Origin of the sequence: Anaerotruncus sp. DFI.9.16, from assembly GCF_024461615.1 — a bacterium.
GTDB classification, from domain to species: Bacteria; Bacillota; Clostridia; order Oscillospirales; family Ruminococcaceae; genus Anaerotruncus; species Anaerotruncus massiliensis.
Window position 1 is genome coordinate 1 of the sequence record NZ_JANFZX010000017.1, and the last position, 52,945, is coordinate 52,945.

The following is a 52,945-nucleotide window of genomic DNA, read 5'->3' on the forward strand; positions in this document are numbered from 1 at the left end:
TGCGCCCCGTACCCCATTCCGCTTTTGGGCGTGCGCTCAGGCCGCCAGCGGGTGCAGGCGGGAAAGCTCCGGGGGCGGCGGCCCCCGGTCCCCCATTAGGGGTGGAAAAGGAGTCGCGCGCCGACGTACGAGTTCGTGCTCGACGAGGCGTAGTTCGCGTTGAAGCAGAAAAGGCCGGCATAGCCGCCAAGGCTCCAGTAGCCACCCACAAAGAGGACACGCCAGCCAGAGTAGTAGTAGGCGTAGTCCGGAACGTAGGTCGTCTCGCTGCCGCCGACCGCCGTAGGATAGAACGCCCAGGGCATGGCAGCCGCTACGCCGATGGCCGTGATGTACCCATCGCTCTGTATCTTGGAGCCGATGTTCGTATAGTTGGCCGCGGTGTCATCTGCATAGCTCGCAGGGTTCAGGCAGACATATACCGTTCCGTCGGAGAAGTTGATCCCGTCGATAAACTCGAAGACATTGCCGTAGGGATTCTCGATGTGCCGGTACTGGACGGCGGTCTTTCCGTTCGTCCCAGCTGCGCGTCCGGTATGGTAAGTCATGCTGTCCGTGCCGCCGGAAGAAATGGCAGAGCTGTTGCCGTCGACATAGCCACGCCCGATTTTGCTCTGGCTGTCCCAGTCGGAAAACTCCACCAAATAGAGCAGCCAGACCGCGCACCAAGACGCGAAGTCATACTCGCTCCACTTACTACCCTTTCCTCTGGCACCGGAACGAGCCGATGCGCGGGTCAGGTTGACCAGCGGCGCAGCGCCGGTCTTGGAATAATGGCCGGAGATCGTGTTGTAGCGGCCGACATACTTGCCGGAGCCGGGGTGCTTGGTGAAGCCGCTCTTGGCCTTATCCGCGATGTAGAAGTACCGTTTCTTGTTGGCGGCATCGTCGATAATACGGAAGTAATACTCGGGGATAAAGACAACGGTATCGTAGCTGCTTCGAGAGAAGCCGCTCTGCCCCTTCTTGTAGCTTACGGCATTGTTGATGATGTTGTACTCGTCCATGCCGCTCCACGGGAGATAGTTGTCGAAGGGAGAGCTGCCGGCGCCGGTACCGACCGCAGGCGCGGGATTCGTGGTGATGTCGACATTGACCAGTCCGTTCGGATCGGTGGCCTTCTTCAGCCGCGTCAGAGCCGTCGACTGCGCATTGTAATTCCAGCAAACGCCGAAGACCTTGACATAGGACAGCTCCAGCGTATAGCCGGTGTAGGAGCTGCAAGCTACGCTGCCGGTGGCCGTCTCGCCGTTCTTGGTGGCGGTGACGCTCCACGTGCCGGTGTTCGGCAGGTAGAACTTTGCCGTTCCGCTGCTGGTGGCCGTGAGTATGGTGGAGCCGTTGACCGCCTTGACCGCAGAGCCGCTGTCGATGGTGACGGTGAGGGTGCAGAACTTCACCGTTGCGGTGTAACTGCCGCCGGAGGTCGACACCGATGCGGACGCCGTGGACGAGGATACCCCGCTCTTGGTGGCCGTCACGGAATAGGTGCCGGCATAGTTGACGGTCAGCGCACACTTGCCGTTGCTGCCGCAGGTGCCGGTATACTGCTTCGTGCCAAGCGCGGCGGTCACGACTGCGCCGGATTCCGCCGTTACGGTCAGCGTAGCCGCGAAGTAGCTCAGCGTCACCGCGTACTGCTTGACCTGATCCACGACCACAGTCTCGGTGGCGGTGGTCTGCCCGTTCAGCGTGGCATACAGCGACCATGTACCGTAGCCAGGGAGATCAAAAACGCATTTACCGCCGACGCTGGTGCCAGTCAGCGTAGTCTCGCCGTTCGTACAGGTGATAGCCGATCCAGTGGCAACAGAGACCTCCAGCTGTGGAGCCACGCCGCCGCCCTTGGGCTTTTCCCATGTATATACGCCGGTCTGATCGTTGGCTGCCGTGCAGTAGAAGGTCTGCATGGTGTCTGTGTTCAGATACGACTGGCCGACCGAGCCCTTCGTGCTGGAGGTCGGATCGGTCTTGCCGGTGAGTGGCTTACTTCCGTCCAGCCCCTTGGAGAGCGTGTCGAGGTCGCTGGAAACGCCATCAAGGAAGGTGTCGAGCGATTCACCGTTATAGGTCAGATCGGCCGCGTCGCTGGCGCCGGACAGCTTCCACTGATACTTGCCGCTGCTGTCCTTGCCGCTGCAGACGTATTCCTTGCCCGTAGCGCTGTCATAGTAGTGCTGCCCTGCGGTACCCTCGGTCGTGTCTGTCGGCGCTCCTGAGCCTGTTGCAAGCGGATAACCGTAGTCCTTTCCGGCGACTGCCGCAGAGATATTCCCGTTCCCGTCGCCCAGCAGCAGACCCTTGACCATGATCTTGTCCTGCTTGGTCTTTACCGCCTCAGCGATGGCGGCGGACATATCGCTCTGCGTGACGCAGGCGCTGGTGTCGACCGTCACCGTCCATGTGCCGGTATTCGAGCAGGAGATCAGCGCGTAAAAGGTGTAGACGAAATCCGGCGATTCTGTCTTGCTGGGAATGGGAACGCCCTGCTCCAGCTGGAACAAGGCGATCATGGCGGACGCTCCTCCGTCCACGCTGGCAGATACGCGGAACTGATTCAACGTATAGGCCGTATTCGGCGCAGCGATGCGGAGCTTCAGGCGAATGCCGGAAGATACTCTCTCGCCGCCCAGCAGGCTCGCGGTCTGCTTTTCATTGACGAGGGCGGTCTGTGCCATCATTGCCGCCGCCGCGACGGTGCCCTGCCCCGCAGCTGCGCTGTCGAAGTTCAGGGCCTTTTCATTCACCCACTCATTGAGCAGGCTGTTGCCGGCGTTGGTGATGACGCCGTTCCATGTTGCCATAGTAAAACACCTCCGTGTCAGTATCGAATGGCGGCCGCGCTGTCGACCAGCTCGCAGCCGATACAGGCCGCGCCGAAATACTCTGTTGCCAGTCCTCCGGCGTCGTAGTATTCTACCTCGTCCAGCACCGAGCGCAGATTCTTGTAAAAGTCAACGCGGTCGATCACGCGCTGATGTCTGACGGGGTCGACATCCTCATAGGTGGCGTCGATCAGCAGCTTGAAGTGGTACGGCTTGCCGCCGTATTCCCACCATTCGCTGACCTGCGTATCGGGGTAGATGGCGGAGATCGCCAGCACGACCGCCGCCTTGGTGCCGAGCCTGCGGTGAACATTCCATGAGTCTTTCAGCGTCCGGCGCTTTTCCTCCAGGGTGTAGTTGGCGTCCCACCAGTCAACCTTGAAGTCGTTCGCCAGAATGTCCAGCAGCTCGTTCGGGAGCCGGTCGATCTGTGAGTAGATCGACACGCGCTCGATCTCGCCTACGCGGGCAGCCAGCACCTCGGCAACAGCAGAGGCAAGCGCTGCCATATTGTCGTCATTGGCAAGGACTGCCGGCAAGGAGGCCAGCAGGTTTTCCTTCGTGATGCCGTGCGCCTTATTCATCCTCGTAGCCCCCATTCGTGGCCGTGATGGTCCCGACCGACGCAACCTGCGGCGTCGTGTCGTCGGAGCCATCCCGCAGCGTGGTAAAGACCGGGCTGGTCAGCGCCACGCGCTTGATGCCGGTCTGCATGAGCTTTCCGATCAGCACGGAGGGGTTGATGTCGCGCCCCAGCTTCCCGCACTGCCACGCGACGAACTCAGCCACGGCCTTGTCGACCGCAGCCTTGATCTCTGTGGAGCTGAGGGAGCTGTCCTTCGGCACATAGTAGGTGAAGGTGATATTATAGCTCACCTTCTGCGGGTCCTTGACAGAGACCTTGTCCGTCAGCGGCCGCACCGTGTCATCGTTGCAGGCGGTGAGGACAGCATTCTTGATCTCCGTGGTAGCGATGGTGCCGTCGTCCATGAGGACATAGAGGTCCACCGCTCCGTCGCTGGGGCTGTTCGCCACCACGTCGGCGATCTTGGTGCTGACCTGCTTGGCAAAGTAGATATACCCGCCCTTGGCCCCGGCGCAGCTGTAAGCGTCCTGACTGGCGCGCATCAGCTCATAGAACTCGTCGTCAGTGGCCTGGTCTGCGCCGTCATCGCTGGCGGTGAGGTTTTCGCAGCGCTCACAGTAGTCGAACAGGTCAACGAAGGTGTTGATCTGTCCCACTGCGTAGCCGTTGCCGACCGCACCAACAGTCTGGCAGCGGATCTGCACATCGGCATAGGTCTCGCCGATGGACACATAGGCATCCGCGACCGTCTCCCATGTCAGCGTACCGCTGGCGTCAGTGACGCGCGTACCGGCAGGAATGAGGATCGCCGTGGTCTGTGCCTCGGAGATATGGAAGCGCTCGGTGCAGACCGCAGCCTGCGCCGCCGGGCGCTGCGTGACATAGAACAGCTCAGCCAGCGCGTCCAGGTTTTCCCCTTCCGCGCGGCTTGGGATATTCTGATTGCCTGTGTAATTGTTCAGCCCGCGCTCCTGGATCACCACGGCGGCCACGAACTGGATAAACAGCTTTTCGGGGCTGGCGGGCTTCACGCTGACGCCGGTGATTTTTTCGTAGATGGAGATCAGCAGCGATTCCACCGCTTCGGTGTCGGTAGAAACAAACTGATATCCCGTATTTCTCTCACTCATTGATGATGTTCACCTCCACGGTAGGGATCAGCCTGCCCGGGGCGTTTCTGTCGGCCGCAAAGGTCACATTCACCACCTCGGCGCGGGGCTCATATTCTTCCACTGCCTCTTTGACCTCGGAATACATCATAGGCATAGCTACCGGCAGAGGCTTATCCACGAACTTCTGAGGAAGACCGAAGCCGCGATACAACGGACAGGTCCCCTGCCGCGTGGAAAGGATAATGGCGATATTCTGCAAGACAGAGCGGACGGTGTCAGTCTCATTGAGCTGCACCGCGCCGATGTCAGATGCGGTCACCTTGTAGCTCATGGCAGCTTTACCCCCTCAGATACTCTTGCAGGCTGACGGACACGGTGGCGCTGGTGACGTTGCCGCGTCCGTCATAGGTTTTCATCTTCATCTTGTGATCAAGCACGGACCAGCGATATTTCCCGTAGCCCTTGTTGCCGATCACCAGCGGGACGGCGATGCCGCCGCGCTCATAGTTCCACAGCTTCACGACCTCGGCGATAGGATCAACGCCGAGGTAAGCGGAGAGAACGATGTCGAAGGTCATCTTGTCGGGGTCAAGGCCGGTGAACTCCGTAAGGGCGTGTGTGCCGTGCCGCTGATGGGTCGCGTACCGGGCAGACCCAGACCAGGTGACATTATTGATCGTTTCGATCGTGCGGTCAGACACCGTAAAAACGATGTCGCCCAGACAGCCGACCATTCCCATGCTCAAAAACCTCCTAACACAAAACCGTCCCCGTTGAATACCGGAAGGTATAGGCAGAGGACGCGGTCATTCACCTTCGGCATCCAGTAGGTCAGATGCGAGCCGGGCAGGTGGTCGTGGTCGGGGAATTCGCTGGCTGTGCCGCCGCCGGTGAAGGTGTCCGTGATCTCATGCGTGTGCTTTGCGTCCGGCTTTATGTAGAAATTCGCTCCGTAGTGCTGGAGCACATAGAGCCAGTCCGAAATGATGCCTGTGTCCTTAAACTTGACACGAGCCCTGCGCTTTGCGCTGTCGACGGCCGTTACCGTGCCGGTCTGAACGAGCCTCGAAAGGATATTCTGCAGTTCGTCCATCAATATCCCTCCAATGTCTTGCGCAGCTTGACCTGCGTGGTATAGCCGGACGAGCCGACCGAGTGCGCAGCCTGCTCCACAATGTATTTCCCGTCCCACGCACCCCAGCCAGTGAGCTTGGCTGTGACGCCGGCCACGATATCCGGATTGCCGGGCAGCGTAAAGGTCGCGGTCTTTGCGTACTTGTTGTGCAGCCGGAGATATTTTTCAGCCTTGGTCTTGGCCTCGGCCACGCTTGCCACCTTTGCGGTGATCTCCAGCTGCTGGTTGTTCTTGGCCTTGTCGTTGTAGTCCTCTACCTTGACGGTGGCCTCGATGCACTTTCCTGTGCCGGGGTCTGTGTAGCTGACGCGGCAGGAAGCGTACTGCGTTCCGGCCGTTCCCGCGTTCAGCTTGTGCTTGGTGTAGCTGCCGCTGCCGCGGACGATGGTCAGCACGGGGGATTTCTTCTCGTAATCCTCCTGGTCGAAAAGTACGATCAGGTTATTGGTGGCTTTCAAAGAGATGCCCGCCTCGTGGCACAGCTTGGAGAGAAAGGCGATGTCGCTCTGCTTGTACTGCTCCACGCGGCCATAGGACGGGTCGCTGTTGGCGAGGAACATACAAGTCATTCCGTTGGCAGCGGCCATCTCGTTTGCGATGCCGGAAAGCGTGTAGGCCTCCCATGCCTTGGATTTCTCCGTCTGGCGGATCTGTGCGCTGTACGGAAGAGCCGTCGCCTTGATGGTGATGGTGTTCGGCGGGCCGGAAGCATCAACGCTGTCCAGCTCAAACTGTCCGCAGTCCAGCACCTTATCCCTGCCGCCGCCCGTCCAGTTCTCCCGAACGAACACGGCGCTGATCTTGAAGCCGGCGCCGGAAGCAGAGGCAGGATCGGCGGCAGAAGCATCGCCGCCCCCGCCGCCGGATTCCTTGATGTACGATGCGCTGACATAGGCGGTTTTGCCGTTATAGCTGACCTTCGCCCAGCCGTTTTCGATGCCCTCGACCTGCAGCTCCGCGCCGCAGACCAGAGCACCGTATTTACCGTAGCTGGTGCTGGGGCCAGAGCGGACATTCAAGCCGCTTTTGGCGGTGACCTTGTAGGACTTTGCCGCACCATCGGTCTTGGCCTTGGAGGACGCGGACAGGCTCCCTGCGGAGGCTGCTGCGTCGATGGCATCGGCCAGCCACTTTTTGAGCCATATATCATCGCGGTCCTGAAGCTTCAGCTGCAGATCGTCGGTACCGTCCGCCTCCTTGTCGGTGTAGGTGGCCGACAGGAAATAGGGGCGCATACTGCCGGTGATGTCCGCGCCCTGGAAAAATATCTGCGCCGTGACGCGACGCGCCTGATTCGGGCTGCTCATCCGACCACCTGCTTCCACGGGGGCAGGGCATCGCCGACATCCTCAGCAGGGTCGGGCAGCTTCAGCACGATCCCGGCCGGAAAGGTGTAGTACCCGAGATACTGCGGATTGAGATTCATCAGCCGGTCGGTGTACGCTTCGCTCCCCAGCTGGGAGAAGGCGATGCTGTCCCACATATCGCCCTGAATGGTGGTGTAGGTCTTACTCATTTGTAGGCCCTCCTTGCGGTGTCGATGCCGGCCTCCTCCATGACTTCAAGGACGCGCTCGGCGAACTCGTCTCCGTACTCACGCAGAGCTTCCACCGTCTCAGGCGATGCGCCGCCGTTGATCTGAAACACGATCTGCAGCTCCACCGATCCGGCGCCGGAGCCTGCGCCCGGCTCTGCCGAAAGCGCGCCGTCGCCATGGATGGCGTGCAGTGCCTCCAGCAGCTGCGGGGCGAAGGTGATGGCCTGGATCTCCATGCTCTCGCGCATAGCGGCGGTCTCCTCGGCGGTCATGACCTGCTCGCCGCCGTTGAAGTAGACCAGCTCCGGGCCGTTTTCGCCGACGAGGGCAAAGCCGGGTGCGGCGGACTGCGTACCAACTGCGTAGCCGGGAATGCTGCCGGCCGTTCCGGTACCGGACGCGGACAGTGCGGCTCTGGCTGCGGCGGCGACGCGGTTGTAGGCAGCGGTCACCTGGGGCAGCATACCGACAGCTCCGTCGATAAATCCCTGAATGGTGGCCTGCGCGCTTGCCTTGGCCTCGTCGCCAAGGTCCATCGCTTCAATGTCCTCAGCAAGCGCCGTCTGCAGCTCGTCCATGGCGGCCGTGAAGTCGGTCTTGAGGTCGGCTACGCTCCCTGCCGCGTTCTGCTGCTCCTGCTGCAGAGTCTTCCAGTTGGCTACCATCGTGGCCAGCTGCTCGTCGGTGGCGCCTGCCATGCCGGCGATCGCGTTCACGCTGTCGGAGCTTCCGTCAGCAAAGGAGGCGATCATGTCGCTCAGCCCCTCGATGTCGGCGCTGCGGTCAGTCAGGGATTGCAGGTTGGCGTTGTAGTCCTGCCAGTAGGTGATCTGGCTCTCCAGTGCAGAATTGATGCTGCCTGCGCTGGTTGCAACGACCTTTGCGGCCTCGTCCCAAAGCTGATACTGTCCGGATATGCTTTCGTATGCCGCGCTGTACGCCTCGTTGTAGGACTCCACAAGGGCATTGATCTTTTCCTGCACGCCGGAGATGGCAGCCTGGAACTCGCTGACCTGTGCAGCAGCCTCCTCGGACGCGCCAGTGCCTTCGTTCATGGAGGCGGTCAGATTCTTGACCGCCTCTTCCGCGAGGGCGATCTCCGCCTCAGCATCGGAAACGGCGTCTGCGTCCTCCTCCATCGCCTTGTTGTAATTCTTGATGGACTTCTCAGCCGCCCATATCTCGTTGTTGGTATCGTAGATGGAGTTTTGCAGGTCGTAGTATTCCTGCGAGAGAAAAGCGGTCGCATCGGTGTAATAGCCGTACTGGTCGTAATAGGCATCCGCCTGCTTCTGCGCGTCTGCCCATAGCGCATCCATCTGCGCGTAGGTATCAGACAGCTTCTGCTGGGCGGCCTCCAGACTGTACTGCGCCTTGGTGAGTCCGATGCTGTTTTCTTCTGCCTCGATCAGCACGGCGGAATACTGGGAGTACAGCTCGGTGAGCTGATCCTGATAGGCCTGCTGCATGGCATTCTGCTTCCACGCCTCGGTGTTGGCGCGGAGTGCTTCGGTGCCGCCGTTGATGGTGTCGGTTTCGAGGTCGATATAATCGGCCAGCTCCGGCACCACCTGGCAGAGCAGAGCCAGGGTGTTGTGGTACTGCCTGTGCTGCTCGTCGGTATTGAGTCCCGCCGCCTCCAGCTCCTCCAGCTTGCCGATGTAGGTGTCTGCGACGCCTGCAGCGGCCATGGTGGAGGTAACAGTATCGTCATAGGTGGCCTTGGCCTCGTCCATCGCCTCCCGCATTCCTCGGGCGGCTTCGGTCAGCTCCTTCACACTGGGTACGGCGTCATTCGCTGCGGAGGAAGCAAGGGCAATAATTCCTGCTGTAACAACTCCCACGGCTGCAGCAACGCCCATAATCACATTTACTCCAGGCGTTACGGTGGTGAGAAAAGCCGCAGCGGCTGCTGCGATCTTCGCTTTCAACGCAAAAGCTGCCGCCGCAACTGCGGCAGCTCCCAACGCAGCAGACAGTCCAGTTATAGCGGCAACGACCCCAGGATTTGCTTGAACGAATTTGGTGATTTCGTTGAGGACCTTCGTGCCGACGCCGTAAGCCTCGCTGAGCGCGGGAGTATAGGCGTCGCCGATGGCTACCTTGAGGTTGTTGTAGGCGTTCTGCATCATGGTCAACCGGCTCTGCGCGGTGGCGTAGCGCTTGTTGGCCTCGTTGGTGAGGGCGGTATTCTGCTGCCAGGCGGTATTTGCAGTGTTCACCGCGCCGGTCATCTGGTCTGCGGCAAGACCCAGGGCTTTGAGCATATTGCTCTGCCGGATGCCGGTCAGACCCAAGTCTTCCAGTACGAGGACGGTGCTCTCGCCCTGCTCGTCCAGCTTGCCGAGCCCGCCGATGAAGGAAGTCAGGGCGCTCATGGCGTCGTTCTTCCACGCAGAAGAAAATTCTTCGGAGGACATACCCGCGATACGGGCGAACTCCGCGAGGTCGTCCCCACCCTTTGCAACGGCCTTTTCAATGGCGTTGAGCGTCTGGGTCATGGCGGTACCGCCCGCCTCGGCTTCGATGCCGACAGAGGACATCGCCGCCGCCAGAGCCATGATCTCCGGCTCGGTCAGTCCGGCCAGCTTACCCGCCGACGCCAGGCGCGTACCCATCGCCACGATCTCGGATTCCGTCGTGGCGAAGTTGTTGCCAAGATCAACGATGACAGAGCCGAGCCGTCCGTAATTGTCCGTTGCCATGCCGGTAATGTTGGCGAAGCGCGCAAGGGCGGTTGCTGCCTCGTCAGCTGTCATGTTGGTGGCAGTGCCGAGCATGGTCATGATCTCGGTGAAGTCCAGCAGGGCGTCCTTTTGGATGCCGAGCTGTCCCGCGGCTTCGGCTACCGCCGCGATCTCCTCTGTGGTGGCGGGGATCTCCGTGGACAGCGCCTTGATGGAATCCGACATTGCCGCCAGTTCCTCGTCTGTGAGGTCTGTGGTCTTGGCGACGCCGGTAATGGCGCTCTCAAAGTCCATCGACGCCTGCGCGCAGCTGGCGAAGTATTCGTAGATCTCTTTCAGGGCGACGGCGATGCCTGCGGCCACGATGGCCTCGTGTACCTGATTAAAGGCCTGCCCCGCCTTGTCGCCGAAGGTCATAGCTTTATCGGCGGCCTCGCCCTGCTTCTTTTTCAGCGTGTCGATCTTGCCGGCAAGCTGCTCGGAGCTGTGGGAGAGGTCGTCGGTATTGACGCCCGCCTCTTCCAAAGCCCCGCTCAGCTCGTTCAGCTTTGCCGTCTGCTTCTCCAGCGAGGCGGAGGTCTTGTCGATCTGAAGCTGCTTTGCCAGCAACTTGTTCTTCATGTCGGCGGACTCGTTGCCGGTCTCCTCCATCTCCCGCTGGATATTGTCATATTGCTGCCGCAGCATTTCCAGCCGCTTCCGTGTCGCTTCCACGGCTGCCTGCTGCTTTTGGAATGCGGAAATATCCGCCTGTGTCTTGGAGAGGGCCTGGATTTCCTTCTGCATGGACACAATTTCCTGCTGAGCGGCCTTGAAGGTCTTGCTGTAACTGCCTCCAAGCTGCGCGTTCAGCTGGAATAGCATCTCATACTCTTTGCGGCCTGCCATAGACGGCCCTCCTTTCAGATTTATTTATTCCTGCGTCGCTCCCGCGCCTCCTTCACAAGCTGGTTGCTGACTTTGATCCACTTGCACAGGGACGGCAGGGGCAGCGACAGCCAGTAGGAAACGGGGGTCTGATTGTTTTTCGCCATCGTAAGACATTGCCTGCGGAGCCAGACGCCGCCGTCGCCGGTTACAGCTCCGATGCCAGCAAAAAAGAGCGGGCCTTGCCTCTGACGCGGTTGAACTCGAAGATGGGCAGGGCGCGCAGGGCGTCGTCGCCGATACGGCGGGGACGGCCGCTGGCGTCAATGATGGTGTTGGTGCAGGCTCGCGCCGCCATGCGCACCAGGAACTGGCCGGAGAAGGTAGGCGAGATGGTGGGCTTGCCGATGGCCTGAAGCTCGTCCTCAATGGCAAGGGCGTCATCGCCGGTCAGCCCCTCAAAGTCGAAGTTCAGCTCGTCAAAGGTCTGCCCCTCGAAGGTGAAGGGCCTTTTCAGCTTGAGGGTATAGTTGCCTACGCTCTCCTTGGCCTGCGCCTCGGCGGCGGCGTACTCGTCGTGATTGACGGTGGAGAAAGCGTCGGCGGGAACAACGGTCTTGTTGATATCAGCCATGGTGATAACTCCTTTCAAATCTCAAAAAGATGCCCGGAGCGGATGTTCCGCCCCGGGCTTTTGTCAGGTCTCTTACATGCCGAGCGCCTTGCGGACGTCGGCCAGGTAGTCGGTGCCGTTGACATAGCAGATGAAGTTGAGCTGGTCGACCTCACGCACCTTCTTACCGTCAATGTAGGTCGCCCAGTAGCGGACGGCGTACTCGCCGGAGCCGTTGGAGGGCGCGGCGGGGGCGACGGAGCCGCCCTTGTCACTCTTGGGAATGACCACAAGAATGTGCTTGACGGCGCGGACGACCACCTTGCCTGCCACGACATCTTCGTCCTGCTGCGCAACGCGCAGGTCGATGGTGTGACGGCGAGGCTCGGAGAGCTTCACGCTCTGATCGGTGACGGTGCGGAAGTTAAGGCCCAGCGTCATCGCGTCGAAGTGGCCGAGAATGACCGACTCCACATTGCCTGCGATGCCGGCGCCAGAGATGGACTGCGTCAGCGCGGTCAGGTCAGGCAGGGTCGCCTGTGCCATACCGACATATTCAACAGAGTCCTCGTAGACCTTGAAGTTGATAATGCTCTGATCCATGATTCAAACCTCCTTTTAGCCCTGCAGGGCGCTGGTGACATAGCTGGCGTCATACTCCAGCACGAAGTCGATCTCCTGAGCAGGAGAGGGCGGCGTCATGTAGACATGGAGCTTGATGATGCCGGCCATGAGGTTGGTCAGCGGGTTTTCGTTCTCCAGCATCTCCACGCGAGCGCCCAGAAGGTAGCCCATACCCACCAGACCGTTGAGCCAGATGTTGGCGGAATCGAGAACGGTGTCGATCAGGCGGCGGGTCATAGGCTTGTCCAGCTTGCTCCAGAAGGTCTTGACGAGGGAGTTGCCGACCCAGCCGAACATACGGCTGACCGGGATAAAGTAATCCTTGACATCGGTGTTGGAGGGATAGCAGGCGGTGTAGTTGCCCCACGCCACCCAGCCGCTCATGAAGTTCAGCGCAGTATCCACGCCGATGCCGTTGAGGTAGTTGGCCTGCGCAAGCGTCAGGTTGACCTCGGTGCCGTCCTCCAGGCAGAGGCCGTCGCACTGCAGCCCCTTATTGGAGGGAGACTCGTAGGGGCAGCCGCCGTTGCCGGTGTCGATCTGCGCCATCAGCCCCGCCATCTGGGTAGACAGGTGGAACTTATAATCGCCCAGCTTCGCCATCGGCCAGAAGGCGATCTCGTCCTCGTCAGCGATGTTGGCGGCGTTCTTCTTGGTGAGAACATCGGAATAGGCACGCGCGCCGGAAGCGCCGCAGTCAATGTCGATCAGCGCCTTGGCGCGGAACAGGCCGTTGATGTTGCCTGCCTTGGCGGTCATCGCAGCGGCCACGGTAGACTGCTGAGAATAGCCGGGGGCGCACAGCAGATCGGGGACGATGCCCAGCAGGGTCAGGCACAGCTCCACATTCTCCATCGCGGAGGCGATGTCAGATGCGGTGACGGTGGATGCCTTGACCTTGTTGTAGGCGATGTTTACCTGCTCGGCGTCATAGGCGCTGCCGGTAGACAGTAGCTCCACCACCAGATGCTCGCCGCTGTAATAGGCGTTATAGTCGGTGCCGGACACATAGGCAGAGCCGGTACCGCCGGCAGGCTTGATGACCAGAGCGGAATCGTTGATGGCCGCGATGGGAAGCTTTACCTTGTGCTCCGTCACCGCAACATCAGCCGCGGCAGACGCCTCCTTTGCGGTGGCGATATCCAGAACATTGCAGAAAATGACAGGCTGGCAGGCGAACAGCTTGAAGTGCGAATACATGAATTCGCAGAGCGTGTAGGTTGCCCAGTCGTCGGAGTAGCCCAGCTTCTCCACCGCCTCAGACCAGCTGGTGCAGAGAACAGGGGTGCCGGGGGCAGCAGGCTTATCCGCCGCCTGAACAGGAGCCAGACCGACCACGAAGGGGACGCCGGACTCCGCCACGACAGGGGTGCTGACGCTGGTAGCCTGCTGAGAGACATATACGCCGTGGTTCATTGAAATTTCCTCCTTACTTCATGCCCTTGGCCAGCTTGTGATAATTCACATACAGCAGGTTCCCAGGCGTTTTGACTTTGATGCGGTCGGCGGGGAGCGTTTCGTCGCTCACCACCAGCGACGCGATCAGCGGGTGCTGCTCGATCACCGGGGCAAGGGAGTCAAGGACTTCCTTCCGGCCGCCGCGATAGATGGTACCGCGCTGGATCACGCCCATCATGGTCGGACCGAGATAGACGCAGAAGCCGCCGGTGTCGGCGACCTTCTTCGGCGCGGCAGGCTTTTTCTTTGCCGTCTTTGGTGCGGCGGTCTGAGCCGCCGTGTCGATGATTTTTTCGCTCATAGGTTAACCTCTCTTTCCACAGGGGGAAGCTTCCATGTGGAGATCATTTCCCCCACGAAATAGGGGGCGGTGTCATCGGGATAGACCAGCGTTTCAAGCCCCGCCTCCAAGTCAAGGGTAAACTGCCCCCCGATCACGACCTGCCTGAGCATCGCAATGCGCAGCCGTTCCATGAGATTCAGCAGCATCAGCCCGCCCTCCTGCTCGTCATCGTTATAGACACAGCAGATAGACCGGACCTTGGCTCTGGAGGTCACACGCTGTCCTTGCGGCTGTTGATCCATGCCGGTAATGACCTGGTGCAGCACATAGGGAGCCTTCTTTGTGGCAGAAGTGCCGTCCGGCAGGCGCATCAGGTAGACCTTTGCAGGGCGGAAGATCTGCTCCGTGTCGCCCTTCTGCAAACGGGTCGGCATGATCAGGTCGGCGGTGACCTCCTCGGTAAAGGCCCGCAGGCGTTTCAGCAGAATGGTTCTTGTCATAAATCAGCCTCCCCATCCGTTCAGCACGCGCAGGATTTCATGCTCAACGCGCTTTTCGTAGGTGTCGCGGATCGTTTCGTCCATCTTCTCGATGACTTCTTCGTTCCGCATCATGTGTCCGGTAGACGGACCAAACTTCTGCTCCACAGGAAAGCGCGGAGAGCCGACGCGCTCGAAAACGGCAGTCGGGCCGAAAATGCGGGCCACGAATGCGTGTTGAAGCGTCGCAGCTCCGCCGTTGCGCTTTACCTGTGTCTGCACGGTGCCGTCCCGGCTGTATGTGGTGTTGAAGGTCAGCAGCGGGAGCACGGTGCCGGAGAAACTGATGCTCATACCCATCACGCCTCCCGCACCGCCTGTGATGTGGGTCTTGGAGTGAACTCTCCGCATGAATTCACCCTTGTTGATGGTGTACTCGGCGGCGGCGAACTGTCCGGCGCGGGTCTTGGCTGTATCTCCGGCGCGCCTCAACGCGGAGAACGCCGCTTTGTAAACGCCGCCGGGGATATTGTGCAGCAGCTTGTTCACGCGCTCCAGGCTGTCGTCGCCGACCTCGTTGACGCGGATAAAGCTCATTCGTCCACCGCCTCCAATTCCACGCGCAGCATACCCATCTCACAGACCGAGGACGCGACATAGAACTCTCGGAAGAAGCCTCCGCCGCCCTCCTGGTCGTTGATCCTGATACGCTGCCCCCGCTCCGGCTGCACCCCGCCGAGATCGGACAGGGCGCAGTGGAGAACGGAGGAAACGATGTAAAGCCCCTGGGCATGGTCACTCATCAGCTGGCGGCGGTCCTTCTCCTTCAGACCGGAGAGGACGATGGGAATATCCTCGTAGGTCGCCCCGTCATACTTGACGGTGCGCTTTTCCGCGAACTCGTCGCAGTTGAGGAACACGCCGAAGTTGTCGCGGGCGACCATATCCTTGAAGCCGCTCATACCACAGGCGCCTCCGGCGTCAGCACAGGGGGCGCTTCGCCGTCGTCCACGCCGTCGTCGTCCTCGGCGATCGCGTCCTCCAGCGGAACATCCGTAATGGCGGCGATCAGCTGCGCCTTGGTCTTGAGCTTAGCGGTGTCGATACCCATCTCCTTGGCCAGCTCCGTGAGCTTGGCGTTGGTCAGCGTTTTGAGCTGCTCGGGGTCAAGATGGGCGCTTTCCGTGCCCTCTGCGCCCTCGCCGCTGTTAGATGGGTCAGCGCCAGCCCCGCTGCCGTCCTCACCCGCAGGGGGCGTTGCAACAGCGGGAGAGGGCGTTTCCTCGGCGGGGCGGGCGACACACAGGGCAAAAAGGCGCTGAGCCTCCTCTTCGGAGACCTCGCAGATACCGCCGCGGTCGATGGGAATGGGGTGCTTCGAGCCATCCGGCCTGTAGCCGTATGTGCCGCAGATGATCTCAATTTTCGTCATAGCAGTCTCCTTTCCGCGCCGGGTCAGGACACAACTTCGGCCGCGTAGATGTACGGGCAGTAGTTGTGAGGAGCAGCCAGCGGACGCGCGCCCAGACGCAGCTTGCGGATGTCCGCCTCCTGGTTCAGAGAGAACTTCGGAACGCGGGTCGCCGCATGGGACGCGAACTCGGTGGAGCCGTAGTCGATCTGGGTGATCTGGCCATACATCAGATGGCCGCAGCCGGGGGCGGTGACCATGGCGGAGGTGGCGGGGAAATACTTCTGCTCCGCGCCGCTGCCGTCGATGTAGGTTTCGTCTACGGAGATCAGGTTCAGCTTGAAGCCGCCGAAGTTCAGCGTACCCATATAGACCACGCCATCGTAGCGGCTGAGTTCCTGGTCGATGGTACCGATGATGATGCCGCTGTTGCGGTCGAGCAGCTTCTGCACCTTCTCCATGTCGAGGATCGCGTCGGCTGCGTCAGAGCCGAGCACCAGGTCAACCGCGCGCAGGCCGCGCTTGGACAGCTTGCGGCACATGGCCTTCACATCGCCGAAGAAGTCGCCGCCCGTGGCGTTCCACTTGGTGGCCACGGTATAGGTGTGGTCGCTGGCGTCATCGAAGAACTTGACATACAGCTTCTCACCCTCGGTCTTGTCGTCGATGTAGGTCTGCATGGTGCAGGCGTTGTTGATCATGGTCTGCGCGCACATCCACTCCTCGCGGCGCACGATGCGGCGGTCCATGTCGGTCAGGTCACCCAGCTGCAGACGGGCCGCGCGCTGGGCGGGGGTGCTGTTGGCGTAGATGGCCTCGCCGAAGCCGCGCTTGCGCAGCTCGTCCAGCGTCAGCAGGCGGGACGGAGCGATGAAAGCGGGCTGATACTCGTGGATCTCGTAGCCGCGGCGATCCATGGGGATATCGCCGGCGCGGGCGGAGACGAACGCGGCCATCTTGCGGTCGCCCTTGCGGTACTCAGTCAGCACCTTAGGTCAGTTTACAAGGAACTACACGCAGACCACGAAACGGGGGCTGCTGACAACAAATAAAGGCTGAGTATCAAGCACCGGGAAAGTGCGGGATATTCAGCCTGTTTTGTTGTCAGGGGTTTCCAAAGGGGCTTGCCCCTTGGCACACGACTTTGCTCGCAAAGTGTAGTGTGTTATACGCTCTGTCGGCGTTGCCGTGAAAATGCCGTTGCCGCCGGAGAGGGCAAGGGCATTTGAAGCGGCAGGAAAGCAGGGCTGTGATTGCGTGGCGTGGAGCCGCAAACGCAGGACTGGTTTTATCAGCAGACAGGGCGTATATGAAAGCCCCCGTTCCTCGTCCCACGCCGGACTTCGGGACAAAATGTCCCGAACTTGTGGACACACTCACGAAAAAACAGACGGATTTTTCTCTCAAAATTGAAATGGGCGGGAAGCCGTTTTAGGGCTTTGCTATTTCCCCGATAAACTTGAAGTTGTACTTATGCACAGGCAATCAAGCATCCCGTTTAATCAAAGCGGCATCGGAGTCCGGGCAATCACAATGACTGCCAAAACAGCGCCCGCAAACGCTGCTGCGCCGATAACTGCCGCCGTTTTTTTGCTGAGGTTCTTCTTTACTGCCTTACAGATTAGCATGGCGCAAACCACGCAAACAGCCGCAACCGCAAGCGCAATAACCAGCGTCTCCCATAACCATGAAAGTTCGTATAATATTCTCATTCGCTCACCATACCTTTCTCTTGCAAACTGGAAGTTACTTTTTCATATACACGCCTTTGCCAAATCCCGATTTATCCCTTTACTTTCTCCCCCGCTGCGGTTTTGGGTTTTTCAGCAAGTCCGACTTCTGCGCAATCCTTTTCAGCCACTTTCTTTCTTCCTCCGACAGCTTCCCATAGTTCAGCTTGAGCCGTTTACAGATAAACGCCATCGCCGCCTGTTCCGGGTCGCTGCCCGGAGTGGACGCTGCTTCTGCGGCTTGCAAAAAATCTTCCAGAGGATTGTCCTCCGGGACGCTGAAAAAATCGTCCTTATGGGCTTCCCGCAGGTCAAGGGCTATGCCGTTTATGTCCTGCTGTATTACATAGCGGCAAAAGCTGTCATCGTCAATATGGGCGGCGATAAGCTGCCTTAGCTGCGGGTCGGACAAGCCGGGATTGTGCTGCTTCATAATGGTTGCGCTCATAATATCCACAATGGCATTTGCGCTCTGTACCTGCTTGACTGCCGTTCCGTTCACATAGATTTCAAGGTCAGCCATGAGCCGGGGGAAATCCGGGTGTACCGCCAGTTCACACAAGAGGAAATTATCCACCAGCCCGCTTTTCAACAGTTCAATCATATCATCACTCACACGCAGGTCTGCAAGATCGGCGTTTGGGTGATTTTTTGTTTCGGACAGCCCCAGCAGGTAATCGGCGGTCACGCTGTAAAACTTCGCCAGCTTGATAAGGGCATAGTGGCTGATGTCCTTAAAATCCTCCGCTTCATAACTGCCCAGCGCAGACTTGGAGAGGTGGGTCTGCTCCGCAAGCTGTTCCAGCGTCAGCCCACGCTCTACACGCAGGTCTTTTAGGCGCTCTTGAATGGTTAAAGCCATATTTTGTTCCTCATTATATTGCCGTTATCATATTTTCTAACTTAAATCTTTCGAGCTGCGGAATGTTCTTGGCAGAAATATTTAGGCCATATTCTGGTTTCGACTTTTTACCCTCGTATGAATGGTAAACAAAAGTATTACTACTGTCGTTATCCCATGTGGTCGCAGGAATTAAATATTCTATGGGGTGTTCGCCATCATTTAGCAAAAGCAAGAACAAGTAAAGTGATTGGTCTGAAATATCAAAATATTCCTCCCGCATAAAAACATAGCCTGTTCCTTTGCGAATGGCTTTAACTTGAAACTTCAAAAATCCTCTCTTGCTTTCTGCAATAAAATCTATTCCATGGTCATCAACCTCGGAAGTATAAATGCTCACTCCATAAGAGGCTAATGACATTTTTGCGTAGTATTCACAGAACGTCCCCAGCTTTTGCCGGGTGAGGTCACTTCTTGACCAATTTAGGTTATACATTTCATTTCCACCTCCTGCTACATTTCTCTTTTTCATTCTACCACAATTCCGAGAGCGTGGAAATAGGCAGTTTTTTTGGCGGATTTCCTACCTCTTGGATATACGGGACGAACGGTCATTTAGGTGTAGACTTAGGGTAGTTCATCGATGGACAGCACCTTGAAAACCGAATGACCGTCCGAAAAGAAATACCCCGGCCGGGGAAGCACCGCAAGGAGACGGACTTCTGGACACTTTGTCCAGAGGTCACTTCGGGACAAGTGTCCAGAAGCTGCGGGGAGCGTGCCAACGCCGGAACACGCCGCAGGAATGGGGCAGGAAGCCTTTTCGGGGCGAACGGCAAAAGCGAAAAATGGAGGGAACGCATGAGAGATAACCCCTATAAAGACTTGCCACCGCTGGAACGCAGGCCGGACGGTTCCCTTTACCGCATGACCCCAGCGCAGCGGAAACAGGCAAACGCCCTGATCCGCCGGGAGTGCTGCTGTTATGAGGACGGGAACTGTATGTTCCTTGACGATGGGGACACCTGCACCTGTCCGCAGACGGTTTCTTTCTCGGTCTGCTGTAAGTGGTTCCGCTGGGCGGTTTTGCCGCTGGACAAGACGCTGGAAGCGGAGATTTTCCGGGATAAGGACTTGAAACGCTGTGCGGTCTGCGGCGGTGTGTTCGTCCCTAAATCCAACCGGGCAAAGTACTGCCCCGACTGCGCCGCCAGAGTTCACAGGCGGCAGAAAACAGAAAGTGAACGGAAAAGGAGGTCTACTGTGGACAGTTAGGGGCTGAAAAGTCCTTGATTTTCAAGGCTTTGCAAGCACAGAACAGGGGCAGGCAATAGAAACTACCGTCTGCCCCCGGAAACAGGCTTCTAACCGTCCACAAAACACGATATGGCAAACACCATTTATATCCATCAGCCGGAAAAGGCGGTCAGCTTTACCCGGCTTCCCAATTTCCTTTTTGAAGCCCCCCACATTCACACCCCTGTCCAACGAAGCAAAGGTTCTGTACGCCTTTATCCTGCGCCGGACAGACCTATCCCGAAAAAACGGCTGGGCAGATGAATACGGGCGGATTTACCTCTACTATCCCATTAACGAGGTAGTGGAGCTGCTCCACTGCGGGCGGCAGAAAGCGGTCAATACCCTGCGGGAGCTACAATATGCCGGACTGGTGGAAATCCAGAAGCAGGGCTGTGGAAAACCCAACCGCATTTATCCAAAATCCTATGAAGCGGTTTCAAACACCGACTTCAAGAAATCCGGTTATGGAACGCCGGAGGACTGAAAACCGCACTCATAGAGTACGATAATCAATCCTCTTGAAGTACGAAAACCGGACGGTATATAGAAATACAGAGATTAAAACGATTTTATTTATATCTATTCCATTCCAATCCTATCAGAGATAGTTTCGGCGGGATTTTCCCTGTGGAAAACCCGCTGGAAAAGAATGGAACGAGGAAAGGAGCAGAATGGCACAACACGCAATCTTGCGGTTTGAGAAACACAAGGGCAACCCGGCAAGGCCGCTGGAAGCCCATCACGAACGGCAAAAGGAACAGTACGCCAGCAATCCCGACATTGACACCAGCCGGAGCAAATACAACTTCCACATTGTTAAGCCGGAGAGCAGGTACTACCACTTTATACAGAACCGTATTGAACAAGCTGGCTGCCGCACCCGTAAGGATAGTACCCGGTTTGTGGATACGCTGATTACCGCCAGCCCGGAGTTTTTCAAGAAGAAGCCCCCAAAGGAGATACAGGAATTTTTCCATAGGGCGGCTGATTTCTTAATCGGGCGGGTAGGCCGGGAAAATATCGTATCGGCAGTGGTACACATGGACGAGAAAACACCCCACCTGCATTTGGTCTTTGTCCCTCTGACAGAGGACAACCGCCTGTGCGCTAAGGAGATTATCGGCAACAGAGCCAATCTCTCAAAATGGCAGGACGATTTTCACGCCTATATGGTGGAGAAATATCCCGACTTGGAGCGTGGGGAAAGTGCCAGCAAGACAGGCAGGAAGCATATCCCCACCCGTCTGTTCAAGCAGGCGGTCAATCTATCCAAACAGGCAAGAGCCATTGAAGCCACGCTGGACGGCATTAACCCGCTGAATGCCGGAAAGAAAAAAGAGGAAGCCCTCTCCATGCTGAAAAAGTGGTTCCCACAGATGGGGAATTTCTCCGGGCAGTTGAAAAAATACAAGGTCACAATCAATGACCTGTTAGCGGAAAATGAAAAGCTGGAAGCAAGGGCAAAAGCCAGTGAAAAAGGCAAGATGAAAGATGCGATGGAACGGGCAAAGCTGAAAAGCGAACTGGACAATTTACAGCGGCTGGTTGACCGTATCCCGCCGGATATACTGGCGGAACTGAAACGGCAGCAGCGGCAGCATGGAAAGGAAAGGTGATTTTATAAGTACCACTATCAGATACAAAAAGGAAACGGAAGTCGTGACTTTTCAAGGCAGGGAAATCACGCTGGAAAACCTCTCCCCGGTGTTCACGCCGGAGCAGGAAGCGGCAAAACGCCGGGAACTGGAACAGCAACTTTATGAGGTGTTCCGCAAGTATGCCGACAAACGGCAGAGTGAGGAAGCCGGGGCATAAGGTTTTCCAAAGCCATCGTTGATTTGCGGGGCTGCTGACGGTATAATAAAGGTGTCAGCAGCTCCGTTTCTTTTTTAAGAAAAGGAGCGACAATATGAATAATCGAATAGACGCAATCTATGCAAGGCAATCGGTAGACAAAAAGGACAGCATTTCCATTGAAAGCCAGATTGAATTTTGCAAATACGAGTTGAAAGGCGGTAACTGCAAGGAATACACAGACAAGGGGTACAGCGGCAAGAACACAGACCGTCCGAAGTTTCAAGAACTGGTGCGGGACATCAAGCGGGGCTTGATTGCAAAAGTCGTGGTTTACAAACTCGACCGTATCAGCCGTTCCATTCTGGACTTTGCCAACATGATGGAGCTGTTCCAGCAGTACAATGTGGAGTTTGTGTCCTCTACGGAAAAGTTTGATACCTCCACCCCGATGGGGCGGGCTATGTTGAATATCTGTATTGTGTTCGCCCAGTTGGAACGGGAAACGATACAGAAGCGGGTAACGGACGCATACTATTCCCGCAGTCAGCGGGGCTTCAAAATGGGCGGCAAGGCTCCTTACGGCTTCCACACCGAGCCTATCAAAATGGATGGTATCAATACAAAAAGCTGGTGGTAAATCCAGACGAAGCGGCAAATATCCGGCTGATGTTTGAGATGTATGCTCAGCCCACAACCTCCTACGGGGACATTACCCGGTACTTTGCCGAACAGGGGATTTTATTCAACGGCAAAGAGCTGATACGCCCCACGCTGGCGCAGATGTTACGCAATCCTGTCTATGTGCAGGCAGACCTTGATGTGTACGAATTTTTCAAAAGTCAAGGGACGGTCATTGTCAATGACGCTGCCGATTTTACTGGCATGAACGGCTGCTATCTGTATCAAGGGCGAGATGTGAAGCCCAGCAAAAAGAACGACTTGAAAGACCAAATGCTGGTACTGGCTCCCCATGAGGGCATTGTTCCCTCCGACATCTGGCTGACCTGCCGCAAGAAGCTGATGAACAACATGAAAATCCAGTCTGCCCGAAAAGCTACCCATACATGGCTGGCGGGAAAAATCAAGTGCGGGAACTGCGGGTATGCCCTTATGAGTATCTTCAATCCCTCCGGCAAGCAATACCTTCGCTGTACGAAACGGCTGGATAACAAGAGTTGTCCGGGGTGCGGGAAAATCATTACTTCGGAACTGGAAGCGGTTGTTTATCAGCAGATGATAAAGAAACTGGCAAGCTACAAGACGCTGACAGGCAGAAAGAAAGCGGCAAAGGCAAACCCTAAAATTGCCGCCCTGCAAGTGGAACTTCTCCATGTGGACAGCGAGATTGAAAAGCTGGTGGACAGTCTGACGGGTGCAAACAATGTTCTGCTCTCCTATGTGAATGTGAAGATAGCGGAACTGGACGGGCGCAAACAGGAACTTGTGAAGCAGATAGCCGAGTTGACGGTGGAAGCCATCAGCCCGGAACAGGTCAATCAGATTTCCGGCTACCTCGACACATGGGACAATGTATCCTTTGACGACAAGCGGCGGGTGGTGGATTTGATGATTACCACCGTTGCCGCTACAAGCGACAGCTTGAACATCACATGGAAAATCTGATGGGTGGAACCCCTCCCGTCAGATACCTACCCTGTGTAGTCCCTTGTAAACTGTACTTTGTCGCAGGCGAAGATGTCGCCCTCCCCGGTGGGGAAGTAGCGGTCCTTGAAAAAGGTCTGCTGAGGAACGATCTCCTCGGTGATCGCCATCAGCACATAGGTGTCAAAGAAATTCAGTTCAGAAGCCATTGTTGATTCCCTCCTTAGTTGGCAGCGGCAGCAGCCTTGAAGACGATGCCGCGCATACGCAGGTTATCCTTATCACCCTCGGTGATGGTGTAGCTGGCCGAGACCGTCACCTTGCCGATGTCGAAGCAGCCGGCGGTGTAGACAGCTACCTTCTCGTCGGCAGCGGTGCCGACCTCGATGTCATCACACAGAATGCAATCGGGGGTCAGCGTTTCGTTGCTGACAGCCGCAGTACCCAGCACCACCAGCTTGCCGTCGCCGGCCGTGCCGGAGGACTTGGCGAGGATGGTGCCGCGCTTGAGCGTGGCCGCAGCGGACAGCTTGCGGATAACGCCGCCGCGCACTTCGGGCGCGGGCTTGATGTCGGTGATCAGACCGTCAAAGGTCATCTCGCCGAGCTTTTCACTCAGATTGATCATGTTCTTAGCCCTCCTTCTTCTTGCCCAGCAGGTCAGCGACCATGCTCCGGGCGTTGGTCATGCGCGCCTCGGGGGTGTCGTTCTTCTCGCCGTCTTCGCCCTCGGGCGTTTCGACTGCGGGGGCAGGAGCGGCAGGAACGCCCTCGGCGCCGGATTCCTCGCTGTCGTCCTTCAGATCGGTCAGAAACTTCTTGCCCTGCTTGGCGGCGTTCTTGGCCGCTGCCATCAGCAGGTCGGCAGCAGAGCAGGGCTTGTCGCCGTACTTGGCCTGCTGCACGTCCGTCGCGTCGAGCAGACCGGAGATCTCGTCGATCTCCTGCATACGCGCACGCTCGGCCTGAATCGCGGTGTTGACCGCCTCGGTGTGATCGACGGAAGCACGGGCGTCGGCCTCCACCTGAGCGATCTCGTCCGGGTACTTCGCCCGGAGCTCTTCCTTAGTCATGGAAATTCCTCCTTCATCGCCGGTGACTTCCGGCTTGTTTTTATCTGTCTCAACCGGGGCGGAGGCCTCGGGTGTGACTGTGGGAATGTTGTCCGGCGCGAACATGCCGGGGGCAAGGTGCATCTGCCGCCCGTTCACGAACAGGCTGCGCCCGTCCGCGCTGGCGGCGATGCTGGTCGGCTCCGCGTCCTCGATCAGCTCGTCCGCAAAGCCCTTGTCGATGGCCTCGCGGCCTGTCATATAGGTCGTGTCCGCCATCATGTGGGAGATCACCGTGGTCGACAGCCCGGTCTTGCGCGTGTAGACCTCCATCTGCATCTTGTCCCACGCCTCCTGCTGGGTAGCCTGTTCCCGTAGCTCGTCGGCGTTGTAGCCGCCCCACAGGAAGGTCCAGCATTTGTGGATCATGACGAGGCTGGAGGGATTGACCCTGACCGTATCGCAGGCGCACATGATAAGACTGCCGCCGCTCATGGCAACGCCGTCCACGATGCAGGTAAGCTTCGTGCCGTTCCGCGCCAGCTCCCGCAGGCGGTTGTGGATCATGTTGGATGCTCCGGCGTCGCCGCCGTAGCTGTTCATGCGGATAGTGATGGACGTGCAGCCGGAGATCTGCTTGAGGTCCTCCAAAAACTCGGAGAGCAGGATGTACTGCCCCTCGACGGGCTCGCCCCACCAGTTCGTGGGCTGCTCCTCGTAGATGTCTCCATACATGGTGATCTCGGCATCACTGCCGTCCACCGTGGCCATCGTATAGACCTTTTTCGAGATGCTGACGGCGGGAGACTTTCGCCCAGCTCTCTTTGCCGGAATACTCATGCGCATTACCTCTTTTCTTTCCAGATATCGCTTGACGGAATGTAGGGACTGTTCAGCCACTCGCGGATTCCCGCGCGGCAGTTCTCGTTGCAGCGGCGCTCCATGTTCTTCGGGCAATAGGCGCAGTAGTCGCTTGCGTAGTTCCAGATGGCGAGCGCCATGCTCCGCACATTCAGGCTCTGCAGATGCTCGAAGTTAGTCTTCATCGCCGTCACCTTCTTTCGGCGATGCCGATACAACGGTGACCTTGTTGCCTCCTGCCTGTGTCAGCAGCTCGTTTTCACGCTGCAGCTGCTCCACGTTCTCCTCCCAGTCGCCGCCGCTCATTTCGCGGCTGACCTGCTCGTGGGTCTTGATGGCATTGTCGATCAGCATGAGGGCGGCTTCTGCCTCCTTCTTGGGGTCAAGGCTGCCCTGCACGGGGCCGATCCAGCGCGCGCCGCACCATGCCTCCCGCACAAGGGGGTCCGTGAAGAAGCCGGGGGCGTTGATGCGCCCCAGAGCGACCGCTTCGGCCAGGAACATCTCATAGACCGGCTGGCAGAAGTCGTCCACAAACCACTTCCGGCGCATTTTGAATGCTTCCCACGCCTCCAGCAGCGCGCCTCGGCTTGCGGAATAGGAGCTGTTGAACTCCTTGATCAGCACATCGTAAGGCAGCTCCAAGGCAGCGCCGACCAGCTTGCACAGCGTCTTGACAAAGGTCTCAAAGCCAGCGGTGGGGATGTTCGGATTGCCGAAGTTGACCTTTTCCCCGGGGGCGAGGTGCGTCACCGTACCCGGTCCCATCTCGTACTCGTTGTCATCATCGGAGATGTTGTTCGCCATCGGTCCGCCGTCCGCGTTGACCTCGGCGGGGACGCCGGCAATATCTCCTGCGCCGACCTCGTTGAAGGGCGTATCGGAGGGGTCGGTCTCCGTTTCGATCCATGCAGTGAAGAAGCTCTGCACCAGCGCCGCCATCAGCTCGGACTCCGTATAGCGCCGAAGCTGGAGCAGCGGCTCGATGACCTGCGCCAGATAGGGAACGCCGCGGTACTGGTCCGGGCGTTCACTGTCCATGATGTGGAGAATGTTCGGCAGGCCGGTCTTGGCGCCGTAGGCCTCAACGCGCTGCCACTTCTGCGGCTCGCTGGTGATCTGGTGCGGGTAGGTGTTGCTGATGTGATAGGCGACCACGCGGCCGTTGCTGTCCACCTCCACGCCGTCGTAGACCTTGTGGCCTGCGCCGGGCTTTCCCTCGGGGATCTTGCCCTCCACGAAGCCGCCGATGGTGACACCGCCGCCATATTCGCTTGGCGTGCAGGCGCGGTCCGCCTCCACGATGTGTAGCCGCAGGGTATAGGGGTTTAGTGGTGTTGCCGGGTATCGCTTGACCAGTGCGAACACGTCGCCGCTGAGCAGCCACGACTTCAAGGCGAGCTGCTGCAAACTCTCAAAGTTGTTCAGGCCCAGCGCGTCGCAGTTCTGCTTTTTCCCTGCCCACAGCCGGAATTCCATCTCCGCCGCGTGCTGCCACTTCTTCGCCGCCTCCGGGGAGATGCCCAGCACCTCGCGGTCCACGGACGCTTTGAGCGTCAGCCCCGTCCCGATGACCTTGGTGCGGTTGGTATTGATCGCCGCCGTAGCCACCGGCGCGGCCATGTAGAGCATTCGCGCCCTCTGCCGCAGGGTGGCGTTGTTGCGGTTGATGTCCTCATTGGGAGCGCCGCTGTCCGGAACAAATCCCTTGAGCGCCCGCCGCGTCAAGCTGGCCCCGGCTTCGCTGTACCCCTTCGCCTGCGGCGCGGCTGCGCGGCGGCGGTCTTTCTTGTTGCTCAATGCTTATCGCCTCCCGTTTTCGGAATAAAAAACAGGCCGCCCGGCGGCGAAAGGAGCAAACTCCGCCAGGCTGCCTGTGCAAAAAGCCCTTTCGGGCGCTTTGCCGGTATCATTTTCGTGACCTCACGAAAAAGGTCACCAGTCGCGTGGAACGATGCCGAAAGCCTTTCTCGGCTTGCGGCCGTTCAACTCCGCTAAAAGCTCATCGACCTTCTTCTCCGCGTCCTCGATCTCGTCCTTCAGGTCGGGCAGGTCGAAGCGCGTCAGCTCGCGGTCGTCGATGACATAGCTTTTTACGCCGCCGTCCACAAGAGCCAGATATGCGGCGCGCAGCTTTGAGAGGGCGCTCTGCCAGAAGTCCAGCCGCGCCCGCAGTTCAACTTTATCCATATCGGACACCTCACCAATCGTCGTAGTATTTCTTCCCGCTTCTGCGCTTCGGCCTCTGCTTGGCGGCGGGAGGCGGCATGACAGGCGTTGCAACAGGGGCAGGAGCGCGTTCGCCGCCCGCCTCCTTTAGCCGCCTGTCTATCTCGTCCAGGTTCTTGGGAAGCGCCTTGAACGCCGCCAGCGCATAGTTGCGGCAGTCCAGCGCCTCGTTGCGCTCGTGGCCGGGGATCTTCTTCCACTGCCACGGCTGCTTTTTGTTGGGGTCGTAGACCTTGACCTCGGAGAGCAGCCCTGTGAAGTAGCCGGAGCCGTAGTCATCCCGCTTGGGGAAGTGACAATATTTCGCGCCCGGCGTCTGTACGCGCAGGTTGTCCATGATGACCTCCTTGCCGGAGTCAACGCCGATCTGGTACTGCCAGCAGGTGCCGACCGCCGTCTGCTTGATGATGATCTTCTGCTTTTTCGGCGGCGCGGTGTAGGGCTTATCGCTGCCGGGCATGCCCTTGATGCAGAACACCTTTTTGCCCAGCCGCGCCCGGCACTGCATACGGACCTCCTGCGTGAAGTGTCCGCCCTCGTCCACAAAGGACATTGACATTTTCAGCCCCACGCCGTTCTCAAAGCGCAGAACGCGATCAAATACCAGCTCGTCCAGCTGCGCCCATACGGCATCGTCATCGGGTCGTCCCATGATGATGCCTTTCTCAATGCCCCAGGTCTCACCAAAGTGGCCATGGCCGACGATCTCGTATTCCATGCGGTCGTCCTGGGTATCGACACCGGCCGTCAGAACAAGCACGCCCTCCGGCAGCTCGGCGGGGTATTCCTCCCTGCGCGCCATCAGACTGTCCTCGTCCTCCAGGTCTCCGCGATCCTCCCACAGCTCGCCGAAGCAGGTGTTGTAGACGACCTGCATCTTGCGGGTACTGCCGATGGCGTTCAGGTATTTCAGAATGATGGATTCCCAGCTCGCCCACTGGCTGACAAAGGCGTTCAGCCAGAACGAGCGCGTGCCCTGCTCATAGGCGGCGGGGTTGTCCGCCTCCCATCTTGCCGGGGCGCGCTTCATTTCCGCCTCGGTGGAGATGCAGCCGCAGCCGGGGCAGGCATAGTAGACGCTGCGGACCTTGTAGGTCTTTTTCCCCGCGACGATGATCTCGTCGTGCTCAAAGCGGATGTCCGCCCATTGGATCTCGTGATACTCGCCGCAATGAGGGCAGCGGGATTTCCACCGTTCCATCGTGCCTGTCGCGTAGGCGGCTTCAATGGCGCTGGCGTTTTTGACGGTGGGCGTGGACACCTCAGCGCTTTTCGCGTTGTAGAATGTCGTCTGCCGCGCCATCGCCAGATCCCACGGGTCGCCCTCGTTACCGGCAGACAGCGCCCAGCGGTCGCGCTCGTCGCCCAGCACATAGCGGATAGGCTTTGACGCCAGAGCGTGGGCCTCGGTGGAGCCGCACATCGTGAGGATGCCTCCGGGGTAGGTCTTTTGCAGAATTGTATTGCCGCTGTCACGGCTCTTGGGGTCGCTGACCTTCTTTCGCAGCGTGGGGCAGTCGCGGATCATCGGCGCGATGCGGAGCTTGGAATACTCCTTTGCGTCAATGGTGGTAGGGTGGACAAACAGGATCGAGCCGGGGTCCTGGTCGATCACATAGCCGATGCAGTTATTGAGAAATTCAGACTTACCGACCTGGGACGCAGCCACCATGACGATGTGCCGTATCTTTGGGTCGGTCCATGCGTTCATCGGCTCGCGGAGATAGGGGGTGCGCTCGGTGCGCCACGGTCCGGGCTCTGCGGCGCTCTCGGCCGACAGGCGGCGATTCTGCTCCGCCCATTCGGTTACGGTCAGGTCGTCCGGCGGGAGCATACCGGCCATCGCTTTGGCGATGACCTTGTTCAGCCGGACGGCGGCGAGCCTACTCGTCATCGCTGTCACGCTCCGACCAGTCGCGCCGTTCTCTCACGCGCTCCTCGTATTTCTTGGGGTCGTAGTGATACCCGGCCAGCTCCCGCATGACCTTGCTGACCTCTTTGCGGATAACCTCGGACGCCTCGGCAGGCGTGGACACAGCCGCTACATCGACGGCCAGCCGCCCCGGCAGCGCATTGAGCGCACCGCGAATGGTGTAGACCATATCCTCCGTCAGCGCGGCAACGTCCTCCGCACGGTGCATGGTACCTTTCAGCTCCTCGGCCTCCAGCTTGGCGATGGTGGCCTTGGACGCTTTCATCGTCGTCTCCGCCACGCGGCGGGTCTTCTCCAGCTTCTTATCCTCTTCGTCCATCGGGCCGTCGGACAGGAACTTAACATACCGCTGGACGGAATCGGCCAGCCGGAAGCAGCCCTTGCGGCAGGTTGGTATCGTGCCGTCCTGCGCCATCTGCTGCACCCGCCGGGCAGACACGCCCAGCACCGTCGCCAGCTCCGTCGTGCTGACCTCGCTCTCGTCTGTGATTTTTTGCATACGGTCAGACATTGCGCGTCTCCCCTTTCTGCATGCTTGCAATTGCTCACAAGATATGCTAAAGTAAAACGAGACGCATCAAAACGCATCAAGACACATCAAAACAAGTTAAAATGCGCTGCCCTTCCTATGGAGGATGCAAAACCCTGACCGCTGCAACGGTCGGGGTTTTCTTTTTTGCAGAGCGTATCAGCAATACAGGGCTCACCGGAATTGCACCGGAGCGCCCGCAGCTGGTACCAGCAGCTACAGGCGAGACCCTTACCCTGTTGTGATCTTATATTTACAGGAGGCGTGAAATCTTTATCGAACTCCCGGGCGTTTCCGCACGGAAGTGATAAAGCAAAACAGAGATATTGCGGCAAATACCGCCGCAGGTGCCAAACTTTGCACCAAAATCAAACGAGGAAGCGTAACGAAATGCCCGATTTTCCCATTGGTAACTATGCGTTTTTCGGGGTCGGCGAGCCCGCGGCGTGTGGGGCGGGGGTCGTCACAGTACCTTTTGCCGTCGTCGCCTGTTGCAACGCATTTCCCCGCCCTCAGCGCGACGATGCCGAGAGGGGGAGGGAGCAACACAGCCAGACGCAGATACGCCGCTCTCGTGCGATGTATGCGCCTGGCTGTGGTATTGTGTTATAACTTCGTCAGCAATTCCGCATGGCTATACCCCTTAACGCCCTTGGTCATCATGCCGAGGAAGTCATCACGCGAGAAATCAGAGAGCCGGAATACTTCTTCGGGTTTCATTCCGAGCTGTTTGCCGATCTCCTGAACGGACTTGCCCTCGTCCAGCAGCCGCTTTACGATGGCTTTCATCGGCTCAAGCAGATGTGTACCACGAGCGCGGTTGTGTGTGACGGTGCCGTAAATATCCTCGGTCGCGTCATCATGCCGCACGATCACCACCGGCACCTTGCCTTTGAGCATAGTGTGCAGCGGCTCCTCTCCGGCCACGGTCCAGCGGTGAAAGCCGTCGATGATGGTGTAGTCGGGACGCACGACGATGGGAAGCGTCCAGCCATTGGTCATGATCGATTGCACCAGCAGTTTCAGATTCTCACGGTTGACCTTGTTGGGATTGTAGTCATTGGGCTTGAGCTGCTCCCGGTCTACCCATTGCAGGGAGGATAACGGGGCGAACAGATCCGCGTCAGCCATTTGCCTCACCTCCCTTCCGGAAGCGCTTGGCGTAATCGGCGTAGGCGCAGGATATGTCCTGATAGATGGCGCGCAGGGTGCGGAGCTTGGGATCACCAGCAGTCAGACCGCCGTACATTTTCTTGTAGTCGCGCGGCCGAGCCATTCCGTCCATCTGAATGAACATCTTGCGGTACTGCTTAGCGATCTTGCGCTTATGCTCCGTGTTGAAGAAGTCTCCCGGGCGGACGAACAGCATCTCCTTCAGGAGCGCACGGTAGTCCTTGGTGTCCTCGCCCTCCAGCTCCCGGCGCTTCCTTGTGGTGCGGTGGAACATTTCGCTGTCCCAGTACAGCATGGCAAGATAGGCGTTCGGCTCACGCCGGAGAACGCGCTCCATGAGCGATGGGTCATATTCGCCCAGGTGTACCAGCACGGGTACGGTATCAACAGAGAAGAACTGCGACACGCGCAGCTGATTCCGATTGACTCCGACCTGATACATCTGCAGGTAGACCTCGGGGACTTCGATGCGCTGGTCTCGCAGGTACAGCCAGACGTCCGCCGTCTTCCAGTCGTAGATGGGATAGATGGTGTTCGTGCCGGTGATGCCCTTTGCGCCCATATTTAGTGCCGCCATGTATTGGAGCCGCTGAATGGACTCTGCCGCGCGGACTCCGGTGATCATGATGCCGTCCATCGTTACGCGGGGCAGGAAGGATTGATAGTTGTCGATCCTTGGCCGGAGCTGCGGGTGATTGCGGATGGCAAAGGGCGGCGGCTGCCGCACCCAGACATCGCGCTTGCGCCGATCCCAGCAGACGAAGGTTTCATCGCTGGACAGCTCATTGAGACAGCTGAAATGCTTGACCTCGATGCACCACCATTGAAACTTGGCGCCGGCAAGCAGGAACTTCTTCCGCCACGCCTTGGTCGTTGCTTCAATGGAATCGAAGATCGCCTCCTCGTCCACGAAAAGGACGGTCAATTGCGAGGGATTGATCTCTCCGGCCTGGATCAGCTTATAGGTCAGGTCGGCAAGAACGATACTGTCCTTGCCGCCGGAAAACGAGAGGTATACGGGGACGCCGTTGGAAAATACGTTCTTGATCCGCTGGCGCGCCGCAGTCACAACGTCGATGTCTGAGCTGATGCGCTTTACAGCCATATCCGCTCACCACATTTCGGGCAGAGGATAAACCTCTTAGCGGGCTCGGTGGAAGACGCCGTGCCGCTCTGCGCGGGTGCGATTTCCTCAGCCTGCGCCGCAGCAGCTTCTTCCCGGGCGGCGTATTTCTCGCGCGTCTCGGTGATGGCCGCAGCCTGCTCCGGCTCAATGGTGCCGTACTCAAGCAGGGTGTCGCTGGCTTCGTCCGCCTCCATCACCATCGCCCGGAGAAGATCTTCCTCGTAGCCGGGGATATCCAGGTCGTCCTTCAGGTCGAGAATGAAAGCATCCAGCGCGGCCAGATCGTCAACGCCGAGGTCAAAGACACGGTTATCGGCCAGCATGAGTTTTTTCTTCTCGGCATCGGTCAGTCCGGACACAACATAGCAGTCCGCTTCTGTGCGGCCGAGGGAGAGCAGCGTTTCATACAAGCCGTTGCCGGCGAGAATAACGCCGTCCTCGTCGACCACGATGGGGCGAATCTGACCGAACATTTCGACGGAGCGGCGGAACTCTTTCAGCTGCTTGTCGGTGTGCATTCGGACGTTCCGATCCGGTCGCCGCAGCTCGGTCAGAGGCTTTTTTATGACCTTCATGCCTGCACCCCCTTCAAGAAGGCGCGAGCGCTGTCGATCTTTTCAGCTGCCGCAAGGACGATGCCGGGGTCGATATCGTAGACCTCACGCCAGCCGTTCTCGATGCTGCCCGTCCATTGGCGGGCGGGCCACGGGTGAGTGCCGCACAGATATCCGTTCTTCCAGCCGTAGATCGGCGGAAGAGGGAGCTGATGATAGTGAATATAGGCAAGGATGTGCTCATGCTTCCACGCAGCGAGCGGGCTGAATCGCGTAACACCTTTGCCATCGGTATAGATATTGCTGTTGCGACCGACATAATTGCCGTCCGCACGGCGACGGCCGAGAATGATGACGTCCAGCTCGTGCGCCTTGAAGTATTCACGCTGCGCTCGGTGCTGCACGATAGAAAACCATCGTCCGGCCGCGGCGGAGTCCTTGGGGAAAAGCATCTCTTGATGCTTCGCCAACCAGTCGATATCCTGATGCGTGTTGATGACTTCGCAGCCTGCCGGCTTATGCTCCTCGATCCACGCGGCAAAGGCGGGGTATTCCAGGTCGCACACGCCGATCATGCAGTCAGTGACGCCAGCCGCTTCGCACAGTTTGCCAAGGACAATACTGTCCTTACCTGCGCTCCACGCATAGGCCGCAGCCTTGCCCTCAGTATGGGCTTTGATGTCTGCGACGGTCGCAGCGGTCAAAGCGTCCAGCTCCTCACGGGAAACGGCGTTTTCGATCGTTGCAACGGCTTCCAGCCATGCACTGTTGTCGATGCTCTGCTTTCTTCCGAGACTCATGCCTTCACCGCCTTTCTCGAGGCGATAACGGCGACAAGGCCACTGGATAGGACGGTCGTCAGACTGCCTGCCGCTTTCACAGCCGGAATGCCGGCGAGATTGCCGTAGGCGAAGATCGGAAGCCCGACACACAGCGCGGTCAGCACACCGGCAAAAACGCCCTTGCCCGTCAGCTTCTTACCGAGCAGCGTCATGACCGTCGGCAGCAGCGTCGAAGCGCGGAGCGTTCCGTAGAACAGGAACAGGTATGTCACCGTCAGGCCGGGAATGTTGGCGATGGCGATAGCCACGATCAGCAGGCAAAGCATTGTGCGGCGCGAAGTCTGCACCGTGTCCTTCCCAATGCCGAGCCAGTCTGTCGTGAGCGACGCCGCCGCGCAAAGGTTGCTATCCACTGTGGAGAGCAGGCCGGAGATAATCATAAACAGGAACGGGACCAGCACCCATGTCGGAAGCAGCGAGGAAACGAATTCAAAGTTGACCATGCCGGTGTCGCTGGCCACAAAGCCGGAGCCTGCGGCGAGGAAGCCAACCGTTCCCATGCAGATCGGAACGAGCGCAAACAAAAGCGCACCGGCAAAAAACGATCTGCCGATGCGGTCGCGCCTGATTGCGAAAGCTCGCTGCCAGAAGCACTGATCCCCGAATGGGCCGGAGATCAGACCGACAGCCATCGGCAGACCGTAGCCCAGCAAGACTTCAATGCCCGTGGAGGAGGTGAGCGAGGTATATTCTCCGGAGACAGCACCGAGCCCTGCCTGTACCGTGTCAAAGCCGCCGGTCATGCGAAGGCTCAGAACGACCAGCAGAGCGCCACCCACGAGAATAATGCCCAGCTGGACGACATCGGTGATGATGGAGGCTTTCAGTCCGGAGAAGCGGGAGTAGGAATATGCGATAGCTGCCAGGGCGAGCGTCATGCTCCAGAATGGCAGCCCCGTAATGAGAGCCAGCGTCTTTCCCCCGGCGAGCAGCTGCACCGCCGTTGAAAGAACGGCCAGCGCGCCGAGCTGGAAGGAGTAGACGCCCTTGACCTTGCCGGAGTGATAGCGCTCCGCCATGTAGCCGGTCAAGGTGATGCCCTCCGGGTACTGCGCCCGGATCCTTTTTGCAAAGGGGATAAACAGGATCAGGCACAGCACATTCGGTACCGTAAACCAGAACATCCCCGGGATGCCGCGAGTATAGGCCATCTCCGAGGAAGTGAACAGTGAGGGAGCCCAAATCCAAGTGGCGGCGATGCTCATGGCGGCAATCGCCGAGCCGATGCGCCGGTCCGCCACATGGAAGCCCTCTGCGTCGGTCGTCTTTCGGGTGAACATCAGCGTGACGCCGATCATCAGCACCGCATAGACGGCCAGAATGACAATTCCGAACATTTTGGAAATCTCCTTTTATGATGTCACCGCTGCCCTCTGCTGGCGAACATCGGACCCGGCGCATGACCGGCGCGCAAGGAGTAACGCGCAGGCCTCAACCTCCTTCCCATACGAATGACGGCCACCCCGCGAGGGATGGCCGCCTGGCTTATGTAGGATTTTACGAGTCTAACATTACTACCGTTTTTGAGGGAGTTCAAGGGTAACGAAGGGAATTAGCGTGTCCTTCCGGGACAACTTTACGAATCCAAAGAAGATAAGTACCTATAGCAGATCCGCTTTGCACTTTCCTCCGTATTGCCTCCTACAACCGTTGCAACTTCCTTCCACGCCAGTCCTCTCAAAAATCTCAATCTGAAAATGATTCGCGTCTGGTCATCGTCGATGCCTTGAATGAACGGCATGATCTGCCCCTCGCTGGCCTTGACCTCTTCCTCCAGAAAACCGACACGCGCATCCATGTCCACGATTTCGGCTGCGAGGTCGCCGACCTTATCCTTTATGCCGGGAGTATGCGGCATACCTGTGAGAACAGCCGCGCCGGGGCAAGCCGCGTCACGCAAGGACTGTAGCATCTCCCTTGCCCTTGCCAATTTCTCTATCAGCTCGAAGTGCTGATTCAACTCTGAAAGCGTCGTAATGGCTCACCCCTTACCTGTTCTTACTTTTTGCCGCGCTGCCGGTCGCTGACCTCTCCGATCTGCATCTGCCGGTATGTCGGCTGTATTACTTCCACCGATACCACGCGGGTATCGCCGTATCGCTCCAAATCCTGCGCGATCTGCTCCTTTATGCCAATGGCCTGCCCCGCCGGGGCGTTCACATGAACGGTGATAATGAGCATCATCGCACCGTCTGATAGGCGCGAGCTTTCTTGTTATAGACCAGATCGACCGGCGCGCCGCAGGAAAGGCAGTTGTAGGTGATACTGTCCTCTTCGATGTTCGTTCGATACTTGAAGCTCTTCCCGCACTTACAGCGGATGTGCGCCGACGTGAGATCGTGCAGCGGCGTTTCTCCACCGCAGGCCGCACACCGATAAGACGAGATAGGCTGTTTGACACAAAAGCCTCGCAAATCCCCGCACTGTGCGCACCGAATAAGCAGAAATCCCTTGTATGTCTTCGGCGTGGTCTCCTCGACTTCTGCTCTATCAGGGATAGCCCATGTCTCTTTCGGCCCGAACATAGTCTCCGCGCGGCTGGGCTTTGCACGAAGCGAAGTCGGGTCTGCTTTGTGCATCTCCGGCAGAGATGCCTTCGTTGCAGCCCCGCGCCACACAGGGCGGCAGTCTATGCCATTCCCGAGGCGGCAATGCCATCTGTTCGCGCCGCTGAATTCCTCTTTCTCTCCATGCTCGCAGTATTCGCAGTTGCCGTTCAGCCAAAGCAGAGCGGCAATATCGGTCGCGGCGGCGTTGATCGCCTCCTCCGCTCCCGCAAACTCCTGCACCAAGTCAAAAAGACGGCTGTAATCGTCGTACTGAATACGCCCGGTTTCGTTCAGCTCATTGACAAAATCGAGCAGGTTTTCAAATCGTTCCATAGAAACTCCTTTTCATTTCGGCACCACGCAACCGCAGGCCGTGCATTGGCCGTGAAAGTGTCCGTTGCTGCACGCCCAGGCGCTGGCCTTTTTTAGTGCCATGGGGCAAATTTCAAGCATGATAATCCTCCAGCACATAGCACCAGCTCTGGGGCGGGCGCTTAATGTCACCGCTCAATTTTTTGCAGCCTGTGCATTCCCATGTGTATTCTGCATGGCAAGAATCGCACGGGTCAGTTGCGCGCTGGAACTCGCCCAGATCGCGTGGCATATCATAAATGCGCAGGCCGGAGATGTGCCAGCCGTAAAGCGGTGTTCCGTGTCCATAATCCCATAGTGCCCCATTTTCAAGACAAGTCTGGAATACATAATCATCGTCAATGTCATAGATGCCATACGGATCGTTTGCTGGGGCAAGTCTATCTATGCGGTCGCAGGTAAATTCCCCGATGACTTTGCCATTACACCGACAAACGGTATTTGTGCGATAGTTGAGCTTGTCCAGTTCCCCGCAGGACACAGAAATGTAAGGGTGATCCATAGTGCAATAGATATAGCACTTGAACGGTGTTTGCAGCTTCGGTCGCGTTTTTCGTACCTCGATGGTTTTCTCACCATTGACGATCTTCTCGCACCACTTCGGGCGGATGCTAATAAGCACACTTTTATCCATTTGCGCCCTCCAGCATGAGCTGCCCTGTCGCATACGCCTGATAGAGCGTCCTGCCGTTTCCGTCGGTGAGATACGGGAAGAACACTTCATCGACGGCTACATCACAGGATTCCACAAGGGCAAGCTGCGCCAGCACCCAGTCGCGGATATTCCTCCATGCTGTCCTTTCAGCCTGTGCGCGGTCAGCTTTGATCTTCTGCGCCGCGAACACTCGCAATGTCCCATCCACGGCCGCAGGGAGCCGAAAGCCCCTCGTACCGGCTACGGTCTCGATGGCGAACGTGACCGCTGTCGGCTTGCCGGATTCATAGTCCACCATGATTTTTGTCGCGCCAGCGCGGGCAAGCGCGCCCTGAATCTCGCCGAGACTCGTGTAGATGTCCACGCCGCTGGTATAATTCTTAATTGCCATTTTGCTTTACCTCTTGAAATTGCCCGCCGCCCGGCAGCTCCCCCAGTGGGGAGCGAAGCCGGTGCCGGTGGCCTTGTGCGGATCTTCCGTGTACTCACAGGAAATGACCTCGCCGTTAGGCGTGACGATCTTTTTACTGCCGGAGCGGGGCTTTTCGATGTAATAGCGCGGGGTGGCGTCACACGGCATGGACTTCCCTCCGGGTGTTCTGATCCAGACGATAGCCGCGCCGCAGCCTTTGCAGGTAGATGCTCTCATTCGTCGGTCGCCTCCCCGAAAAGCTCATGTGTTCCGTCCTGGAGCGCCTTTTCGTCGTCGGACATCTCGTAGCCCAGCTTGACGAGCAGAGCATAGATGTGATCCAGCTTCTCATTCTCCTCGTGCTTCATGGTGTAGCTGTTCCAGTAGCTGCGGAAATAGCCCTCGGACTTTCCGTCGCCCAGGCGCGCATAGATCATTCGCAAGAGCGCCTTTTCAGGCGTCTTGCCGATCGCGTCGGTCACGGCCTGGAGCGTAAATGCGGCATCGTCCTCGCCGTCCTCGTCATCTTCGGCAAATGGTCCAACGCCAGTAGCCTGCATAATTTCCTCTTCGGTTAGCCAGCTGGTATCATCTCGGTATTCAGCGTAAGCCCACAGCGCCACGACATCCGCAAGGCGCTTTTTGATGGCGGCTGCGGAAACGGTAGCCACGAAGTCGGCGCGAAGCTCATAGGCGCGGGCGGTTGCTTCGGACAGCGCCTTTTCTGCGGCGTCCTTTCGCTCCTGTTTCATCTGCTCCTCGCGCCTCTTCGCCTCCTCTTCTGGCGTGGCAGCAGTAGGCTCGTCCTTGACCATCAGCGCGATATAGCCCCACTTTTCAATGCAGAAGAAGTATTCAACGGTATCAGCGTCATCGGGGCGTCCCATCTCAATCTTGCTGCTGACATAGTCACTTTTGACCGTCCTATATCCCGTGCGGCTCTCCACCTGCGTAGCAAAAGCACTCAACAGCTCCACCCATTTCGCCTTGCGCTCGGCTGTGGCCTCAGCATCGATAGCCTGTTTCAGCTTGTACTTGAAGTTCTCGGTGCCGATGTAGTCGAGCATCTCATTTTTGCGTTCCGGGCTTTTCAGCTTCTCCAGCTCCATGTACTCGAACAGGCTGACGCCGCGCTCCTCGGACTTTTTGAACTTGTCCTTGTCCAGTTCCAGGAGCTTCACACGGCGCCGGACGGTAGTAACGGAAAAGCCGGACTTTCCCGCGATGTCCTCGACGGTATCGCCCATGTCAAGCATCATCTGGAAGCCCTGCGCCTGCTCATAGACCGTCAGATCGGACCGCTGCATATTCTCCGTGAGCATCGTACTCAGCTGCTCCCGCTCCGACATCTCGACCACGACGCAGGGAAGCTCCTCCAGGCCGGCCAGCTTTGCGGCCGCAAGACGGCGGTGGCCGATGATAACGCGGTAGCTTTCTCCGTCCCACTTCTTCGTGATTTCCCCGATCAGCGGAACAACGGTGAGGTTTTGGAGTACGCCGTTGACCTTGATGCTCTCGGCCAGCTCGGTCACATCGCCCAGGTCCTTACGGGGGTTATCGGGATGCCCCCACAGTTTACTGACCGGAATGTACTTGATTTCTGCCATAAAACGCTCCTTTCTTACGCCGAGCTTTGCCCCTCGGCTGGGACTGTTTATTATCTTCGGCTCATGCCGTTCACGCGGCACCAGTGCCGCTGGGCCTGCTTCTTCCTCGCGGTGCGGCAGGCCGCACAGAAGCGGTTTTCCTTGCGCTCGTAGAAGGTGCCGCCGCACCGTGCGCAATACTGAGGCTGAATACGCCGGAATGCTGTGCAGCTGTCGCAATCCGTACACCCTGCGGAGCATCCGCCAATGTCGTCCCAATTCATGCACATAAACCGCTGCCAGTAAGGATCATAGCCGAGATCGTTCATGCGCTTACGAAGGACCGTTGCCAGCGCGGATAGGTCGCGCCTGACCTGATGGCGGGTGCGGGAGATATAGAAGCCATGACGGACGTCCATTTCCGGCGCACCGTGCCCCCACGCGCCATCACCGAGCATTTCCCGCACCTTGTCGGCGTTCTCGGTCAGATAATCGTTGTAGACCTTGGATCGGACGCACTTTTCGGAACGGCCGACCGCCTTGCCTATGGCGGCGTAGCTGTCGCCGTGGCGGATGCCGTCTGCCAGTATTTCAAAATCCTCGCTGGTCCATGTGCCACGCTTGCCGGTCAGCTCCATCGAAACGGGGCGATCCTTGATGCCGAGGTCACGGCAACGGCGCGCGATCGCACCGTGAGAACGATGCATCATCTCGGAAATTTCCGCCCATGAGTACCTGTGCTTACTGAGCAGCATCTTCAGCCGAGAGTCCTCGTCCTCTCCCCACGGGTCTTTCCTCTGAATGGCGTATGCCTCAAAGTCTTTCTTGCGCTGCTCGGCTACCCAGTCCGGCTCCTCACCGAGCGCCAACGGCTCCATCTTGGAAAAGTCGATGAAGCTGCGGTATCGCTCGGCCCACTCCCAGAACTCTTCAATGTAGACCACCCGAAAGCTGCAGCGGTTGACCTTTTTTGTGTGGACGGGCAAGCCGCGATTTTCGACCCAGCTTTTCATTTTGTAGCCGTAGGAGCTGCTTCCTCCGTTCACCGCCAGCAGGAGTTGATTTAGAGTGACATACTCGCCGGCCATCAATACCGCGCCTAAACCCAGACGCTGAGCTCTGACCTTGACGGCGTTTGTGGTACGATTGAGTTTCTTTGCGATGGCCGGAACAGAAATCTGCCCCCACTTTTCCATCAAATAATCTTCTTCCTCGGGCTTCCATGTCCGGCTCCCGAGAGGCGGCGGCTGCCGCATTCCGTTCCCTCCCATCAAAATAGAGTGAGCTGGCCGGTTTTCGTTTCCGCCAGCGGTTGAGATTGTTCCGGCGGCGCGGCAGGCGCCGGCGGCTCTGCCGGTACCTGCTCTGCCGCGTTCCGAAACAGGAGATCCATTTGCGCCCCGATGCGGCGGTAGTGCCAGACATCGCGGAAATACATCGGTGTGTACCAGACCTGCGGGCCGTCCTTTGGCAGCAGACCGCGGGCGTCGTAGCTGACGGACGGGCGCAGGAGAGAGTCGTCAATGACAACATAGCCGGGGCAGCCGAGCAAGCTCAGTTGGATGTAGCACATACACCCGGCGAGGAAATCTATGTCCTGCGCCACGAACAGCACCGAGGTCTGATAGTTGATATGCTGTCTCCGGCACTCATTGGCGAATGCGAGCAGCAGCGCACCGGCTCCGCAGGCGGGGTCGTTCACGGACACCCAGCCCTGCTTTTCTACCCGCGCCGTCATATCAGGCGCATAGGTCATCGCGGACATCGCCCTGCAGACACTGTACGGAGTAAAGAACTGTCCTTTCCATTCGTTTCCGAGGCCGAGCGCCATAAAAAGCTCACCGAGGAAGTCCTGCTCGGGATCGCGCTCCAATTCGGCTACGACCTCAAGCAACATATCTGCAAAGACTTCCAGCTCCTTAGCGGAATACTTCTCTGCGCGGCTGCGGTACATTTCTTCCCTGGCCTTGGCCTGCGGGCCTCCCATCGTGTTGGCGATTGCGATGGCCGACATGATGATGAAGTCCTGCCAGATGTCCCAGCGGGAATACTTCCCACTCAGCCCTTCTATGAAGCGGACGATATTCTTCTGACTTTCCCCTCTGACGTGCCGCAGGGCGTTTCCCATGACTTAGCCCTCCTTGTCCGCTGCTTTCAGTTCTGCGGCTTCGCGCAGCTGCGGAGCGACTGACTTAACGGCGGCTTGATACCCGGCGTCATACCCGCGTTTCCACACGCGGCTGAGGTAGGCCGCAAGCGTCGCCTTGTCCATGTGCTTGATTGTCTTGTAATCCTCGCGGCGCATCTGACCGGCAAGCTGCAGGTCGTGCGCGGTATGCTTATTGGCATTTACAGTCGGCATCAATCTTCACCGCCTTCCGTGTCGTCAGGCTCGTCGGTAGGGAGGACCTCGCGGCCATCGGAGCCGTTATACGGACCGACGACACCCAGCTCCTCCAGTGCGTCAATCAGACGCGCAGCCTTTGCGTAGCCAACGCTCATACGGCGTTGCAACAGCCCCACAGTCGCTTTATTCTCTGCCCGAACAATGGTAATGGCCTGCTGAATGTCGGGGTCGTCCAGGTCAACCTCGGGGCCATCCTCGCCCTGCATATCCCCCTCGTCCTCCGGCTCCTCGTCGGTATCGCCAGCCTCGTCCTCGTCAATGACCGGCATGAGGCCGCTGCGCAATGCGTTCTTTTCCAGCACATCGCGGAAGAAATACTGCTGCCAGTAGGTAATCATCTTCACCAGAATGGACTCGATCTTGGTGCGGAGCGTCTTGCTGATGGTAAAGGTGCCGCCCGTTACCTTCGTGTCCAGACCGCCGTCCTCGAAGATCCAGGACATGGAGGCGTCGGGGCTGCGGTAGCCGACCTCCTCGACATTCTCCAGCATGGAAATCTGCGCATCCATGCCCTGTACGGGCTTGATGGTAAAGATGATTGGGTATCTGTCTTTTTCAAAGCGATAGACGAGATCGTGCTCATCGCACAGGCCCTGCATTTTCTTCTTTTGGGCTTCATACATGGAAATTTCGCTCATGGTGGTAACTCCTTTCAATTCAGTTGAGCAGGAGCAGCGTGCCATTCCACGCCGTCTGCACTTGATATTTCTCCAAGTCGGCCTCCGTCACATACTTGCGGCCGAAGTGGTCTTTCATGGTCTTCCAGATGTCCCAGGGGACGCAATAGACCATGCCGGAGCTGAAACCGGCGATGACAAAGCAGCGAGCGCCGAGCGCCTGATGCCTGTCCATATAGTCCTGCTGGCTCTGGAGGACGCGGCTCTGCTCCATTCGGTCGGCGGCGGTGAATTTCGCCTCGAACATGACCGTCCTGCCGCCCTTGATGGTGCCTTTATAGTCCGGCTGTGCCTGCTTTTCGTAGTAGGCGATGAACTTGCCATTGCCGAGATTTTTCGTGGGGTGCATCGGTTCCGGCGTCTTTTCGATGATCGCAAAGCCTTTCTGCGCGTAGTAGGCAAAGGAATCGTCGATGCGGCTCTCAAACTGCTTGCCGCGGGCTTTTGCAATCTTGCCGAGCAGCTGGCGCTTCGGGTCTTTCTTCTCAGTCATGAGAGATACCCTCCCAGCCATAGCCCACCGGCGAACATTCCCAGCCCGATGCAGCCTTGCCGGAGTATCTGGCTCATGGGGATAAGGTTGCAATCGCTGGCTCCAGCAGTTCCGAGGACCAGGAGGAAGCCGAGCGCGGCGATGATGCCGCAAGCTTGCCGAAATCTCTTTCGCGTCATGCTCGTTACCTCCAGATGTATTCGCGGCAGAAGATGTGATCTCCGATCTGCCCCCATACACGGTCGTTCTCTCCATTGCGGGAGAAAAAAACCACGTCGGCGTCAAGGATCGTGTCTCCATACAGAGCGCCGTTGATGGCGTCATACTGCGCTTGCGTCGGCGTCGCGGTGCTGACCGCGTAGATGGTGGAGAACTGGGGAACATCGCCGTCCTCTCCTTGGTGCAGCACATCGTGTACTGAGTCCGGGAAAGCGGAGTGCAGCACGCGGTTGAAAACGACTTCGACAACGGCCTGCTGCCCCTCGGCGCTCTGATTGCCGGCTTCGAGGAATACGACCGCAGCCAGCTCTGCCAGCTCCTCGTCAGTCATTTCGATGTTGACATACCGAGCTGCACGGGCGGGACGATCTTCGGCCCAGGTAACTTGCTCAGCCTCGGTCTTTTCTACCTCTAAAAGCCTGACAGGTGCTGTCGTTGCTGGGTTTTCTAACTTGCCGGTCATTTGTGCTGACGCTGCGGTTTCCTCGCTGACACTAATGCGGAGAGCTACGATGCAGGCTAAAACTGCGAGCAGGCAGATAAGCGGCGCCGGCGAAGCCCTCCTTTTTCTTCTTCGTTTCATGTTTTCCCTCCTATCTGCTTCATGCCCAGCCCGACCGCTTTGCGCGGCCCGCTGTTGAGCGCGCTTGTCTGCCGGATGATCGTTTCATATGCGGACTTGAAACCGTCGTAGTTGTAATACTCGTATGTCTTTACGGTGCCGTCGCCAAAGGTGCGCTCTCCTGTTGCAATCAACCGAGAGGGGCCACCCATAGCCTCAATGACGCGCCTGATATCCGTTCCCTCCGGCAATCTTGCCACAGCCTCCTCCGGCGTTTTCCCAAGGCCCATATCGAGCTTGAGGTAATTCCACGCCTGGTCAATCCGCGCCCTCACTTCGGCCTGTACCTTTTCGGCTTTTTCCTTGAATTCTGCGATAGTCGGCGGGAATTTACACTCGCGCACCAACTTTACAACAGCCTGCTGCCCCGTCCAGAAGTCGATCTCCGGCAAGCAGGTCACCCACAGATTGATGGTGGGGCCGAGCTTTGCGATGCCGCCCTTGAAAACCTCTGCATTCGGATAGGCAAGGAGCATCACGGCGAATATCTCGCTCATTTCCTTGTGCGTCATAGGATTTCCTCACTGGCGTACATCTGGTGGAGCTGCTGCAGGTCGTCCATAGCGCTCCCACTGGTGCTCGGTCGGCTGCCGTTGCCGGCACGGATGCCCCAGCGTTCACGGCTGCACTTCCGAATGACAAGATTCCAGTCGCGCCACTTGTTCTTGTTGCCGTGCATTTGAGCGGACTCGTCTATGTAGTCGATGCAGCGCGTCAACTCTTCTTCGCCGAGGTCGTCGATCAGCCGGGCGTATTCCTCTTCGGTGAGCCGCACCCATCCATGCGCGCCGTGCTTATGGCGGGGGACCTCGGGGCGGTCATCTTCGGCGGCGTTATACTGCGCCGTTACGGTAGAACGCTCATTGTAGCGCGCAGCCAGGTACTCGCGGAAACGATCGTTCTTGACCTTGCGAATCTCGCCCAGCAGCGGCTTGTTGAGCTTTTCGGACGTCGACCAGTTGTATCGACACCAGTTAAGGATCAGCAGCTCCTTGGTCTGCGCGCTGTACCGAATGACATTGTGCGCGCTATCCAGGCGTTTCAGCAGGCGTTCCACGGTATCGTTGTTGTACCCTGTCTCGTTGGCAATTTGCTTGATGCTGACCTCGTAACAGCCGCAGAGATTGGTGTGCGGATTGGTCATGCAGTAGAGATAGATGTACCGATCCTCGGGCGTAAAGTCATCGACGACCTTGCTGTCCGTCCAAAAGTCCATGCTGATATTCCGATAGCTCGCCATAGTTTTCACCTCCTTCGGTGGGCTGTCGCCCGGTTTCCCGGGCGACCATATCAGAACGGAAGCTCGCCGTCGTCCTCACTGACTTCCGCAAAGTCACCGCCGTAATCCGACGTAGGATAGCCTCCGGAGGACGCGCCATAGGAGGAGCCGCCCGGCGCACCGTAGCTCGGCCCCTGCTGGGGGTAGCCTCCCTGCGGAGCATAACTACCTTGCGGATAACCGCCGCCGTCGCCGTCGCGTTTGGAATCCCCAAAGTAAATATTGTCGGCTACAATCTCGGCGGATCGGCGCTTGTTGCCGTTGTTGTCCTGCCAGTCGCGGATCTGCAGCCGCCCCTCGACGACCGCCATGCGTCCCTTGCTGAAATATTTGCAGACGAATTCAGCGGTAGTTCGCCAGGCAACGATGTCGATGAAATCCGTTTCCTTTTCCCCGGACTGGCTTTTGAAGTCGCGGTCGCAGGCGACGGAGAAGCTGGTCACAGAAAGGCCGGACTGTGTACGGCGCAGTTCCGGGTCACGGGTCAGTCGGCCCATGACAACAATCTTATTCAGCATCGTTTCCCGCCTCCGGTGCTCCCTCGGCATTGAGGGCAGTCGCCGACACTTTCAGCCATGCCGCTTTTCTTGCCTTCTGAATGGCGGCGAGAACTCTGTCGACATTGTAGCTGTTCTCTCCCTTAATGGTCGCTTCCAGCACATCACGCTCCGTTTCGGCGCGGATCAGCTCCTCGTAGCGATCCTGCGGAACGAGGACAAAGCCGGGGTCAAGCATCAGGTCAGCGACCAGCTCAGAGGGGGTCTTTTTGGTATCTTCCATAACGGTCTCCTTTCGTTTCTTTCTCAATGATTTCGATGGCCTTGCGGCACTGGCCGACATCAAACATTCCGATGTGGGTCTTCTCCACGGGCAAGCCCATCTTCTGGGCAAGCCACGCATAGGCCGCATTGCGATGGCCGCGAAAGCGGCCATACTTCCACAGAGGGTCAAATACGGCGTGTGCAGCCTTTTTCCAATTCCGCAGTTCCGCATTGGCAAGGCGGCCGAGGGGCTTATCCGTCCCCTTATGCACACCGACGTATGCCATGCAGTTCCGGCAGAGATAGATTTTGCCGTAACTCTTGCCGTAGATGACCTTGCTGTCGACATACTCAGTCTCTCGACCGCAGTAGTCACAATAAACTTTCCTCACGGATGCCATGCCTCCTTGTATCTGGCGATCTGCTCTGGGGTGTCGGTTTCGATGCCGACCTCCTGGCACTCGGAAATGATGCCGTCCAGAAAGACGCTCATTTCTTTCGTGGAATATTCGCTGGTGCCTTTGATCGCCCGGTAATGAATGAACTTCTTCCCCTCGACATAACCGACGCCGGTTTCGGCGTAGTGCCGCGCCACCAGCGCGGGAGGGACGCCCTCCCGCAGGGAGAACAGCACCTTGCACTCGTTTCCGGCCTCGTCGGTGTATGTCTCGCCGGTGCCGTAGCGCCGGAGCATTTCCTCGTAAACGGAGTCCTTGTCCGACTTCACCGCGACGGCCAGCTTCTCAATCAGCGACCATGCGTAGTTGTTCGCGTTGAGACTTCGGGGGATGACGCGCCTTTTGATGGAGAATGTGATCTCCTGATCGCCGAGCGCGTCCCACAGCTTCTTGCAGCTCTCTCTGGTCGTGATGGTCAGCACGCTTTCTCCGGTGCGGGAGAACGACCAGTCTTTCAGCTTGCCGTTCATAGCGTCGCCCACTTCTCCTGGTATACCTGCATCAGATCCACCGCCCGGAGCCAGTCGAAGAAGTCGGAAATGACAGGGAAGATGCTGGGAGCGTCCTCACGGAAGTATGTTTCCGGCCATACATCGCGCCCGTTGCTGGCGATGTAGGTAAACTGCCGTGCTTCGGGGATTAACTCGAAGTAGGTGGGGTGCTGTGTGCTGGAAAAGAACTTGCCGGTGTCGTAGCTCTTGGTGAATTTGATGTCGATGATCTCCCCGGCTTTCAAGCAGTCCAGACGGCCATACAGAAGAAGGCTCATACCGCCGACCTCCACAATCTTCTTGGCTTTGTACTGGAGGACGCCACCGGCGCAGCGCCGGGCGACCTTTTCTGCGGCGGCATACCACGGATCGTTGGGATCGGCGCGGCCGTTGATGATGTCCGTCACCATGTCCTCGAACTTGATGCCGTTCTGCATGGCCTCCGTGGTCGGCGTCGGCTCACGGCGCAGCGTCTGCATGAATTCGCCCATCGGATCGCGCTCTGTCGTCATGTCCTCGTAGGGGTTTTCTTTCATGGTGTAGAGCCAGGATGCCAACAGGGAATGGGTCATCAGGTAGCGTCCCATTTACTCCGCCTCCTTTGCCTCCTCGGGCGCGGGCGTGTATTTCTTCAAAACCTTGTCGAAGAACAGGCCGCATTCCTTGATCTTTTTGTTCCAGAGAACTCCCAGCTCCTTGTTGGAGGTCAGCGCGTGCTTAATGGCCTGATATTTCGGCATGGCAGCGTTGGCGGTGTCTGCATCGACAATGCCGGCGATGATGGCCGAGCCCTCAACCATCGCGGCCTCGTATGCCGCCTGATTGACTGCGTTCTGCTCGACCTCGGCGGTGGCCTTGGCGTTGTACTCGGCGAACAGCTTCGTCAGGAAGTCGTTAGGGCTGGTCGGGCCGAGTGCGGGGATTTTGCGAATGCCGGAGATACCGCGCGTCCCCTTGGCGAAATACCTCTCGCAGTTGGAGAAGCCGATGGTGCGGTCATTGCCGTAAATCTCCACGAAGCCGCCCAGGTCCATAGGCTCCCAGACGTTGTTTTTCGTCTGGCCCTCGACCTTGATACGGAGGCGGGTGTTGTCGCCGTCCTTTTCCTCCGTGGCGTGGAACACGATGACGATGTTCTTCTGCAGCTCATAGAAGCAGTAGTCCATCAGCCGGACGAATTCCTTGCCGACAAAGCCGTAGCCTTTGAGGGAGAGGCTGCCGTCGCGCTGGCCATACTTCGGGTCTTTCTTGATGGCCCACAGGGACATCAGCGAGATCAGCTTGCCGCCGGTATCGAAAACCAGCGTGTCGAAGTCCTGAAGATTGATGGGGGTGAGATCGCCGAGGATCTCGTCGTAGCTCTGGGGCTGGATGTACGGCTTGCGGTAGCGCGGCTCGATGCGGTCGATACCGAAGTCAACGTCGATGTGCAGGGGATTGGGGGCGGACAGCGCCAGAGTGGATTTTCCGATGCCGGGATAACCGGCGATCAGCATGCGGATTTTCTTCGCGCCCTCCTGGATGTCATTCGGGTTTCTAATCATGGTGATAGCTCCTTTCAGTTGGTAGCGGCTTCGCGCCGCAGAGTGATGATTTCGTGGCACCGGAAACCGAAATTGCTTTCCCGGTACATTTCGGTCAGCTTGAACTTCTCCTCGTCATAGATGCTGGAGCAATTCACTAAGCCCTCGGTCTTATCGGGGTGATAGGCGCGGAATGCAGCACAGGCCGCGTGAGCGTCCGGGGCTTCGACCTCAGTCCAGCCGCCGAAAAACGGCTGACCGTCCGTGCCGTAGGTAAAATAGAACTTTGCCATTATCGCGCCTCGCTTTCCCACTTGATGCCGCCGCCGCTCAGACTGACGGCCATTGCGCCGAGGAATTTGACGTCGTCCTCGTCCAGCCCGATAAAGTCTCTCTCGCCAGGCGTGGTGAAGCCTTCTTTGAGAATCACGATGTTTCCGACAATGGGATTTCCGTGGCACACGGTATCGTAGAGAATGCAGCCGAACAAATTGAGCGGCAGACCGTGCAGCAGTCCTTCCTCGTTGACGACCATGCAGAACGGATCGGGCAGGCCCTTCGGGTGTACGACCTCGATCCATCCGCCGACAGCCTTTCCGATGGTCTCATAGGCAGGCTCGCCGAACTCCCTGACCTGCATCTTGTTTTCGGTAGTGATAACCAGTCCTTTCATCAATGCTCCTTTCCGGGGAAGCACTCCGGCTCCTCCCATGCGTCGGACTGCTTGATGCAGATATCGCAGCCGACGATATTCAAATCTTTGTCTCTGAAAATTTCCTCGCACTCTTCACCACAGACAGGGCAAATCGGGAAGGTCGGCTCCTTGCCGTCCGGGTAGCCGGTGCGCTCCATGTTTTGGATAACGGGGTGGTCTGGCAGATCGTAGTTCATTCGGTTTCACCTGCCTCTGCGATGTAGCGGCGGACGGTGGCGGTCAGCCAGTCCTGTGTGGTGGCGTAGCCCTCAGCCTCTATCAGCCGTTGCAACGCCTCGTAGTCGGCGGTTTCGAGCCTTGCCGAGATACGACAGGTCAGCCGGTGCGCGTCCTTTTTGACCGCTTTGCGGCCCTCTGCCAGCTCCGGCGCGAAGTGCGCGTAGAGCGCCGCCATCGCGTCTGGCCGCAGGCTCACGCCGTAGGCGTCTCCGTTCTCGCACTTGCTTTGAACGGTCTTGTCGTACTTTGGGTAGATGGCTTGTACCACCGCGACCATATCCTTGGCCGGTATCTGCTTGGAAAGCCGGAGCTCTCTCAGCTCTTCAGCCACGGTCGCACCTCCTTTGTTCTTGACGCGGCTCGACCCGGCTGGTAAACTGTGTACGGGTATCCATTTGCCTGAGTCCGTTCCCGTTGCGCCGGGGCGGACTCTTTTTTCGTTTCCGCGCGGCAATCACAGGCCTCGCCGGGGTCGTTATTACTGCCGCAGTAAGGGCAAGTCCGGTAATATGCCATCTTCATCACTCCTTTCACTTAGCGGCATTGGCCGCTTTTCTGGCGGCAATACGGGCATCTAACCACTCAGCGTTTCCCGGTATCGCCACAAATGCATTGAACCTTTCGAGGGTCAGCGCGCAGAGCCGATGTCGTACGCTTTCGGGAATTGCTGATGTGTCAATGTGAATATCGTCCGTCAGTTCACCTTCGATTGATATTGGGCGGGCAGTCATTGTGTATCAGCCCCTTTGCCGAAGATTTCTTTGTCGGCCCACTTTTGAAAATCAGCGGCGTCGCGCTTGTTGGCGAACAGCGAAAATCTGAGCAGTCCGCGCCGGTTGATGCACACGGCAAGCGTGTTTTTTAACCCGATATCTAACTTGCGCTTTTCCTCCGGATCGACTTTTTTGCTTTCGTGATTGGGGTTTTTGTAGCCAAGTGCCTTGCAAATATCAGCGAAAACAATCCACCTGTCACCTTCGGCATCGAGGCTTCTAATTGAATTCCTGCCGTAGCTACAACTGTGAACGCGAGAGGCGATCTGCAACAAATCGTCGGTCGAGATATTCCTTCGCGCCCTTGCTGCGTAGTCCATGTTTTCCCTCCTTTCAGCGAGATTGTTTTACTCGATGTGTCCAAACCTTTAGACATCATCTGCAAAAAAAAGTTCTCCGACGGTCGTATCCAGCGCGGAAGCGATCCTTTTCAGGATCTTCGTTGATGTGTTGCGTTCGGAATTGTTCTCCAAGCTTGAGATTGTAGCGCGACTAACTGCGCTTTTTTCAGCAAGCTCTTCCTGGGACATCTTCAGGAACTCCCGACGCTCTTTAATCTTGCACCCCATTCAATTCACCTCCTCTGTTGTTTACCGTCTAAAACTTTAGACAAGCAGATAATACACTATGCCCTCCGGCGTGTCAAGTGGTTTTGACGAAAAATGAAAAAAATTTTAGACATCAAGATTGACATTCCTCGTACTATATTGTAAAATCTATTAGACAAAACGAGGGAGGTCTAAAGCAATGACACTATCGGAATTGATCATCGAATATCGGAATGAGCATGGGCTTTCCCAGCGGCAAATGGCCTCTCAGTGCAAGCTTTCCACCGGATACATTTCTTTGATAGAAAAGGAAACTAATCCGCAGACAGGAAAGCCGATGGTCCCATCACTTGCCGTCTTAAATAAACTCGCAAAGGGCATGGGGATAACTTTAGACAAGCTTCTTTCTGTGTGCGATGATATGCCGGTAGATATCAGCGCAACAGAAAAGACCGTCCTTGATGAGAAGGACGGCCTTGACATTGAAATCGCAGAAATTATTCTATCTCTTTCGGAAAGCAAGAAACAGGAGGCGTTACGGTATCTCCGGTATCTCGCAGCGCAAGAAGAAAACTAAGAAGAGTCTCTTTCTCCTCAATCGACATAGCGCCAAGAATACGCAATAAGGCCAGCAGCTCTTTTGTCGTAGCCATACACGACACTCCTTTGTTTAGATTTACTGTCGGCAGTGAAGCTATTATATCAGACCGTACGGCAATTTTGTGAGAAAAGATAGATTATCACTTCCAGCAAGCTTCGACAGCCGGTATGCTATATACGGGCGAAGTTGGATGACAGGGAGGTTCATTATGGCAATCCTGGCAATTTTCTTTATCGGCGTAACATTAACCATCGCAATTGTTGGCACGATGTTGCACCGCGCCGCAAAAGAAGAAAAGGAGCGTCAGCAGGAAACTATACAAGCGAAAACTGCGATTTATCGCAAGTTCGCGGAGGACTTTGCAAAAGTCGGATGGCCTGCGTGGGGATATGTAACTCACCTTCCTCCCGAGCAGCGGAGCCGGATGGAAAAAGGCATATATTCCAAGCGCATGAAACTTCTGAACTACGACCCGGAAATGCATACAGCCTGCGTCCTTGGAGAGCACGGTGAGACGTATGACATCGACGTATCCGGGTGTTCATGCCCTGATTTCAGAAAAAGGGGCCTCCCTTGTAAGCATATGTACTTCGCGGTTATAGAGATTTCCGATAAGATTTAACCCTATCGATACAGGTATATATGGTATCGCACGCAAACTTTTTGTGAAAATCATCATGGTATACCGTAGTGATACATCGCGTGCGCGCGTGCGTGTGCGCGCGATCGTGCGCGCACTGTCTCTGTACCTGTATCTGTATCTGAGACTGTATCTGTAATCTGTTTCTGATTCTGAATATCTACTACTGCAAATCTATCGTTAGAAGGGGGTGGCGCTGTTGCCGAAAAAAACTGCAAAGCACCCGGCCAAGCCGAAGCGGGGCAAGAAGCTGGAAATCGAAGAACCGGGCGTTCTCTATGGCCGGTATAGCAGCCACAACCAGAAGGACATCAGCATTGAACAGCAGTTTGAGAAATGCTATGAGCTGGCGGCGGAGTATGGCATCAGGATCATCGACACCTATGCCGACCGTGCCGTTTCCGGCCGCACAGACAAGCGGGTAGATTTTCAGCGCATGATGGCCGATGCCGCAAAAGGGAAGTTCTGCTATGTGCTTGCGTGGAAGTCAAACCGTATAGGCCGCAATATGCTGGAGGCACTTGTCAACGAAGCACGGTTTCAGGAGCTGGGCGTCCGCGTTCTCTATGTGGAGGAGGATTTCGACGACACTGCGGCCGGGCGCTTCGCCGCCCGCTCGATGATGAATGTCAATCAGTTTTATTCCGAGAACATGGCCGAGGACATCAAGCGCGGTCTGTACGACAACGCCGCAAACTGCATGGTGACGAACGGCCATCTGCCTTACGGCTATAAAGCGGACGAAACGCTGCACTATGCCATTGACGAGCCGAAGGCTGCGGTTATCCGGGAGATCTTCACGCGCGTTTCCTGCGGCGAGGCATTCGTTGATATCATGGCCAGTCTGAATGATAGAGGCATTACAACCTCGTATGGTCGTCCGTGGGGGCGGTCGAGCTTTCAGAAGATCCTTTCCAACGAGAGATACCGCGGCATTTATATCTACGGCGATGTTCGCATTGAGGGCGGCATCCCGAGGATCGTCAGCGATGAACTCTACTTCAAGGTCCAGGAGGCGATTACCACGAAGAAAAATCCACAAGGGCGTCACCGCGTCAATGGTGACTATCTTCTCACCGGCAAGCTGTTCTGCGGGCATTGCAAAAGTCCCATGACCGGCATCTCCGGCACAGGCCGGGCAGGGAAGCTGCACTTCTACTATGTCTGCCAAAAGAGGCGGACCGAGAAAACCTGCCACAAGAAGAATGTTCGCCGCGATGTGATCGAGCTGAAAATCGCAAAGGCAATCCGGGACTACGCACTTAAAGATGACATAATCGAATGGATCGCGGATAGTTGCGTAGAAGATTATGATCGTAGAGTGTCAGAAAGTCACCTTAGCGTGTTTGAGGATCAACTCGCAGAAGTTAACCGCAGCATAAAGAATGTCATGTCGGCAATTGAGAAGGGTATTATCACGGAGACTACGAAAGGCCGTTTAATGGAGTTGGAAGCAGAGCGCACCGCCATAGAAGGGAAGATATGCGCCGCAAAAGCGGCTATTGTGCCTACCAATCGGGAAAGACTCGTCGAATGGCTCCGTAGCTTGCGCGAGGGAGATGTGCATGACAAGAAGTATCAAGCTGGACTGTTTGACACATTCCTTGTTGCGGCCTATCTATACGACGATAACCGCGTGAAAATTGTGTTCAGCTTTGCCGGTGATAAGAATACGATTGAGATCCCGCTGGAAGATGTCATAGACAGCATAGATGACGAGGCGTCATGTGTTCGTCTTAGCTCCACTTTGAGCCACCAAA

General features: G+C 57.6%; 67 protein-coding genes and 2 pseudogenes. 8 read left to right on the top strand and 61 right to left on the bottom strand.

Annotated features, from left to right (window positions below; all coding sequences use genetic code 11):
• Window positions 1-95: 95 nt before the first annotated feature.
• The 21 genes from NE609_RS08540 to NE609_RS08640 form a co-directional block, all read right to left on the bottom strand.
• Window positions 96-2,804, bottom strand: coding sequence for a hypothetical protein (locus NE609_RS08540; RefSeq protein WP_256152273.1), 2,709 nt, complete (start codon window positions 2,802-2,804; stop codon window positions 96-98).
• Window positions 2,805-2,821: 17 nt separating this feature from the next.
• A complete protein-coding gene (locus tag NE609_RS08545; RefSeq protein WP_256152274.1) occupies window positions 2,822-3,409 on the bottom strand; it encodes a phage tail protein I in 588 nt (195 codons plus the stop codon).
• Window positions 3,402-4,541 carry a baseplate J/gp47 family protein gene (locus NE609_RS08550; protein ID WP_256152275.1) on the bottom strand — a complete coding sequence of 380 codons (1,140 nt, stop codon included), beginning with the start codon at window positions 4,539-4,541 and terminating at the stop codon, window positions 3,402-3,404. The genes NE609_RS08545 and NE609_RS08550 overlap by 8 nt, the downstream gene beginning before the upstream one ends.
• On the bottom strand, window positions 4,534-4,854 hold the full coding sequence (locus NE609_RS08555; RefSeq protein WP_118358568.1) for a GPW/gp25 family protein: 321 nt from the start codon (window positions 4,852-4,854) through the stop codon (window positions 4,534-4,536). Before NE609_RS08555 ends, NE609_RS08550 begins: the two co-directional genes overlap by 8 nt.
• 7 nt (window positions 4,855-4,861) lie before the next feature.
• Window positions 4,862-5,263, bottom strand: coding sequence for a phage tail protein (locus tag NE609_RS08560; RefSeq protein WP_118358570.1), 402 nt, complete (start codon window positions 5,261-5,263; stop codon window positions 4,862-4,864).
• A 2-nt stretch (window positions 5,264-5,265) separates the two neighbouring features.
• Window positions 5,266-5,616, bottom strand: a complete 351-nt coding sequence (locus tag NE609_RS08565; protein WP_186963005.1) for a hypothetical protein — start codon at window positions 5,614-5,616, stop codon at window positions 5,266-5,268.
• Window positions 5,616-6,965 (bottom strand): SH3 domain-containing protein, encoded by a 1,350-nt coding sequence (locus tag NE609_RS08570; RefSeq protein ID WP_256152276.1) that lies wholly within the window; start codon window positions 6,963-6,965, stop codon window positions 5,616-5,618. Before NE609_RS08570 ends, NE609_RS08565 begins: the two co-directional genes overlap by 1 nt.
• The gene (locus NE609_RS08575; protein ID WP_118729374.1) at window positions 6,962-7,174 is read right to left on the bottom strand and encodes a tail protein X; all 213 of its coding nucleotides are present in this window, start codon (window positions 7,172-7,174) and stop codon (window positions 6,962-6,964) included. The genes NE609_RS08570 and NE609_RS08575 overlap by 4 nt, the downstream gene beginning before the upstream one ends.
• The gene (locus tag NE609_RS08580) at window positions 7,171-10,770 is read right to left on the bottom strand and encodes a phage tail tape measure protein (protein ID WP_256152277.1); all 3,600 of its coding nucleotides are present in this window, start codon (window positions 10,768-10,770) and stop codon (window positions 7,171-7,173) included. The genes NE609_RS08575 and NE609_RS08580 overlap by 4 nt, the downstream gene beginning before the upstream one ends.
• A gap of 20 nt (window positions 10,771-10,790) precedes the next feature.
• The gene (locus NE609_RS08585; protein ID WP_256152278.1) at window positions 10,791-10,916 is read right to left on the bottom strand and encodes a hypothetical protein; all 126 of its coding nucleotides are present in this window, start codon (window positions 10,914-10,916) and stop codon (window positions 10,791-10,793) included.
• A gap of 41 nt (window positions 10,917-10,957) precedes the next feature.
• Window positions 10,958-11,383, bottom strand: coding sequence for a hypothetical protein (locus NE609_RS08590; protein WP_256152279.1), 426 nt, complete (start codon window positions 11,381-11,383; stop codon window positions 10,958-10,960).
• Between the two features lie 72 nt (window positions 11,384-11,455).
• Window positions 11,456-11,965 (bottom strand): phage major tail tube protein, encoded by a 510-nt coding sequence (locus NE609_RS08595; protein ID WP_118729372.1) that lies wholly within the window; start codon window positions 11,963-11,965, stop codon window positions 11,456-11,458.
• Between the two features lie 15 nt (window positions 11,966-11,980).
• On the bottom strand, window positions 11,981-13,402 hold the full coding sequence (locus NE609_RS08600) for a phage tail protein (protein ID WP_256152280.1): 1,422 nt from the start codon (window positions 13,400-13,402) through the stop codon (window positions 11,981-11,983).
• 13 nt (window positions 13,403-13,415) lie between these two features.
• On the bottom strand, window positions 13,416-13,745 hold the full coding sequence (locus NE609_RS08605; RefSeq protein ID WP_118729370.1) for a hypothetical protein: 330 nt from the start codon (window positions 13,743-13,745) through the stop codon (window positions 13,416-13,418).
• Window positions 13,742-14,227, bottom strand: a complete 486-nt coding sequence (locus NE609_RS08610) for a hypothetical protein (protein WP_256152281.1) — start codon at window positions 14,225-14,227, stop codon at window positions 13,742-13,744. The genes NE609_RS08605 and NE609_RS08610 overlap by 4 nt, the downstream gene beginning before the upstream one ends.
• A 3-nt stretch (window positions 14,228-14,230) precedes the next feature.
• The gene (locus NE609_RS08615) at window positions 14,231-14,803 is read right to left on the bottom strand and encodes a hypothetical protein (protein ID WP_186963009.1); all 573 of its coding nucleotides are present in this window, start codon (window positions 14,801-14,803) and stop codon (window positions 14,231-14,233) included.
• On the bottom strand, window positions 14,800-15,168 hold the full coding sequence (locus NE609_RS08620; protein ID WP_118358590.1) for a hypothetical protein: 369 nt from the start codon (window positions 15,166-15,168) through the stop codon (window positions 14,800-14,802). Before NE609_RS08620 ends, NE609_RS08615 begins: the two co-directional genes overlap by 4 nt.
• Window positions 15,165-15,638, bottom strand: a complete 474-nt coding sequence (locus NE609_RS08625; RefSeq protein WP_256152282.1) for a Rho termination factor N-terminal domain-containing protein — start codon at window positions 15,636-15,638, stop codon at window positions 15,165-15,167. Before NE609_RS08625 ends, NE609_RS08620 begins: the two co-directional genes overlap by 4 nt.
• Before the next feature lie 23 nt (window positions 15,639-15,661).
• Complete coding sequence (locus NE609_RS08630) at window positions 15,662-16,606, bottom strand: major capsid protein (protein ID WP_256152283.1); 945 nt, start codon at window positions 16,604-16,606, stop codon at window positions 15,662-15,664.
• Between the two features lie 802 nt (window positions 16,607-17,408).
• Window positions 17,409-18,209, bottom strand: a complete 801-nt coding sequence (locus NE609_RS08635) for a helix-turn-helix domain-containing protein (protein WP_006772920.1) — start codon at window positions 18,207-18,209, stop codon at window positions 17,409-17,411.
• 13 nt (window positions 18,210-18,222) lie between these two features.
• Window positions 18,223-18,720, bottom strand: coding sequence for a hypothetical protein (locus tag NE609_RS08640; protein WP_006772919.1), 498 nt, complete (start codon window positions 18,718-18,720; stop codon window positions 18,223-18,225).
• A gap of 329 nt (window positions 18,721-19,049) precedes the next feature.
• On the opposite strand from NE609_RS08640, the gene NE609_RS08645 reads away from it, so the two are divergent.
• The 5 genes and pseudogenes from NE609_RS08645 (at window position 19,050) to NE609_RS08665 (ending at window position 22,907) form a co-directional block, all read left to right on the top strand.
• Window positions 19,050-19,463 (top strand): cysteine-rich VLP domain-containing protein, encoded by a 414-nt coding sequence (locus NE609_RS08645; protein ID WP_009256047.1) that lies wholly within the window; start codon window positions 19,050-19,052, stop codon window positions 19,461-19,463.
• A gap of 111 nt (window positions 19,464-19,574) precedes the next feature.
• Window positions 19,575-19,971: pseudogene (locus tag NE609_RS08650) on the top strand (replication initiator protein A).
• A gap of 187 nt (window positions 19,972-20,158) precedes the next feature.
• Window positions 20,159-21,103, top strand: coding sequence for a MobV family relaxase (gene mobV, locus NE609_RS08655; RefSeq protein WP_006772916.1), 945 nt, complete (start codon window positions 20,159-20,161; stop codon window positions 21,101-21,103).
• Entirely contained in the window at window positions 21,087-21,302 is a 216-nt protein-coding gene (locus tag NE609_RS08660; protein ID WP_006772915.1) for a hypothetical protein, read from the top strand. The genes mobV and NE609_RS08660 overlap by 17 nt, the downstream gene beginning before the upstream one ends.
• A gap of 94 nt (window positions 21,303-21,396) precedes the next feature.
• A pseudogene (locus tag NE609_RS08665) lies at window positions 21,397-22,907 on the top strand (recombinase family protein).
• Between the two features lie 26 nt (window positions 22,908-22,933).
• Here NE609_RS08665 and NE609_RS08670 read toward each other — a convergent pair.
• The 40 genes from NE609_RS08670 to NE609_RS08865 all read right to left on the bottom strand — a co-directional run bounded on the left by NE609_RS08670 (window position 22,934) and on the right by NE609_RS08865 (window position 49,965).
• A complete protein-coding gene (locus NE609_RS08670) occupies window positions 22,934-23,095 on the bottom strand; it encodes a hypothetical protein (protein WP_256152284.1) in 162 nt (53 codons plus the stop codon).
• Between the two features lie 14 nt (window positions 23,096-23,109).
• Window positions 23,110-23,514: a head decoration protein gene (locus NE609_RS08675; protein ID WP_118358596.1), complete on the bottom strand. Its 405-nt coding sequence runs from the start codon at window positions 23,512-23,514 to the stop codon at window positions 23,110-23,112.
• 4 nt (window positions 23,515-23,518) lie between these two features.
• Window positions 23,519-24,778 carry a head maturation protease, ClpP-related gene (locus NE609_RS08680; protein ID WP_256152285.1) on the bottom strand — a complete coding sequence of 420 codons (1,260 nt, stop codon included), beginning with the start codon at window positions 24,776-24,778 and terminating at the stop codon, window positions 23,519-23,521.
• Window positions 24,779-24,783: 5 nt separating this feature from the next.
• Window positions 24,784-24,984, bottom strand: coding sequence for a hypothetical protein (locus NE609_RS08685; protein WP_118729363.1), 201 nt, complete (start codon window positions 24,982-24,984; stop codon window positions 24,784-24,786).
• Window positions 24,974-26,599, bottom strand: coding sequence for a phage portal protein (locus NE609_RS08690; protein WP_256152286.1), 1,626 nt, complete (start codon window positions 26,597-26,599; stop codon window positions 24,974-24,976). The genes NE609_RS08685 and NE609_RS08690 overlap by 11 nt, the downstream gene beginning before the upstream one ends.
• 135 nt (window positions 26,600-26,734) lie before the next feature.
• Window positions 26,735-26,989 carry a hypothetical protein gene (locus NE609_RS08695; protein WP_118358604.1) on the bottom strand — a complete coding sequence of 85 codons (255 nt, stop codon included), beginning with the start codon at window positions 26,987-26,989 and terminating at the stop codon, window positions 26,735-26,737.
• Window positions 26,990-26,999: 10 nt separating this feature from the next.
• Entirely contained in the window at window positions 27,000-28,922 is a 1,923-nt protein-coding gene (locus NE609_RS08700; protein ID WP_256152287.1) for a phage terminase large subunit family protein, read from the bottom strand.
• Window positions 28,912-29,472 (bottom strand): helix-turn-helix domain-containing protein, encoded by a 561-nt coding sequence (locus NE609_RS08705; RefSeq protein WP_256152288.1) that lies wholly within the window; start codon window positions 29,470-29,472, stop codon window positions 28,912-28,914. The genes NE609_RS08700 and NE609_RS08705 overlap by 11 nt, the downstream gene beginning before the upstream one ends.
• Window positions 29,473-30,096: 624 nt before the next feature.
• A complete protein-coding gene (locus NE609_RS08710) occupies window positions 30,097-30,621 on the bottom strand; it encodes a ParB/RepB/Spo0J family partition protein (protein ID WP_055270154.1) in 525 nt (174 codons plus the stop codon).
• The gene (locus NE609_RS08715) at window positions 30,614-31,768 is read right to left on the bottom strand and encodes a phosphoadenosine phosphosulfate reductase family protein (RefSeq protein ID WP_055270156.1); all 1,155 of its coding nucleotides are present in this window, start codon (window positions 31,766-31,768) and stop codon (window positions 30,614-30,616) included. Before NE609_RS08715 ends, NE609_RS08710 begins: the two co-directional genes overlap by 8 nt.
• A complete protein-coding gene (locus NE609_RS08720; RefSeq protein ID WP_256152289.1) occupies window positions 31,759-32,364 on the bottom strand; it encodes a ParB/Srx family N-terminal domain-containing protein in 606 nt (201 codons plus the stop codon). The genes NE609_RS08715 and NE609_RS08720 overlap by 10 nt, the downstream gene beginning before the upstream one ends.
• Complete coding sequence (locus tag NE609_RS08725; protein ID WP_256152290.1) at window positions 32,361-33,143, bottom strand: phosphoadenosine phosphosulfate reductase family protein; 783 nt, start codon at window positions 33,141-33,143, stop codon at window positions 32,361-32,363. The genes NE609_RS08720 and NE609_RS08725 overlap by 4 nt, the downstream gene beginning before the upstream one ends.
• A complete protein-coding gene (locus NE609_RS08730; RefSeq protein ID WP_256152291.1) occupies window positions 33,140-34,522 on the bottom strand; it encodes a hypothetical protein in 1,383 nt (460 codons plus the stop codon). Before NE609_RS08730 ends, NE609_RS08725 begins: the two co-directional genes overlap by 4 nt.
• A 239-nt stretch (window positions 34,523-34,761) precedes the next feature.
• On the bottom strand, window positions 34,762-35,145 hold the full coding sequence (locus tag NE609_RS08735) for a hypothetical protein (protein WP_118729355.1): 384 nt from the start codon (window positions 35,143-35,145) through the stop codon (window positions 34,762-34,764).
• 38 nt (window positions 35,146-35,183) lie between these two features.
• The gene (locus NE609_RS08740) at window positions 35,184-35,366 is read right to left on the bottom strand and encodes a hypothetical protein (protein ID WP_118729354.1); all 183 of its coding nucleotides are present in this window, start codon (window positions 35,364-35,366) and stop codon (window positions 35,184-35,186) included.
• Window positions 35,366-36,067, bottom strand: coding sequence for a hypothetical protein (locus tag NE609_RS08745; protein WP_256152292.1), 702 nt, complete (start codon window positions 36,065-36,067; stop codon window positions 35,366-35,368). The genes NE609_RS08740 and NE609_RS08745 overlap by 1 nt, the downstream gene beginning before the upstream one ends.
• A gap of 112 nt (window positions 36,068-36,179) precedes the next feature.
• Window positions 36,180-36,740, bottom strand: a complete 561-nt coding sequence (locus NE609_RS08750; protein ID WP_256152293.1) for a hypothetical protein — start codon at window positions 36,738-36,740, stop codon at window positions 36,180-36,182.
• Window positions 36,733-37,152, bottom strand: coding sequence for a hypothetical protein (locus tag NE609_RS08755; RefSeq protein ID WP_118358620.1), 420 nt, complete (start codon window positions 37,150-37,152; stop codon window positions 36,733-36,735). The genes NE609_RS08750 and NE609_RS08755 overlap by 8 nt, the downstream gene beginning before the upstream one ends.
• Window positions 37,153-37,158: 6 nt before the next feature.
• On the bottom strand, window positions 37,159-37,410 hold the full coding sequence (locus NE609_RS08760; protein ID WP_118358622.1) for a hypothetical protein: 252 nt from the start codon (window positions 37,408-37,410) through the stop codon (window positions 37,159-37,161).
• The gene (locus NE609_RS08765) at window positions 37,407-38,780 is read right to left on the bottom strand and encodes a ParB/RepB/Spo0J family partition protein (protein WP_256152294.1); all 1,374 of its coding nucleotides are present in this window, start codon (window positions 38,778-38,780) and stop codon (window positions 37,407-37,409) included. Before NE609_RS08765 ends, NE609_RS08760 begins: the two co-directional genes overlap by 4 nt.
• 50 nt (window positions 38,781-38,830) lie before the next feature.
• Window positions 38,831-40,015 carry a hypothetical protein gene (locus tag NE609_RS08770; RefSeq protein WP_256152295.1) on the bottom strand — a complete coding sequence of 395 codons (1,185 nt, stop codon included), beginning with the start codon at window positions 40,013-40,015 and terminating at the stop codon, window positions 38,831-38,833.
• A 14-nt stretch (window positions 40,016-40,029) separates the two neighbouring features.
• Window positions 40,030-40,887 carry an N-6 DNA methylase gene (locus NE609_RS08775; protein WP_256152296.1) on the bottom strand — a complete coding sequence of 286 codons (858 nt, stop codon included), beginning with the start codon at window positions 40,885-40,887 and terminating at the stop codon, window positions 40,030-40,032.
• 3 nt (window positions 40,888-40,890) lie between these two features.
• Window positions 40,891-41,121 carry a hypothetical protein gene (locus tag NE609_RS08780; protein ID WP_118729347.1) on the bottom strand — a complete coding sequence of 77 codons (231 nt, stop codon included), beginning with the start codon at window positions 41,119-41,121 and terminating at the stop codon, window positions 40,891-40,893.
• Window positions 41,121-41,804, bottom strand: a complete 684-nt coding sequence (locus tag NE609_RS17645) for a DNA translocase FtsK (RefSeq protein ID WP_279036567.1) — start codon at window positions 41,802-41,804, stop codon at window positions 41,121-41,123. The genes NE609_RS08780 and NE609_RS17645 overlap by 1 nt, the downstream gene beginning before the upstream one ends.
• Before the next feature lie 19 nt (window positions 41,805-41,823).
• Window positions 41,824-42,336 (bottom strand): Holliday junction resolvase RecU, encoded by a 513-nt coding sequence (locus NE609_RS08790; protein WP_118358634.1) that lies wholly within the window; start codon window positions 42,334-42,336, stop codon window positions 41,824-41,826.
• 184 nt (window positions 42,337-42,520) lie between these two features.
• Complete coding sequence (locus tag NE609_RS08795; RefSeq protein WP_256152297.1) at window positions 42,521-43,138, bottom strand: cell wall hydrolase; 618 nt, start codon at window positions 43,136-43,138, stop codon at window positions 42,521-42,523.
• Window positions 43,135-43,689, bottom strand: coding sequence for a replicative helicase loader/inhibitor (locus NE609_RS08800; RefSeq protein ID WP_256152298.1), 555 nt, complete (start codon window positions 43,687-43,689; stop codon window positions 43,135-43,137). The genes NE609_RS08795 and NE609_RS08800 overlap by 4 nt, the downstream gene beginning before the upstream one ends.
• The gene (locus tag NE609_RS08805) at window positions 43,686-44,417 is read right to left on the bottom strand and encodes a hypothetical protein (RefSeq protein WP_256152299.1); all 732 of its coding nucleotides are present in this window, start codon (window positions 44,415-44,417) and stop codon (window positions 43,686-43,688) included. Before NE609_RS08805 ends, NE609_RS08800 begins: the two co-directional genes overlap by 4 nt.
• A gap of 50 nt (window positions 44,418-44,467) precedes the next feature.
• Window positions 44,468-44,974 carry a single-stranded DNA-binding protein gene (locus NE609_RS08810; protein WP_256152300.1) on the bottom strand — a complete coding sequence of 169 codons (507 nt, stop codon included), beginning with the start codon at window positions 44,972-44,974 and terminating at the stop codon, window positions 44,468-44,470.
• Window positions 44,964-45,236, bottom strand: coding sequence for a hypothetical protein (locus NE609_RS08815; protein ID WP_256152301.1), 273 nt, complete (start codon window positions 45,234-45,236; stop codon window positions 44,964-44,966). The genes NE609_RS08810 and NE609_RS08815 overlap by 11 nt, the downstream gene beginning before the upstream one ends.
• Complete coding sequence (locus tag NE609_RS08820; RefSeq protein WP_256152302.1) at window positions 45,208-45,609, bottom strand: DUF3268 family zinc-finger domain-containing protein; 402 nt, start codon at window positions 45,607-45,609, stop codon at window positions 45,208-45,210. Before NE609_RS08820 ends, NE609_RS08815 begins: the two co-directional genes overlap by 29 nt.
• Window positions 45,606-46,145, bottom strand: a complete 540-nt coding sequence (locus tag NE609_RS08825) for a hypothetical protein (RefSeq protein ID WP_186963031.1) — start codon at window positions 46,143-46,145, stop codon at window positions 45,606-45,608. The genes NE609_RS08820 and NE609_RS08825 overlap by 4 nt, the downstream gene beginning before the upstream one ends.
• On the bottom strand, window positions 46,142-46,753 hold the full coding sequence (locus NE609_RS08830; protein WP_256152303.1) for a hypothetical protein: 612 nt from the start codon (window positions 46,751-46,753) through the stop codon (window positions 46,142-46,144). The genes NE609_RS08825 and NE609_RS08830 overlap by 4 nt, the downstream gene beginning before the upstream one ends.
• Entirely contained in the window at window positions 46,754-47,710 is a 957-nt protein-coding gene (locus tag NE609_RS08835) for an ATP-binding protein (RefSeq protein WP_256152304.1), read from the bottom strand.
• 14 nt (window positions 47,711-47,724) lie between these two features.
• Window positions 47,725-47,982 carry a hypothetical protein gene (locus NE609_RS08840; protein ID WP_256152305.1) on the bottom strand — a complete coding sequence of 86 codons (258 nt, stop codon included), beginning with the start codon at window positions 47,980-47,982 and terminating at the stop codon, window positions 47,725-47,727.
• Window positions 47,982-48,362, bottom strand: coding sequence for a DUF3846 domain-containing protein (locus NE609_RS08845; RefSeq protein ID WP_256152306.1), 381 nt, complete (start codon window positions 48,360-48,362; stop codon window positions 47,982-47,984). Before NE609_RS08845 ends, NE609_RS08840 begins: the two co-directional genes overlap by 1 nt.
• Window positions 48,362-48,580 (bottom strand): hypothetical protein, encoded by a 219-nt coding sequence (locus NE609_RS08850; RefSeq protein WP_118729333.1) that lies wholly within the window; start codon window positions 48,578-48,580, stop codon window positions 48,362-48,364. Before NE609_RS08850 ends, NE609_RS08845 begins: the two co-directional genes overlap by 1 nt.
• Window positions 48,577-48,891, bottom strand: a complete 315-nt coding sequence (locus NE609_RS08855; RefSeq protein ID WP_256152307.1) for a hypothetical protein — start codon at window positions 48,889-48,891, stop codon at window positions 48,577-48,579. The genes NE609_RS08850 and NE609_RS08855 overlap by 4 nt, the downstream gene beginning before the upstream one ends.
• A gap of 459 nt (window positions 48,892-49,350) precedes the next feature.
• Window positions 49,351-49,716: a BRO family protein gene (locus tag NE609_RS08860; RefSeq protein ID WP_256152308.1), complete on the bottom strand. Its 366-nt coding sequence runs from the start codon at window positions 49,714-49,716 to the stop codon at window positions 49,351-49,353.
• Window positions 49,717-49,764: 48 nt separating this feature from the next.
• A complete protein-coding gene (locus NE609_RS08865; protein WP_256152309.1) occupies window positions 49,765-49,965 on the bottom strand; it encodes a helix-turn-helix transcriptional regulator in 201 nt (66 codons plus the stop codon).
• 178 nt (window positions 49,966-50,143) lie between these two features.
• On the opposite strand from NE609_RS08865, the gene NE609_RS08870 reads away from it, so the two are divergent.
• The 3 genes from NE609_RS08870 to NE609_RS08880 all read left to right on the top strand — a co-directional run.
• Window positions 50,144-50,521 (top strand): helix-turn-helix domain-containing protein, encoded by a 378-nt coding sequence (locus tag NE609_RS08870; RefSeq protein ID WP_256152310.1) that lies wholly within the window; start codon window positions 50,144-50,146, stop codon window positions 50,519-50,521.
• A gap of 232 nt (window positions 50,522-50,753) precedes the next feature.
• A complete protein-coding gene (locus tag NE609_RS08875) occupies window positions 50,754-51,167 on the top strand; it encodes an SWIM zinc finger family protein (protein WP_256152311.1) in 414 nt (137 codons plus the stop codon).
• Between the two features lie 217 nt (window positions 51,168-51,384).
• A partial coding sequence (locus tag NE609_RS08880) for a recombinase family protein (RefSeq protein WP_256152312.1) occupies window positions 51,385-52,945 on the top strand: 1,561 nt, incomplete at its 3' end.

Coding starts and splice junctions, on each gene's coding strand:
- NE609_RS08760 (WP_118358622.1), bottom strand. CDS start 37,410: ATGAGAGCATCTACCTGCAAAGGCTGCGGCGCGGCTATCGTCTGGATC.
- NE609_RS08710 (WP_055270154.1), bottom strand. CDS start 30,621: ATGGCTGACGCGGATCTGTTCGCCCCGTTATCCTCCCTGCAATGGGTA.
- NE609_RS08620 (WP_118358590.1), bottom strand. CDS start 15,168: ATGAGCGGCTTCAAGGATATGGTCGCCCGCGACAACTTCGGCGTGTTC.
- NE609_RS08660 (WP_006772915.1), top strand. CDS start 21,087: ATGGAAAGGAAAGGTGATTTTATAAGTACCACTATCAGATACAAAAAG.
- NE609_RS08815 (WP_256152301.1), bottom strand. CDS start 45,236: ATGGAAGATACCAAAAAGACCCCCTCTGAGCTGGTCGCTGACCTGATG.
- NE609_RS08680 (WP_256152285.1), bottom strand. CDS start 24,778: ATGAGTATTCCGGCAAAGAGAGCTGGGCGAAAGTCTCCCGCCGTCAGC.
- NE609_RS08750 (WP_256152293.1), bottom strand. CDS start 36,740: ATGGATAAAAGTGTGCTTATTAGCATCCGCCCGAAGTGGTGCGAGAAG.
- NE609_RS08640 (WP_006772919.1), bottom strand. CDS start 18,720: ATGAAAAAGAGAAATGTAGCAGGAGGTGGAAATGAAATGTATAACCTA.
- NE609_RS08745 (WP_256152292.1), bottom strand. CDS start 36,067: ATGGAACGATTTGAAAACCTGCTCGATTTTGTCAATGAGCTGAACGAA.
- NE609_RS08705 (WP_256152288.1), bottom strand. CDS start 29,472: ATGTCTGACCGTATGCAAAAAATCACAGACGAGAGCGAGGTCAGCACG.
- NE609_RS08800 (WP_256152298.1), bottom strand. CDS start 43,689: ATGACGCACAAGGAAATGAGCGAGATATTCGCCGTGATGCTCCTTGCC.
- NE609_RS08755 (WP_118358620.1), bottom strand. CDS start 37,152: ATGGCAATTAAGAATTATACCAGCGGCGTGGACATCTACACGAGTCTC.
- NE609_RS08720 (WP_256152289.1), bottom strand. CDS start 32,364: ATGAAGGTCATAAAAAAGCCTCTGACCGAGCTGCGGCGACCGGATCGG.
- NE609_RS08610 (WP_256152281.1), bottom strand. CDS start 14,227: ATGACAAGAACCATTCTGCTGAAACGCCTGCGGGCCTTTACCGAGGAG.
- NE609_RS08810 (WP_256152300.1), bottom strand. CDS start 44,974: ATGCTGAATAAGATTGTTGTCATGGGCCGACTGACCCGTGACCCGGAA.
- NE609_RS08765 (WP_256152294.1), bottom strand. CDS start 38,780: ATGGCAGAAATCAAGTACATTCCGGTCAGTAAACTGTGGGGGCATCCC.
- NE609_RS08685 (WP_118729363.1), bottom strand. CDS start 24,984: ATGAAGACTAACTTCGAGCATCTGCAGAGCCTGAATGTGCGGAGCATG.
- mobV (WP_006772916.1), top strand. CDS start 20,159: ATGGCACAACACGCAATCTTGCGGTTTGAGAAACACAAGGGCAACCCG.
- NE609_RS08865 (WP_256152309.1), bottom strand. CDS start 49,965: ATGGGGTGCAAGATTAAAGAGCGTCGGGAGTTCCTGAAGATGTCCCAG.
- NE609_RS08875 (WP_256152311.1), top strand. CDS start 50,754: ATGGCAATCCTGGCAATTTTCTTTATCGGCGTAACATTAACCATCGCA.
- NE609_RS08580 (WP_256152277.1), bottom strand. CDS start 10,770: ATGGCAGGCCGCAAAGAGTATGAGATGCTATTCCAGCTGAACGCGCAG.
- NE609_RS08740 (WP_118729354.1), bottom strand. CDS start 35,366: ATGCTCATTATCACCGTTCATGTGAACGCCCCGGCGGGGCAGGCCATT.
- NE609_RS08805 (WP_256152299.1), bottom strand. CDS start 44,417: ATGGCGAGCTATCGGAATATCAGCATGGACTTTTGGACGGACAGCAAG.
- NE609_RS08635 (WP_006772920.1), bottom strand. CDS start 18,209: ATGGCTTTAACCATTCAAGAGCGCCTAAAAGACCTGCGTGTAGAGCGT.
- NE609_RS08565 (WP_186963005.1), bottom strand. CDS start 5,616: ATGGACGAACTGCAGAATATCCTTTCGAGGCTCGTTCAGACCGGCACG.
- NE609_RS08570 (WP_256152276.1), bottom strand. CDS start 6,965: ATGAGCAGCCCGAATCAGGCGCGTCGCGTCACGGCGCAGATATTTTTC.
- NE609_RS08850 (WP_118729333.1), bottom strand. CDS start 48,580: ATGAACTACGATCTGCCAGACCACCCCGTTATCCAAAACATGGAGCGC.
- NE609_RS08555 (WP_118358568.1), bottom strand. CDS start 4,854: ATGAGCTACAAGGTGACCGCATCTGACATCGGCGCGGTGCAGCTCAAT.
- NE609_RS08645 (WP_009256047.1), top strand. CDS start 19,050: ATGAGAGATAACCCCTATAAAGACTTGCCACCGCTGGAACGCAGGCCG.
- NE609_RS08600 (WP_256152280.1), bottom strand. CDS start 13,402: ATGAACCACGGCGTATATGTCTCTCAGCAGGCTACCAGCGTCAGCACC.
- NE609_RS08675 (WP_118358596.1), bottom strand. CDS start 23,514: ATGATCAATCTGAGTGAAAAGCTCGGCGAGATGACCTTTGACGGTCTG.
- NE609_RS08670 (WP_256152284.1), bottom strand. CDS start 23,095: ATGGCTTCTGAACTGAATTTCTTTGACACCTATGTGCTGATGGCGATC.
- NE609_RS08825 (WP_186963031.1), bottom strand. CDS start 46,145: ATGAACGGCAAGCTGAAAGACTGGTCGTTCTCCCGCACCGGAGAAAGC.
- NE609_RS08575 (WP_118729374.1), bottom strand. CDS start 7,174: ATGAGTAAGACCTACACCACCATTCAGGGCGATATGTGGGACAGCATC.
- NE609_RS08695 (WP_118358604.1), bottom strand. CDS start 26,989: ATGGATAAAGTTGAACTGCGGGCGCGGCTGGACTTCTGGCAGAGCGCC.
- NE609_RS08840 (WP_256152305.1), bottom strand. CDS start 47,982: ATGGCAAAGTTCTATTTTACCTACGGCACGGACGGTCAGCCGTTTTTC.
- NE609_RS08775 (WP_256152296.1), bottom strand. CDS start 40,887: ATGGGAAACGCCCTGCGGCACGTCAGAGGGGAAAGTCAGAAGAATATC.
- NE609_RS08590 (WP_256152279.1), bottom strand. CDS start 11,383: ATGGCTGATATCAACAAGACCGTTGTTCCCGCCGACGCTTTCTCCACC.
- NE609_RS08595 (WP_118729372.1), bottom strand. CDS start 11,965: ATGGATCAGAGCATTATCAACTTCAAGGTCTACGAGGACTCTGTTGAA.
- NE609_RS08585 (WP_256152278.1), bottom strand. CDS start 10,916: ATGGCGAAAAACAATCAGACCCCCGTTTCCTACTGGCTGTCGCTGCCC.
- NE609_RS08605 (WP_118729370.1), bottom strand. CDS start 13,745: ATGAGCGAAAAAATCATCGACACGGCGGCTCAGACCGCCGCACCAAAG.
- NE609_RS08700 (WP_256152287.1), bottom strand. CDS start 28,922: ATGACGAGTAGGCTCGCCGCCGTCCGGCTGAACAAGGTCATCGCCAAA.
- NE609_RS08545 (WP_256152274.1), bottom strand. CDS start 3,409: ATGAATAAGGCGCACGGCATCACGAAGGAAAACCTGCTGGCCTCCTTG.
- NE609_RS08780 (WP_118729347.1), bottom strand. CDS start 41,121: ATGCCGACTGTAAATGCCAATAAGCATACCGCGCACGACCTGCAGCTT.
- NE609_RS08540 (WP_256152273.1), bottom strand. CDS start 2,804: ATGGCAACATGGAACGGCGTCATCACCAACGCCGGCAACAGCCTGCTC.
- NE609_RS08870 (WP_256152310.1), top strand. CDS start 50,144: ATGACACTATCGGAATTGATCATCGAATATCGGAATGAGCATGGGCTT.
- NE609_RS08795 (WP_256152297.1), bottom strand. CDS start 43,138: ATGAAACGAAGAAGAAAAAGGAGGGCTTCGCCGGCGCCGCTTATCTGC.
- NE609_RS08835 (WP_256152304.1), bottom strand. CDS start 47,710: ATGATTAGAAACCCGAATGACATCCAGGAGGGCGCGAAGAAAATCCGC.
- NE609_RS08560 (WP_118358570.1), bottom strand. CDS start 5,263: ATGGGAATGGTCGGCTGTCTGGGCGACATCGTTTTTACGGTGTCTGAC.
- NE609_RS08790 (WP_118358634.1), bottom strand. CDS start 42,336: ATGACTGAGAAGAAAGACCCGAAGCGCCAGCTGCTCGGCAAGATTGCA.
- NE609_RS08770 (WP_256152295.1), bottom strand. CDS start 40,015: ATGCGGCAGCCGCCGCCTCTCGGGAGCCGGACATGGAAGCCCGAGGAA.
- NE609_RS08715 (WP_055270156.1), bottom strand. CDS start 31,768: ATGGCTGTAAAGCGCATCAGCTCAGACATCGACGTTGTGACTGCGGCG.
- NE609_RS08725 (WP_256152290.1), bottom strand. CDS start 33,143: ATGAGTCTCGGAAGAAAGCAGAGCATCGACAACAGTGCATGGCTGGAA.
- NE609_RS08550 (WP_256152275.1), bottom strand. CDS start 4,541: ATGAGTGAGAGAAATACGGGATATCAGTTTGTTTCTACCGACACCGAA.
- NE609_RS08830 (WP_256152303.1), bottom strand. CDS start 46,753: ATGGGACGCTACCTGATGACCCATTCCCTGTTGGCATCCTGGCTCTAC.
- NE609_RS08860 (WP_256152308.1), bottom strand. CDS start 49,716: ATGGACTACGCAGCAAGGGCGCGAAGGAATATCTCGACCGACGATTTG.
- NE609_RS08730 (WP_256152291.1), bottom strand. CDS start 34,522: ATGTTCGGAATTGTCATTCTGGCCGTCTATGCGGTGCTGATGATCGGC.
- NE609_RS08625 (WP_256152282.1), bottom strand. CDS start 15,638: ATGACGAAAATTGAGATCATCTGCGGCACATACGGCTACAGGCCGGAT.
- NE609_RS08615 (WP_186963009.1), bottom strand. CDS start 14,803: ATGAGCTTTATCCGCGTCAACGAGGTCGGCGACGACAGCCTGGAGCGC.
- NE609_RS08845 (WP_256152306.1), bottom strand. CDS start 48,362: ATGAAAGGACTGGTTATCACTACCGAAAACAAGATGCAGGTCAGGGAG.
- NE609_RS17645 (WP_279036567.1), bottom strand. CDS start 41,804: ATGAGCGAAATTTCCATGTATGAAGCCCAAAAGAAGAAAATGCAGGGC.